This is a genomic window from Micromonospora sp. LZ37 (genome assembly GCF_059359015.1).
The window spans coordinates 1-56,385 of the sequence record NZ_JCADBL010000018.1 but is presented as its reverse complement, the minus strand read 5'-3'; the positions used below and the strand labels follow the sequence as shown (position 1 = coordinate 56,385).

Genomic DNA, 56,385 nt, shown 5'->3' with positions numbered 1-56,385 from the left:
AGTCGGCGAAGGTCACGCCGGGGATCAGGTTGCCGGTGAGGATCTCCCGGTAGTGCGCCAGGGTCGGCTCCGCCGGCACCGGGCGGGGTGTCGCCGAGAAGATCTCCTGGTTCGGCTTCAGCGACGTGGCGATCATCCAGTAGACCGGGAACGCCGCGAAGAGGGCCACCAGCAGGCCCGCGCCGTTGAGGGCGATCTTCTTCACGACTCGTCCTCCTGTTTGAGCACCATGCGGACGTAGAGACCGGTCACCACCAGCAGGATGAGCGTGAGGATGACCGCGATGGCCGAGCCCACGCCGTACTTGGGGGGCGGCGAGAAGGCCTCGGCGTACGAGTAGATGGAGAGCATGAACGTCGGCCGGTCCTGGGTGCCGCCGGCCAGCACGAACTGCTGGGTGAAGACCTTGAAGTCCCAGATCGTGGAGAGCACGATCAGGATCCCGAAGACCGGCCGGAGCAGCGGGAAGGTGATCCGCCAGAAGACCTTCCACGGGCCGGCCCCGTCGACCCGGGCCGCCTCGTGCAGTTCGCTCGGCACGCTCTTGAGCCCGGCGAGCACGCTCACCGCGATGAACGGGAACGAGTGCCAGACCACCACCAGGGTGAGGATGGCGAAGAAGAGCAGCGGCGAGTTGAACCAGCCGTACCCGGTCCAGTCGCTGCGCCCGAAGAGCGCGGTCGACAGCCCGTCCGGTAGCGCGTTGAACAGCCAGGTGACCAGGCCGCTGGTGTCGTCGAAGATCCACTTCCAGACGATCGTGCCGGTGAGCGCGGGGGTGGCCCAGGCGAGCATCACGCAGCTGGCGACGAAGGTGGCCATCTTCCGGCCCAACCGGTTGAGCAGCAGCCCGACCAGGGTGCCCAGGATCATCGTCAGCACCACGTTCGCCGCGGCGAAGAGCACCGTGTTGCGCAGCACCGTACGGAAGAACGGATCGCCGAGGATCTGGGTGTAGTTGGCCAGCCCCACCCACGGCCACTCGCGGTCGCCGCGCAACTGCCGGACGCTGTCCAGCTTGTAGAACGACATCGCCACCACCTGGCCGAGCGGCCAGAGCAGCAGCACCCCGATGACCAGCAGGCACGGCAGCAGGAGCAGGTACGGAAGGCGGTCCACGCGGGACCGCCGCCGCGCGGGGGTCTCCCGCGCGGCGGCCGTCCCGGTGGCCTTGGTCAGGGTGCTCACTTGGCGTTGAGAATGCTTTCCATCTCGGCCGCCGCGTCGGCGGTGGCCTGCTCGACCGTCTTCTGACCCTTGATGACCGAGCTGTTCATCGCCTGGGTCACCGTCTTGGTGCGGCTGACCTCCACCCACTTCGGAGTCAGCGGGGTGACCTTGGTGTTCTGCAGGGTGGTGGCGAACGCCGCCATGATCTTGTCGTTGGCGTACTCGCCGCCGCTGACCAGGTCGGAGTAGACCGGGAAGAAGTTCAGGCTGCTGGCGAAGGTCTTGGCGTTCTTCTTGTTCAGCAGGACGGTGAGGTAGTCCCACGCCAGGTCCTGCTTCTTGCTGTCCTTCCACAGGGCGATGTCCGAGCCTCCGGCGAAGGCCGGGGCCGGCTTGCCGTCCGGGCCGGGGATGGGGAAGGTGCCCCAGACCTTCTCGATGTCGGGGTTGTCCTTCTTGATGGCGCCGCCCTGCCAGCTGCCGGCGAAGGCCATCGCGGCCTTGCCGGTGGCGAACTGGGTGCGGGCGTCGATCTCGTTCCAGCCGGCGGCGGCCGGCGGGGCGACCTTGTGCACGGTGACCATGTCGGTCCAGAACTTGACCGCCTTCTGCGCCTCCGGGCTGGTGTAGCCGGACTTCCAGGTGCCGCCCTGGTTGGTGGCGATCTCGCCGCCGGCGCCCCAGAGGAACGAGTAGAAGGGCAGCTCGGAGTTGCCCGGCAGCGCGATGCCGTAGGTGCCCGGCTTCTTGGCCTGCACGGCCTTGGCGGCGGCGACCAGTTCCTCCCAGTTCGTCGGCGTCTTCACGCCGGCCTCGGCGAACCAGTCGGTGCGGTAGTAGATGCCGCGGACGCCGGCGTACCAGGGGACGCCGTACTGCTTGCCGTCGAGCTGGGCGTTCTTCACCAGGTCCGGCAGGATGTCCTTGCTCTCCGCCCAGCCGGACATCTTCTGCGTGACGTCGGCGAGCGCCTCCTGGGCCGCCCAGCCCTGGGTCTCGGTGTTGCCCAGCTCGGTGACGTCCGGGCCCTCACCGCCGGCGAGCGCCGCCTGGAACTTCTTCGGCGCCTCCAGCCAGGGGATGTACTGGACCACCACGTCGGTGTCGGGGTGCTTCTGCCGGAACTCGGTCTCGACGCCGTCGAGGAACTTCGTCTGGGCGTCGCTCCCCTCGCCCATCATCCAGACCGTCAGCTTGCTCTTGTCGGCGGCTTCGTCGTCGCCGGAGCCACCGCACCCGGTGAGCACCATCGCGGCCGAGGCCACGACGGCGGTGACCGGGGCCAGCCGCTTCCACCTGTTCACGCCATATCTCCCTCGCGCCCGTCTGGCACTAACCTTCTCTGCCGCACCCTAGTAGGAAAAATTCCTTTACGACAGGGGGGCGTCGGGGCGAGGCGACCGTATCGCAGCCGAGGGCGCGTGGCGCGGGGACGGCGGAGCCGGTGAGCAGCGCTCGGGGCGGACACGAGCGGGCGCCCGACCCCTGAGGGTCGGACGCCCGCGGGAAGCGAGTTGGCGCGAACTACCGGTGGGTGACGCTGCGGCGACGACCCACCCCGGCCACCAGGGCCACGGCGATGGCCGCGAGCACGACCTGGACCAGCAGCTCGCCCCAGTCGATACCGGCGGTCTCGGTGGCGATGCCCACCGCCCGGGCGAGGACGGTACCGAGCAGCGCGGCGCCGACGCCGATCAGCATGTGCAGCCAGATCGGCATGTTCTGGCGGCCCGGCACGACCAGGCGGCCCAGAGCGCCGACGATGAGACCAACGACGATGGCGGTGATGATGCCCCAGACGGTGAGCTCCACGACCGTCCTCCTTCAGGTAGGTATGTCACACGATGTGTGGTTGCTGTCGTGATCGATAGATTCCCGTACCCGGGAAGGTCCAAACCGACTTCGGGAACGATCGGGGATACTCCTCCCAACCGCCCGGAGCGGGGCGGACGCGAGCGGGCGCCCGCCCCCCGAGGGGAACGAGCGCCCGCTGAGCGTGCGGTGCGGCGATTACCGGTGGGTGACGCTGCGGCGACGACCCACACCGGCCACCAGGGCCACGGCGATGGCCGCGAGCACGACCTGGACCAGCAGCTCGCCCCAGTCGATACCGGCGGTCTCGGTGGCGATGCCCACCGCCCGGGCGAGGACGGTACCGAGCAGCGCGGCGCCGACGCCGATCAGCATGTGCAGCCAGATCGGCATGTTCTGGCGGCCCGGCACGACCAGGCGGCCCAGAGCGCCGACGATGAGACCAACAACGATGGCGGTGATGATGCCCCAAACGGTGAGCTCCACGGTCGCCCTCCTCCTCAAGATGAGTCACACGATGTGTGTGGTTCCTGTCGTGACCGGTAGATGCCCGAACCGCCGAAAATCCAAACCGACTCATCACCATCGCTGTCGTCCGACGTCGATGCTCCGATATCGCGTCGGTTGCTGCCCGTCGGGGCGTCCGCGCAGCTCAGGCGGGTACGCGAGCGCCGGGCGACGGCCCGCCGAACACCGGGGAAATTCATCCGTACGACCGTTGGGAGCGCGCACGGCGAACGGCCGGCGTCCCGTGGGTACGGGGCGCCGGCCGTTTCGTCGTGGCGGTGGAGGAACTACTTCTTGCCGGGCGCCTTGGCGTCGCCGTCGGAGGAGAGCGCGGCGATGAAGGCCTCCTGCGGGACCTCCACCCGGCCGACCATCTTCATCCGCTTCTTGCCTTCCTTCTGCTTCTCCAGCAGCTTGCGCTTACGGCTGATGTCACCGCCGTAGCACTTGGCGAGCACGTCCTTGCGGATGGCGCGGATGGTCTCCCGGGCGATGACCCGGCTGCCGATGGCGGCCTGGATCGGCACCTCGAACTGCTGGCGCGGGATCAGGTTGCGCAGCTTCGCGGCGATCGTGACCCCGTAGTTGTACGCCTTGTCCTTGTGCACGATCGCGCTGAACGCGTCCACCGGCTCGCCGTGCAGCAGGATGTCGACCTTCACCAGGTCGGACGCCTGCTCGCCGGAGGGCTCGTAGTCCAGCGAGGCGTAGCCCTTGGTCCGGCTCTTCAACTGGTCGAAGAAGTCGAAGATGATCTCCGCGAGGGGAAGCGTGTAGCGCAGCTCCACCCGGTCGGCGGAGAGGTAGTCCATGCCGATCAGGGTGCCCCGGCGGCCCTGGCAGAGCTCCATCACCGCGCCGACGTAGTCGTTCGGGGTCAGCACGGTGGCCCGCACGACCGGCTCGAACACCTCGGCGATCTTGCCGGTCGGGTACTCGCTCGGGTTGGTCACGACGATCTCCTGACCGTCCTCCGTGATGGCCCGGTAGACCACGTTCGGCGCGGTGGAGATCAGATCGAGGTTGTACTCCCGCTCCAGCCGCTCCCGGATGATCTCCAGGTGCAGCAGGCCGAGGAAGCCGCAGCGGAAGCCGAAGCCGAGCGCCCCCGAGGTCTCCGGCTCGTAGTCGAGCGCGGCGTCGTTGAGCTTGAGCTTGTCCAGCGCCTCACGCAGGTTGGGGTAGTCGGAGCCGTCGATCGGGTACAGCCCGGAGTAGACCATCGGCTTCGGGTCCTTGTAGCCGCCCAGGGCCTCCTTCGCCGGCCGCGAGTTGATGGTGACCGTGTCACCGACCCGGGACTGGCGGACGTCCTTCACACCGGTGATCAGGTAGCCCACCTCACCGACACCGAGCGCGTCGGCCTTCACCATCTCCGGCGAGATGACGCCGATCTCCAGCAGCTCGTGCACGGCGCCGGTGGACATCATCTTGATCCGGTCGCGCGCGCTGATCCGGCCGTCGATCACCCGGACGTAGGTGACCACGCCCCGGTACACGTCGTACACCGAGTCGAAGATCATGGCCCGGGCGGGCTCGTCCGCCTCGCCGACCGGCGGGACGAACTGCCGGACGATCTCGTCGAGCAGGTGCGGCACGCCCTCGCCGGTCTTGCCGGAGACCCGGATGCAGTCGGCCGGGTCCCCGCCGATCAGGTGGGCCAGTTCCTCGGCGTACTTCTCCGGCTGCGCCGCCGGCAGGTCGATCTTGTTGAGCACCGGGATGATGCGCAGGTCGTTCTCGAGCGCGAGGTAGAGGTTGGCCAGCGTCTGCGCCTCGATGCCCTGCGCGGCGTCGACCAGCAGGACCGCGCCCTCGCAGGCGGCCAGCGAGCGGGAGACCTCGTAGGTGAAGTCGACGTGGCCCGGGGTGTCGATCATGTTGAGCACGGCCTGCTCGCCGGTGCGGTCGCCCTCGCGAATGGTCCACGGCATCCGGACGGCCTGGCTCTTGATGGTGATGCCGCGCTCGCGCTCGATGTCCATCCGGTCGAGGTACTGCGCCCGCATCTGCCGGGGGTCGACCACGCCGGTGAGCTGCAACATCCGGTCGGCCAGGGTCGACTTGCCGTGGTCGATGTGGGCGATGATGCCGAAGTTCCTGATGCGCGCCGGGTCGGTGGCACCAGGAGCGTGAGCGCCGGGATCGAGCGTCGGTGGCACAGCGGTCCGTTCTGGTCGGCTGAGGTGAGCGAGCGGGCCGGCGCGACGCCGGCCCCCTCTATGCTCCCACGTCGCTCCGGACACGGTCCGATCACTCCTCGGGTGCCGCGACCCGCCCCGGACGCACTCCCCCCGGGCTCACTCCTCGGGTGGCTCCACGAAGAGCGCCGCCAACTTCGGCAGCCGCCGCCGGGCCTCACCCTCGTCGTCGAAGTCCCACAGGTCGTTGAGGTCCGGCACGGGCACCGGGTCGCGGTCACCGGGCAGCTCGGTCGCGGTGGCCTTCCGGTACGCGTCCCACGGCACCGCCAGCATCTCCGCCGCGGAGAACTCCTCGCCGCTGAGCGCGGCGGCACGCACCCGGGGCAGCTCGGCCAGGGAGTCCGGGGCGGCGACCGCGCGGGCGAAGACCTCCCGCCCCTGGGTCATCAGCCAGCCCCGGAAGCTGTGGAAACCGTCGTCGGAGACGCCGCCGTTGATCAGGTACGCCGCTCCCCACAGATCCGCCTTGTGCGAGGCGGCGAGCACCCGGGCCTGGTGGTGGGCGTACCCGACGATGTCCTCCGGATCGCGCTCGGCGAGCAGGGCGACGGCCCGGGCGGCGACCGCGCCCGGCTCGCCCCCGCCGCCGGCCCGCGCGCGGTCGATCAACTGCCAGAAGTCGTCGGTCCTCATGGCTTCGCAGTCTGGCAGACCTCGGGCCGGGCGCCGGCCGGCAGCGCCGGAGTGGTGGGCGGCCGTCGAGGCGCCGAGCCACCCGTACCCTCGGTCTCTCCTGAGGGTGCGGCGCACCACCGGTTCAGCGGTGGGCCGGCGCTCGCCCGGCGGGCCGGGGCCGAGCCGTTTTGGCTCGTCCCGGCCGACCTGGTAACCTGGCTCTTCGCGCAGCGATGAACCCTGCTCGTCGCGCGCGGAAGCAGACCAAACCGAGCTATCAAGACGAGGCTGTCGCGTGGCGAACATCAAGTCCCAGATCAAGCGCAACCGGCAGAACGAGAAGCGCCGGCTGCGTAACAAGTCGGTCAAGTCGTCGCTGAAGACCGCCATCCGGAAGTTCAACGAGGCTGCGGAGGCCGGTGACGCCGAGAAGGCCACCGTTCTCATGCGTGACGCCGCCCGTAAGCTGGACAAGGCCGCCAGCAAGGGCGTCATCCACGCCAACCAGGCGGCCAACCGGAAGTCGGCGATCGCCAAGCGCGTCGGCTCGCTCTCGGTCTGACCTGAGCGACCACAGACCTAACCTGAAGCCCCGGGCCGACGCCCGGGGCTTCAGCCTGTCCACCTTCGGCGCTGGACGGGTCCCCGCCCCGCGCCCGCCGCCGCACTGGCGCCCCTTGGCGCTGGTGCTGGTACCGGCGCTGGTGCTGGTACTGGCGCTGGCGCTGGCGCTGGTACTGGCGCTGGCGCTGGTACTGGCGCTGGCGCTGGTACTGGCGCTGGCGCTGGCGCTGGTACTGGCGCGCCCGGACACACCACGCCGCATCCGACCACCCGCGCCCCGCCGCGGTGCCACCCGCCAAGATCGCGCTGGATCCAGGAAGTAGTGGCCTCGGACCCGCGGGGAAGCCACTACTTCCTGGATTTAGCGTGATCTCGGATGGCGGGGCGCGGATCCAGCGTGATCATGGAAGGCGGCGCGGTCGCAGGCGGCGCGGCGTGCGGGGGCCGCAGGCGGTGCGGCGCCCGGCGCTCGGACGCACCCGTCACGCCTCGACCGCAGGCCGGGTCGGGGTGGATCGGGTCAGGGGCGGTCGGCGGGGCGGCCGTCCGGGCCGGCGGGCCGGCGCGGTTCCGACGGCCCTCGCGCCTGCTGCCGCTCCCATGCCGGGACGCGCGGCGGCTCGGTGGCAACCACCACACCGGGCACGGTCCGGGGCACCCGGGCCCGTCCGACCACCGGCTCCATCTGCCGCCGGAACCGGTCCCGCTCCTGCTCCGGCACCAGCGCCGCCGAGCGGACCACCCACTCGGCCACCACGTCGTTGAGCTTGACCATCGCGGCCACGGCGACGGGCAGCACGACCACGGTCCACCAGCTCACCAGCTCGGCCAGGGCGAGCAGCGCGGCGAGCGCCACGGCGCCCTCGAAGAAGAGGAAGCAGAGCACCCCACCCGGGTTGACGAAGCGCAGCCCCAGCGCCCGGGCGTAGAGCGGCCGATACCGCTCCTCCTCGCTCGGCACGGTGCTCCACGCCGTACGGGTGGGTCCGGTCACCGGGCGCCGCCCCGCCGGGCGGCCGCGACCGAGAAGACCGCCTTCTCCAACGCGTACGCCCGGTCGTCCGCGCCGCCCTTGACTGCCGCGTTGCACTCGGCGGCGGCCCGCATCGCCTCGACCAGACCTTCCGGGGTCCAGCCCCGGGCCCGCTGCTGGGCGTTCTTGATCTTCCAGGCCGGCATGCCGAGCGTGCTGGCCAGCTGGTACGGGTCGCCCCGGCCGGCCGCGGCGACCCGGGCGACCGTGCGCACCCCGTCGGCGAGGGCGTCGGCGATCGGCACCGGATCCACCCCGACGTGCAGGGCCCAGCGCAACGCCTCCAACGCCGCCGGGACGTCGCCGATCATGGTCGCGTCGGCGACCGTGAAGCCGGTCACCTCGACCCGTCCCCGGTAGTAGCGGGCCACCGTGTCGGCGCCGATCCGCCCGTCGGTGTCGGCGATGAGCTGGGAGCAGGCGGCGGCGAGTTCCCGCAGGTCGGTGCCGACCGCGGCGATCAACGCCTCGGCCGCGTCGTCGCCGCACTTCCCCCCGCCCCGGCGGATCTCGTCGCGAACGAAGGCGACCCGTTCCCGGTGCCCCTTGAGCTTCGCCGCCGGCACCACGGTGGCGCCGGCCGCCTTCAGGCCGTCGGCGAACGCCTTGCCCTTGGCGCCACCCACGTGCAGCACCACCAGCTGTACGTCCGGGTCGGGATTCTTCGCGTACGCCAGCAGCGCGGTCACCAGGTCCTTGCGGGCGTCCTGCGCGGCGCGGAGCACGAGCACCCGCCGCCCGCCGAAGAGGGACGGGCTGAGCATCTCGGCGATCTCGCCGACGGTGAGCTGCCCGGCCTGGTACTCCCGCACGTCCACGTTCGGGTCGACGCCGCGCACCGTCGCCACCGCCTCGGTCACCGCACGCGTGGCGAGCAACTCCTCGTCGCCGAGGACGAGCAGAATGGGGGCGAGGCTGGCGGCGGTCACGTCGCCCATCTTGGCACGGTCCACTGCGGGATCGTGCCTGGTCATCGGCGGCTGTGACGGCGCACCCCGCAGTCAGCGCAAATCCAGACATTTATCGAGATTGCGCCGCCTAATGGAGTAATTTGGATCGATCCGGGGTGTCCGCTCAGCGCCGTCCGGGCGCCTGGCCCCGGGCCACCACGGCCAGCCCGTGCCGCCCGGTCACCACGGCCACGTCCCCGTCGGTGTCGGTCCGCAGCACCCGGGCGCCGCCGCGGGACAGCCGGGCCAGGATGGACGGGCTCGGGTGCCCGTAGTCGTTGCCGGCGCCGACCGGCACCACCGCGACGGCCGGCCGCACCGCGTCGAGGAACGCGGGATCCTGGTAGGCGCTGCCGTGGTGGGCCACCTTCAGCACCTCGGCGCGGAGCGCGTCGGGCGGGAGCCGGTCGAGCAGGGCGCGCTGCTCCTCGGTCTCGGCGTCCCCGGCGAGCAGCATGCGCACCCCCGCCACCACGGCCCGGAGCACCACCGAGTTGTTGTTCGGGTCGGACCGGGTGCCCCGCATCGGGTACGGCGGCCCGACGACGGCCAACTCCACCCCACCGGCGCGGTACGACCAGCCGGCCGTCGCCGGTCGCGCCTCGGCCACCCCGGCCGCCACCCCGGTGACCAACTCCCGTCCGGTCGCCGGCTCGGTGAGCGCCGGGGTGAGCACGGCCGCCACCCGCCGACCCCGGAACACCCCGGCCACCCCGCCGACGTGGTCGACGTGGAAGTGGCTCACCACCAGCAGCGTGACCTCCCGTACGCCCAGCCGGCGCAGGCAGCCGTCCACGGCGGAGGGCTCCGGGCCGGCGTCGACCACCACCGCGCGACCGGCCGACACCGGCAGCACCAGGGCGTCCCCCTGGCCCACCGCGCAGCCCACCAGCACCCAGCCGGGCGGCGGCCAGCCGCTGGCGACCAGCCGGACCGGCAGCGTGCCGACGACCACCGCGACGGTGCCGACCGCCACCAGGCGGCGGACCACCGGACGGCGGGCGGCGACCAGCAGCGCCACGGTCAGCCCGGCCAGCAGCAGTGCGCCCGGCACCCCACCCGGCCAGGGCACGGTGCCCGCCGGCAGGCGCGCGCCGACCCGGGCCACCGTCACCAGCCACCACGCCGGCCAGCTCGCCAGCCAGGCGGCGAACTCGGCACCAGCCGGCCAGACCGGGGAGACGGCCGCCGCCGCCACACCGAGCACCGTGGCGGGCGCGATGGCCGGCACGGCCAGCAGGTTCGCCGGTACGGCGACCAGGCTGACCGTCCCGGAGAGGCCGGCGACCACGGGTGCGCAGGCGAGCTGCGCCGCCGCCGGGACGGCCAACGCCTCCGCCAGCCCCACCGGTACGCGCCGCCGCCGCAGCGCGTCCCGCCACCCCGGCGCCAGCAACAGCAGACCGCCGGTGGCCAGCACGGAGAGCGCGAAGCCGGGATCTCCGGCCAACTCCGGGTCGACCAGCACCAGGACGGTCACCGCCGCGCCCAGCGCGGGCAACGCCGCCCGGCCGCGCCCGGCGGCGAGCGCCGCCAGCCCGATCGCGCCCATCGCGGCGGCCCGCACCACGCTCGGCGACGGACGGACCAGGACCACGAAGCCGACCAGCGCCAGTACGCAGAGCAGGGCGGCGGCCCGCGGACCGGCCCGCGCCCAGCGGGCCAGCAGCAGCACCGCACCCACCACGATGGCGACGTTGGACCCGGAGACCGCGTTGAGGTGGGTCATCCCGGTGGCCCGGAAGTCCTCCTCGACCGTCGCCGGCAGCCGGCTGGTGTCGCCGACCACGAGGCCGGGCAGCAGACCACCCTGCTCGTCGGGCAGCGGCGCGCAGGCCCGTTGCAACCCCGCACGGAGCGTGCCGGCGGCCCGCTGGAGCCACGGCGGAGGCCCGTGCGGCACCGGCGGGCCCGCCACGGTCAGCACCGCGGCGGTGAGGTCGCCGCCGCGCGGCGCGGTCAGCCGGCCCTCGGCGGTGAGCCGCTGCCCCGGCAGCCGGCCCCGCCAGGCCGGGTCGGTGGCGAGCACCAGCACCCGGACCGGTCCGCCGACCCGCCGGCCGTCCGGGCCGGTGAGCCGGACCAGCTCGGCCGCGACCAGCAGGGTCGTGGGACGACCGGGCACGCCCCGCACCGGGCGGGGATCGTCGCGCACGACGATCTCGGCGGTGACCCGGGCCCGCTCGTCGACGAGGCCGCGCAGCGGGGCCGCGTCCCGGACGTGCAGCCGGGCGGCGGTGGCGCTGGCGCCGCAGACCACGCCGATCAGCACCGCCGCGACGATCCAGCCGTACCGGCGGGTCGGGGCGGCGGGTCGGCCGAGGATCCCGAGCAGGTGCGCGCCGAGCAACCCGGCGAGCCCCGCGGCGACGGCCGCGAGCAGCGCGGCGACCGGGGCGGTGAGGTGCAGGCAGGCCAGCGCGGCCAGCCAGGCCGCCACCGCCAGCCCGGCCAACCGCAGGTCGGGAACGTCCTCGGTGGGCTGGCTGCCGGGCCCGTCCGGCGCGACTGCCCGCCTCACACCGTCACCAGGTCCTTCAGCTGTTCGTACCGGGCGTCGCCGATGCCGTCGACCTGGCGCAGATCGCCGACCGACCGGAAGCCGCCCTGCTGGTCGCGGTGGGTCAGGATGCGTTGGGCGAGCACCGGACCCACGCCGGGAAGGGCGTCGAGCTGCGCCAGCGTCGCGGTGTTCAGGTTGAGCAGGCCACCCGGCCCGGGTGCCCCGCCGACGGCCGGCGGACCGCCGGGCGCAGCGGGTTGGCCGGGCGGCGCGGCGACACCGACCAGGATCAGATCGCCGTCGGCCACCTTCCGGGCGGGGTTGAGCAGCGCCACGTCGACCCCGGGCAGCGCCCCACCGGCCGCCTGCACCGCGTCGGCGACCCGCGCGCCGGCGGGCACCCGGACCAGCCCGGGGCGGCGGACCTTGCCGGCGACCGCGACCACCAGCTCGCCGCCCGGCGTCGTGGCCGCCTGCGCCGCGGTGGACGGCCCGGCCATCGAGACCGCCGAGGCGGGGGCCACCGGTTCCGCCTGGGGCCGGGACCGCCAGGCCCAGAACCCGGCACCGAGCACCACGACCACCGCGACGGCGGCCAGGGCACGCACTCCACGGCGGCCCGGGTCGAAGGCGCCGGGCCCCGGCAGCAGCGACCCCGCCGAGGTGGGCGCCGCCTCGCCGGCCCCCGGCCGTGACGTCGCGTCGACGGCCCGGCCGGAGTGCGGCGACGGAGCGGTGTGCGGCGACGGAGCGGCATGCGGCGACGGAGCGGCGAGTGGCGACGGAGCGGAAGGCAACGGCTCCGCCCCGCCCTCCGGCCACACCGCCTCGACCAGGCGGAAGAGCCGCCGGCGCACCATCGTCTCCTCGTCGTCTGACACGAGGCGAACCTAGGTGGGACCCGGCCCCGTCGCCGCCCGATCATCGTCGGCTGTGGACGAGCCGTCGCCCTGTGGACAACCGCCTGATCATGCGCGGTTGTGCTAGGCGCGGGTCAGCGGGCCGCGGGTCCAGGCCAAGCATCCCTCACCCTCGCTCGACCCTCAGGGTCGCCCCGTTCACGAAGGTGGCGGAGGGCAGACACGACACGGCGTCGGCCACAGCGCCAACGGCTCGACTTGATCTTGGCATTCGGCACCATGACGGTGACGGCCTTACTGCCCTAGACCCAGGTCACCTCCATCCGCCACGGTGTTGAGTCTTCTTCATGCAGAGAGGCGGCCAGTTGACCGTCTGTGGGATGTGTTGAAGCCCTGAATCGGCCATGATCATCGGATGGATATGGGGAACCCGAAGGAAGTCAGGTACGAGTTCGAGGCGATGATGGTCCGCGCCGGGCTGGCGACGCCGGGGCAGTTGCCCGTCCACAAGAAGGCTGGCAAGTTCGCGGCGCACGCCCGGATGCTCCGCCTGGGCATGATCACGCCGCAGGAGTTCGACCAGATCATGCGCGAGGACGACTGAGGCAGACCAGCCTAGGTTCCCGCCGTTCAGCAGCGCCGTTCCCACCCGGGGGGCGGCGCTTCTTCCTGTCCAGGTCCGCATGGAAGGCCGATCACCGGCGAGCCGGCAGGAGTGAGCGGGGACCACCGGACCCCGTCAGTCAGGTCACCGGTCCTGTGTCCCCGCCGCCAGGGCCTCCCCCCTGGCGGCCCGAGGGCCGCTGGCTGGGCGGGGCTGGGCGGTCGCCCAACGGAATCCCCGGTTCAGAGGCCGGCTAGTTGGGCCTGGTTGAGCGGGGCTAGGCCGGGTCAGCGCGCCTCGGGGTCCAGGCCGAGCACCGCCCGCCCGCCGTCGATCGGCAGGGTCACGCCGTTGACGAAGGTGGCGGAGAGCAGGTACGCCACCGCGTCGGCCACCTCGTCGACCCGGCCGGGCCGCCCGATCGGGTGCAGCCGGGCCAGCTGGGTGCCGATCCACGTCGCCTCGGCGGGCTCCCGCTCGGCCAGGAAGGCGAGGTGCCGTTCGGTGACGATCGAGCCGAGCGCGACGGCGTTGCACCGGATCCCCCGTGGCCCGTACTCGACGGCCAGCGCCCGGGTCAGCCCCTCGACGGCCGCCTTGGCGGTGGCGTACGGCAGGCAGCCCGGCACCGGTCGGCGGGCCTGGTGGGACGAGACGTTGACGACGGCGCCACCGGTGCCGGCGGCGAGGAACCGGCGCACCGCCGTCGCCGCGCCGACCACGGCGGGGCGCAGGTTGAGGCCGATCAGTTCCCACACCTCGACCGCCGTCGCGGACTCCACGGAGGCGTCCCGGAAGACCGCCGCGTTGTTGACCCAGCCGGCCAGCGGCGCGAAGCCCTCGGCCAGGTCCGCGGCCCGCCCGGCGACCCGCTCGTCGGCCGCGTCACCGACGACCGGGGCCAGCCGGTCGGCGGCGGGGTGCGCGGGCAACCAGGCCAGGGCGTCCGGATCCCGCTCGACCACCACCACCGGGCCGCCGTCGGCGAGCAGCCGCTCCACCACGGCGCGGCCGATCCCGCGGCCACCGCCGGTCACCACGTACGACATGCCGCCCCCGTTCCCGCCGGCCGCACGGCGACCGGCCCGAGGGTTCAGGATGCCGGATCTGAACGCCGGTGGACGACCACGCTGGCCAAACCGGGCCCGGCGTGGGCGGCGACCACCGCACCGGCCTCGGTGACGTGGATCTGGTGCAGCCGGTCGCCGAACCGGGCGGTCAGCGCCTCGACGAGCTGCTCCGCGCGTTGCGGCGCGGCGAGGTGGTGCACCGCCAGGTCGACGTCGTCCTCGCCGGCCGCCTCGACGGCCAGGTCGACCAGCCGGGCGATGCCCCGGCTGGCGGTGCGGACCTTGTCCCGGAGCACGATCGCCCCGTCCGGCATGTGCATGATCGGCTTCACCGAGAAGGCGGTGCCGAGCAGCGCCTCGGCGGCGTTGATGCGGCCGCCCCGGCGCAGGAACTCCAGCGTGTCGACGTAGAACCAGATGGTGGTGCGGGCCACGGCAGCCAGCGCCGCGTCGCGTACCCCGGCCAGGTCGGCGCCGGAGCCGGCGGCCGTGGCGGCGGCGAGCACCGGAAAGCCCAGGGCCATGCCGGTGGCGCGGCTGTCGACCACCGTGACCCGGTCGCCGACTTCGGCGGCGGCGAGCTGTGCCGCCTCGACCGTGCCGGAGAGCTCCGCCGACAGGTGCACCGACACCACCCCGTCCGCGCCGGCCGCCAGCAGCTCGCGGTACGTCCGCGCGAACTGCTCCGGGGCGGGGCGGGAGGTGCTGACGGTGACCCGCCGGCCGCTGAGCACCCGGGTCGCGTCGGCGGGGAAGGTCTCCACCCCCTCCAGCCCCTCCGCGCCGTTGAGCACGACGGTCAGCGGCACCACGGTCAGCCGGTGCGCCTGCACCAGCTCGGGCGGAAGGTAGGCGGTGGAGTCGGTGACGACCGCGACGGGCATGCCCGGCACGCTAGCCGATGTCCGGGCCGGACGCCCGGGCCGGAGGACTCAGACCGGCTCGGTCAGCGCCGGCTGGGTGATCAGGCCGACATTGTGCGCGCGCAGGTGCCAGCCCCGGGCGTCGTCGTGCCGCAGGTCGGACCAGTGGCAGTTGGCGAGCGACCCGACGCTGCGCAGCACGGCGTGGTCCCAGCCGAGCAGGTGGCCGACGCCCTGCCGGGCCCCGCCGCCGTGGGTGGTCACCACCACGGTGCCGCCGGGGGCGAGGTCGGCCGCGTCCTGGAACGCCGCCCCGACCCGCTTGCCCAGGTCGTCGAGGGTCTCGATCTCGGCGCCCGGGTCCGGGTCACCGGCCCGCCAGCGCGCGTACTCGTCGGGGTAGCGGGCGGCGGCCTCGGTGAGGGCGAGCCCCTGCCACCGGCCGAAGTACCGCTCGCGCAGCCGGGGGTCGGTGCGGACCGGAAGACCGGTGAGCTGCGCGAGCGCGGCGGCGGTGTCGGCGGCCCGGCTGAGGTCGGAGGCGACGATGACGTCGGGACGCAGCGCCGCGAGCAGCGGCGCCGCGCCCCGGGCCTGCTCTCGACCCAGGTCGTTGAGCGGGACGTCGGTCTGCCCCTGCACCCGGCCGCCGGCGTTCCAGTCGGTGTTGCCGTGCCGCCAGACGATCAGACGGGTCATTCGACGGCGGAGGCGTCGGCCTCGACGAGGTCCCGGTCGACGAACGGGATCTGCGGGCAGTCCTTCCAGAGCCGGTCGAGGGCGTAGAACTCGCGCTCCTCGGTGTGCTGGACGTGCACCACGATGTCGACGTAGTCGAGCAGCACCCAGCGGCCGCCCCGCTCGCCCTCGCGGCGGACCGGCTTGGCCTTCTCCGGCAGCTCGAGCAGCCGCTCCTCGATGGCGTCGACGATGGCCAGCACCTGACGCTCGTTGGGGGCCGAGGCGACCAGGAAGGCGTCGGTGATGGCGATCTGGTCGCCCACGTCGATGATGACGATGTCCTGTGCCTTCTTGTCGGCAGCGGCCTGGGCGGCGGCCATCGCCAGCTCGTGAGCGCGTTCGGAAACTGTCACCGTTCTCCTTCGATCAACCGTGCGACCCTCCAAGGGTCTCACACCCGGCGGGGAGACGACTTGTCAGTTCTGGTCGATTACCCGGACAGAAACTCGCATATCAGCCGGATTCACTGCTGGTAGAGGCGCCGTTTGGCGATGTACTGCACCACACCGTCCGGGATGAGGTACCAGACCGGCTCCCCGCGGGCCACCCGCGCCCGGCAGTCGGTGGACGAGATGGCCATCGCCGGCACCTGCACCAGGCTCACCGTGTCGGCGGGCAGGTGCTTGTCGGAGAGCTCGAACCCGGGCCGGGTGACCCCGATGAAGTGGGCCAGTTCGAAGATCTCGTCCAGGTCCTTCCAGGAGAGGATCCGCTCCAGCGCGTCGGCGCCGGTGATGAAGTACAGCTGCACCTTCGGGCCGTAGAGCGCGTGCAGGTCGCGCAGGGTGTCGACGGTGTAGGTGGGGCCACCGCGGTCGATGTCGACCCGGCTGACCTGGAAACGCGGGTTGGAGGCGGTGGCGATGACCGTCATCAGGTAGCGGTCCTCGGCGGGGCTGACCGGCTCGTCGGCCTTCTGCCAGGGCTGACCGGTCGGCACGAAGATGACCTCGTCCAGGCCGAACCGGTCGGCGACCTCGCTGGCCGCCACGAGGTGCCCGTGATGGATCGGGTCGAAGGTCCCGCCCATGATCCCGATCCGCCGGATGTCTTCCTCCACCCGACGATCGTAGGCCGGGGACGGCCGGCGCCCTGGTGCGGGCCGCCGGACCGTCCCATCCCGCGGGCCCCGGTCAGGCGGACGCGGCGGCCACCGCCGTCCGGGCGACCAACGCGCGGCGCAGGTCGTCGTCCAGGTCCTTCACCCAGCGGCGCAGCCCGGGCGTGAGGTCGTCGCGGGCCAGCAGCGCCGCGGCCAGCTCCCGGGTGGGTTGCGCCACGGCGTAGCGAGGGAAGGCCAGGATGGTGACCTGGTCGGCCGCCCAGGCGGTACGCAGCCGCGCCGCGGCCGGCATGTCGGCGAAGTACCGCTCGACGTACGGCGCGGTCAGCGCGGCCTGTTCGGGCTGCCAGAAGCCCTCGGCGGTCGCCTCGACCAGCCGGTTGGACAACTCGGTGCTGGTGGTCACGATCTCCCAGGCGGCCCGCTTCGCGGCGGCGTCCGGCAGCGCCGCCCGGCAGCACGCGGCCCGCTCCGCCCCGGTGGCGCTCCGGTCGGCGGCCGCCTCGGCGGCGATCTCCGGCTCACCGGCCGCGCCCAGCACCACCAGGCGCAGCAGGAGCGACCAGCGCAGGTCCGCGTCGACCGCCAACCCTTCCGGTACGCCGGCACCGGCCAGCCAGCCGGCGAGCAGTCCGGTGTCGGTGCTGGCGGCGATCAGGCCCCGCGCCGCGGCGAGCTGCAACGACCCGCCGGCCGGCGCCCCGGCGAGCAGCGCGGCGCAGGCCCCGGCGACCCGGAGCAGGGCGGCCTCCCGGGCCAGCGGGTCGAGGTAGCGGTCGATCAGGCGGCGGCTCAGCGTCAGCACCTGCTCCGCGATGATCACCTCGGTCTCGGCGGGCAGTGCCGCCGCGATCAACCCGACCAGTCCGGCCACCGGCCGCTCCCCGTCGGTCGCCGCGTCCAGCGCCTCGGCCCAGAGCAGCGCGCGGGCCAGCGGGTCGTCCAGCCCCGGCAGCACCATCGGCACCGCGTCCACGGACGCGGGGTCGAGGCGGATCTTGGCGAAGGTCAGGTCGCCGTCGTTGGGCAGCAGCAGGCCGGTGGCCTGCTCGCCGACCAGCTCGGTCAGCTCGGTGCGGCCCTTGTCGGCGTCCGGGTCGAGAGCCACGTCGAACCGCCGCGCCGAGCCGTCGGCCGCGTACCGGCCGACGCCGATGCGGTGCGGACGCAGCACCGGGTGCGCCGCCGGAGCGGTCTGCACCACGGCTGCGGTGGTCCAGCGGCCGTCGGCGTCCACCGCCGTCTCCATCCGCAGCGTGTTGACCTGGGCTCGGCGCAGCCAGCGCTCCGCCCAGTCGGTGAGGTCCCGGCCGCTCGCGGTGCTCAAAGCGGCGAGGAGGTCGGCCAGGGTGGCGTTGCCGAACCGGTGGGCCGCGAAGTGGGCGTTGAGGCCGGCCAGGAAGGTCTCGTCGCCGAGCCAGGCGACCAGTTGCCGCAGCACGCTGGCGCCCTTGGCGTACGAGATGCCGTCGAAGTTGAGCAGGCCCTCGGCGGCGTCGGTGACCTGTTCCGGGGCGACCGGGTGGGTCGAGGGGCGCTGGTCGGCGGTGTAGCCCCAGGCCTTGCGGCGGATGGCGAAGGTCGTCCAGGCCCGCTCGAAGCGGGTCGCCTCGGCGGTGACCCGGGTGCCCAGGTACTCCGCGAACGACTCGTTGAGCCACAGGTCGTCCCACCAGCGCATGGTGACCAGGTCACCGAACCACATGTGCGCCATCTCGTGGGCGATGGTGGTGGCCCGCTGCTCGCGCTGGGTGTCGGTGACCGCCGAGCGGAAGACGTAGTCGTCCCGGAAGGTGACCAGGCCCGGGTTCTCCATCGCGCCGGCGTTGAACTCGGGCACGAACGCCTGGTCGTACTTGCCGAACGGGTAGCGCTCGTCGAAGAGCTGGTGGAAGCGGTCGAGGCACTGCTTCGTGACGGTGAGGATCTCGTCGATGTCGGCGTCCAGGTGGGCGGCGAGGGAGCGCCGGCAGTAGACGCCGAGCGGGATGCCGTCGTGGGAGTCCCGCCGCACGTGCCAGGGGCCGGCGATCAGCGAGACGAGGTACGTGGCCAGCGGGGCGGTCGGGGCGAACTCCCAGCGCCCCGGCCGGGGACTGGCGGCGAGCTGCCCGTTGGCCGCGACCGTCCACTCCGGCGGGGCGGTGACCGACAGGGTGACCGGGGCCTTCAGGTCGGGCTGGTCGAAGGCGGCGTAGAGGCGCTGCACGTCGTCGAGGAAGGACATCGCGTAGAGGTAGGTCTCGCCGTCGGCCGGGTCGACGAAGCGGTGCATCCCCTCGCCGGTGTTCGAGTAGGCCATCTCGGCGGTGACGGTGAGCGCGTTCTCCTCGGCCAGCCCGGTCAGCGGCAGCCGGTTGTCGACCAGCGAGGCCGGGTCGAGGTCGCGGTCGTTGAGGCGGACCGCCAGCAGTCGGGCGGGTTTGACCTCGGCGAAGGTCTCGGCGCCGGCGGTGGCCCGGAACCGGATGGTGACGGTCGAGCGGAACCGCTCGCCGCCACCGGTCAGGTCGAGGTCCACCTGGTAGGACTCGACGGTGATCAGCTCGCGACGCGCGGTCGCCTCTACACGGGTCAGGCTCGGCATCCGCTTATCCTGCCCGACGGGGCCCGGGACGGGCCTGTCGTGAACGCATGGTGATGGAGGACGAACAATGGGTCAGCACCCCAAGGGCGATTTCGACCTGTCCCGGGCGGTCTGGCAGCGGGCCGAGGGCGACAGCTCCGACAGCGCCGTCGAGGTCGCCTTCGTCGACGATCTGATCGGCATGCGCAACTCCGCCGAGCCGGACGGCCCGGTGCTGGTCTTCACCCAGGCCGAGTGGGACGCCTTCGTCGCCGGCGCCCAGGACGGCGAGTTCGACCTGGACTGAGCGGGCGGCGGCGCTCACCGGTCGCCCTCGCCCCAGCCGAGCCCGCCCGGGCCGGGAGCGTGGTGGAAGCCGGGATGACCGGCGACGTCCGCGCAGCGCTCGCCGTCGGGGCCGACCGCCCCGCAGAAGAGCCGCTCGGCCCGGTGCCAGGCGTCGGCCGGGGAGACGGCGGCCGCGCCGAGCGCCAGCTCCGGCCGGAGCAGGCCCAACGCCTCCGCGTACGTCACGGCGAGGTCGCGGGCCTGCTCGGGCCCGTCCGCCTCGAAGCCGAGGTGGGCGGTGAAGCGGCGGGGCGGCCGGGGCGCCCGCCGGGGCGGTGAGATCAACGGCTCGTCGGGGCGGGCGGCCCGGCCCCGACCGATTCCCTGCATCACCCGGCGCTGCCGCCACTGCGGTGGCCTGTTGTCCCCCATCGGTCCTCCCCGTCGTCGCTCGCGGCCGGACAGCGCTGCCGGCCCCGGGACGAGACAACCAGGTTTCCGGCGTCCTGGGAGGGGCCAGCCGGCGGCCCGCTCGCTGGCCCACACCCCCCGAACTGCGGCGACTCGGGGCACGACGGCCCGCGCCGGAGGGATTCAGCGGCCCCGGCCCGGGTAGACGAACTCGGCCGCCCGTCGTCGTCCGTGTCAGGGAGAGCCCGATGGCCAGCACCCCCGCCGACCGCAGCCCGGAGAGTTCGCTGTCGTTCCTCCGCGAGGGGTACCGGTTCATCAGCGCCCGGTGCGAGCGCTACGACAGCGACATCTTCGCCACCCGACTGCTGCTGCAACCGACCATCTGCCTGCGCGGCCGGGCCGCCGCGGTGCTCTTCTACGACCCCGAGCGGTTCCAGCGCGAGGACGCGACGCCGAAGCGGGGTCAGCGCACCCTCACCGGCCGCGGCGGCGTGCAGGGGCTCGACGGCTCGGCGCACGCCCACCGCAAGGCGATGCTGATGTCGATCATGACGCCGACCGCCGTCCGGCAGCTCGGTCAGCTCTTCGCCGACGAGTGGCGGGCCCGGCTCCCGATCTGGGAGCGGCTCGGGCCGGTGGTGCTCTACGACGAGGTCGGACGGCTGCTGACCCGGGCGGTGTGCGCCTGGGCGGGTGTGCCGCTGGCCGACGGGGAGGTCGCCCGGCGCACCGACACCCTGCACGCGATGATCGACGCGCCGGCCGCGCTGGGGCCCCGGCACTGGCGGGGCCTGCTGGGCCGCCGCCGGGGCGAGCGCTGGACGCCGACGTGGTGCGCCGGGCCCGGGCCGGCGCGCTGCCGGCCCCCGAGGGCAGCGCGCTGCACGTGATCGCCGCGCACCGGGACGAGCGGGGTCGGCTGCTCCCCCGCCGGGTCGCCGCGGTGGAGCTGCTCAACGTGCTGCGCCCCACCGTCGCCGTCGACCGGTTCGTGGTCTTCGCCGCGCTGGCCCTGCACGACCACCCGGCCTGGCGGGAGCGGGTCCGCGCCGACGAGGAGGCGACCGGGTGCTTCGTGCAGGAGGTCCGCCGCTACTACCCGTTCTTCCCGATGGCGGCCGCCCGGGTCCGGCGCTCCTTCGACTGGCAGGGCCACCACTTCCCGCGCGGGCGGCGGGTGCTGCTCGACCTGTACGGCACCAACCACCACCCCGAGCTCTGGCCGGAGCCGGAACGGTTCCGCCCCGAGCGGTTCACCGGTTGGCGCGACGACCCGTACGGTTTCGTGCCGCAGGGCGCCGGCCCGCACCTGGGCGGACACCGCTGCGCCGGCGAGTGGCTCACCATCGAGCTGATGAAGCAGGCGGTGACCCTGCTGACCACCGAGATGCGGTACGAGGTGCCGCCGCAGAACCTGGCGGTGAGCCTGAGCCGGATGCCGACGCTGCCGCCCAGCGGCTTCCTGATCGAGAACGTCCGCCGGACCGGCTGACCCGCGTACCGCGTCGTCGGCGGGCGTCGCCGGCGGCCCCCGGGACGGGAGCGCTGTCCCCCCGCCCGGCGGCCACGGTGGCGGGGCCGGTCAGGCCGCCGCCGGATGCAGGACGCTGCGCAGGCAGGCGTCCTCCTTCTTCTCGAAGATCTCGTAGCCGCGGACGCCCTCCTCCAGCGACATCGGGTGGGTCGCCAGGTAGCCGGGGTCCATCTCGCCGCCGGCGAGCCGGTCCAGCAGCATCGGGATGTAGCGCTGGGCGTGCATCTGCCCCATCCGCAGCACCAGGGCCTTGTTCATCGCCGCGCCGAGGGGGAACTTGTCGACCAGCCCGCCGTAGACGCCGACGATGCTCACCGTGCCGCCCTTGCGGCACGCCATGATGGCCTGCCGGACGGAGGTGGGGCGGTCGGACTGCAACCGGGCGGTCTGCTTGGCCTTGTCGTACGCGTAGACCGGGCCGACGTCGTGCGCCTCCATGCCGACCGCCTCGATGCAGGCGTCCGGGCCCCGGCCGGCGGTCATCTCCCGCAGCGCCTCCAGCACGTCGGTCTCGGCGTAGTTGATCGTCTCCACGCCGAGCCGCTCGGCGGCCGTGCCGAGCCGCTCCGGCAGCCGGTCGATGACGATCACCCGGCCGGCGCCGAGCAGCTGGGCGGCGCGGGCGGCCATGTGGCCGACCCCGCCGGCTCCCCAGACCGCCACCACCTCGCCGCCCTTCAGGCCGCAGAATTCGGCGGCCATCCAGCCGGTGGGCATGGCGTCGGAGGCGAAGACCGCCGCGTCGTCGGCCACCCCGTCGGGGATCTTGAACGCCCCGACGTCGCCGAACGGCACCCGGATGTACTCGGCGTGGCTGCCGGAGTAGCCGCCGGCAGCGTGCGAGTAGCCGAGGATGCCGGCCGGCGAGTGGCCCCACAGCTTCTCGGGCAGGACCGGCTGCGGGTTCGAGTTGTCGCAGAGCGAGTACTGCTCGGTGCGGCAGTACCAGCAGCCGCCGCAGGCCACCACCGAGCCGACCACCACCCGGTCGCCGACGCGCAGCCGCTGCACGCCGCGCCCGGTCTCCACCACCTCGCCCATGAACTCGTGGCCGAGGATGTCCCCCTCCCGCATCGCCGGCAGGTAACCGTTGATCAGGTGCAGGTCGGAGCCGCAGACGCTGCTGGCCCGGACCTTGACGATGATGTCCCCGTCGGCGCGGATCCGGGGTTCGGGCACGTCCCGCACCGCCAGCTTGCCGACGCCTTCCCAGCAGAGCGCCCTCACGCCCGTCCCCCCGTCGTCAGCCGCTCGCGCAGCGGGTCGGTCGCCTTCTCCTGCGCCGCGGTCCGCCCGGACGGGTCGTGCCGGGTGTCGATCATCTGGCCGCTCTCGATCAGCGACTTGATCCGCCGCAGCGCGTCCCGCAGCGCCAGGTCGGGCCCGTCGCCGCGGCCCCGGGCCAGCCCGAGCGCCCGGCGCAGCCGCCCGCCGCCGCGGTAGCGCAGCTCGGCCCGGATCTCCGTGCCCCGGTCCTGCGGGGCGGGGGTCAGGTCGACGTGCCCCTCCTGCGGTACGGGGCCGTCGGTGACCCGCCAGCTGAGCCGGCCCGGCCCGTCGACGGTGACCTCGGCCCGCCACTCGGTGCCGCCGCCGACGGGGTCGCTGGCCACGCAGCGCCACCGGTTCTCGCCGAGCTGTTCGAGGGTGGCCCACTCGGCGAGGGCGCGGTCCAGCCGCTCCCGGTCGGTCCAGAATCCGATCACGGCGTCCATCGGGCGGTCCACGGTGATCCCGCGCCGCACCACGTACCAGCCGTTGCGCCGGTCCGGCTGGTGGCGTCGCCGCCGCCGGGCCACCAGCCGACCGACCCCCACCGCGGTCACGGTGGTCACGCCGAGCAGGGCCCACCTCGTTCCGTTGCTGGTCATCACGTCTCCTCCGCTGGGACGCCCGGGGATGGTCGTCCGCATCCCGTGCGCTACCCGGCGTGAACCCGTCGAAACGCCCCGTTTGATCGGTCGGTTTCCGGGCATGCCGCCACGAACACCCATCCCCCGGGAGGCAGCGTTGGCCTTCGACGCGAGCGAGTACGGTCGGCACATCCCCGCCGAGGTCTACGACGTGGCGTTCGCCCACCTCTGCCCCGAGGCGGCGGTCGAACGCCTGGCGGCGCTCGCCGAGGGCGGCCCGGTCTGCGAGTTCGGCATCGGCACCGGCCGGCTGGCCCTGCCGCTGCGCGAGCGAGGGCTCACCGTCGCCGGGATCGAGGGGTCGGCGGAGATGGCGGCCCGGCTGCGGGCCAAACCCGGCGGTGAGCGGATCGAGGTGTCGCTCGGCGACTTCACCACCACCCGGGTCCCCGGCGAGTTCGCCCTGGTGCTGCTCGTGTTCAACACGATCTTCGCGCTGCCGGACCAGGACGCCCAGGTCGCCTGCTTCGGCAACGCCGCCGCGCACCTGCGGCCCGGGGGCCGGTTCGTGGTGGAGGCGTGGGTGCCGGACCCCGGCGCGTTCCGGGGCGGCACGGCGCTGCGCCCGGTGCACGTGGCCCAGGACGCGGTGCTGCTGGAGGCGGCCCGGTTGTACCCGGCCGAGCAGCGGATGGAGACCACCAAGATCCGGCTCGGCAACGACGGGGTGCGGCTGCTGCCCGCCAACCACCGCTACGCGTGGCCCGCCGAACTGGACCTGATGGCCCGCCTGGCCGGGATGGAACGGGAGCACCGATGGGCCGACTGGTCGGGCGCCGCCTTCACCGACGACAGCCGGGACCACGTGTCGGTCTACCGGCGCCCGGAGTCGGCGTGAGCGCCCCGGCCCGGCCCCGGCCGGGCGGCGGCGAGGCGGCGGCGCCCGCCGCCCGGACGGGCGCCACCGGGCCCGCGACTCCGGCGGCGGCGGGGTCGGCCGCCGTGGCGGGCCAGGGCGTGCACCCCGCCCGGCTCCCCGTCGAGTACGTCCTACCGTTGCGCTGGTCCGATGACGCCGGCCTGGCCGAGCTGACCGGGTACCTGCGCTCGATCGCCACGCTGGTCGACGTGACCGTGGTGGACGGGTCCCCGCCGGAGGTCTTCGCCCGGCACGCCGCCGCGTGGCGCGGCGCGGTCCGGCACGTGGCCCCCGACCCGGCGGTACGCGGCGTCAACGGCAAGGTCCGCGGCGTGCTCACCGGCGTCGCGACGGCCCGGCACGAGCACGTGGTGATCGCCGACGACGACGTCCGCTACGACGCCGCGGGGCTGCGGGCGGTACACCGGCTGCTGGACGCCGCCGACCTGGTCCGGCCGCAGAACCACTTCGACCCGGTGCCCTGGCACGCCTGGTGGGACACCGGCCGCATCCTGCTCAACCGGGCGCTGGGCGCGGACTACCCGGGCACCCTGGCGGTGCGCCGGAGCACCTTCGACGCGATGGGCGGCTACGACCCGGACGTGCTCTTCGAGAACCTGGAGCTGATCCGCACGGTGCGGGCGTACGGCGGCACCGAGGCCGCCCCGCCCGGGCTGTACGTCCGCCGGCTGCCGCCGACCACCGCGCACTTCCGCGGCCAGCGGGTCCGCCAGGCGTACGACGATCTGGCCCAGCCGGTGCGGCTGCTCACCGCGCTGGCGGTGCTGCCCGGCGTGGCGGCGGCGCTGGTGGCCCGCCGGCCCGGGCTGCTGCTCGCGGCGGGCGCGGTGACGGTGGCGCTGGCCGAGAGTGGCCGGCGACGGGCCGGCGGTGCCGCCGTCTTCCCCCGCACCGCCGCCCTGGCCGCCCCGCTCTGGCTGCTGGAACGCGGCACGTGCAGCTGGCTGGCCCTCGGCCGACGCCTCCTGCTCGGCGGCGTCCGCTACGCCGGCGGTCGGGTCCGCCTCGCCGCCCACTCCGAACGCACCCTGCGCGCGAGAAGGGCCGCCCGGTTGACACCCGCGGGGTAGTCAGCGGAGGCCGGCACCGCCGGCGGGGCCGCAGACGGCAGCTCGCGGCCACTGTCCGGCGCTGCCGGAAGTGGCCGCGAGCTGCGGCGTACGACGGTCCTCGCTCAGTTCCGCACCTGTTCGCGGGACTGCTGCGCCTGGTCCTTGACGTCGGAGGCGGCCGACCTGGTGTCGTCCTTCACCGCCTGCACGGCGTCCTGGGCGGTGGACTTCACCGACTGGGTGGCCTGCTGCGCCGGCTCGCGCAGCTCCTCCTTGATCTCGTTGGCGACCTCGCCCAGCTTCTCCTTCACCGCCCCGCTGTGCTCGGTGGCCTTCTCCTTGACCTGGGTGGCCAGCTCCTGCTCGCGCCGGCTGGCCGGGATCAGCGAGGAGATCAGCATGCCGGCGCCGAACGCGATCAGGCCGGCGGCCAGCGGGTTGCCCTCGGACTTCTGCCGGATCACCTGCGGCGCCCGCTGGGCGGCGTCACCGACCGTGGACGCCGCCGAGTGGGCCTTGTCGCTGACGGCGGACGCGGCCGAGTGCGCCTTGTCGCTGACCGTGGAGGCCGCCGACGAGGCGTGCCCACCCACCGAGTGGGCGGCGTGGCTGCCGCCGTGGCCCAGGTCGGAAGCGCTTCCCATAACCTTGTCCCTCACATTCTGCAGCGCGCTGCGCACCCGCTGCTTGCGGTCGTCGACGATGCGGCTCGGGCTGACCTTGTACGCCAGCGCGTCCACGTCGGTGCTGAGGCTGTTGCGGGTGGCCTCGATCTCCCGGCGGATCTGGTCGGGATCGGTGCTCATCGGGTGACTCCCTCCGGGTGGGGCTTGAGCGCGTCGGGGATCCGCTGCACGCTGTCGTTGGTCTGCTTGAGGCCGCGAATCCGCTCGGCGTTCTTCTTGGCCATGCTGTAGAGGACCCCGGCGATGGCCGCCCAGATGACGGCGACGATCAGCGCGGCCCAGCCGGCGTCCATCACGTTGGACAGCCCGGCCCAGAGGGCGAGGGAGAGGAAGAGCGCGACCATGTAGCCGCCGAAACCGGCGCCGCCGAAGAGACCGGCGGCCTTGCCCGCCTTCTTGCCCTCCTGGCGGATCTCCGCCTTGGCCAGCTCCACCTCCTGGCGCATCAGGGTGGACAGGTCGGTGGTGACCGACCGCATCAGCTCACCGAGGGAGCTGCCCCTGACCTCGTCCGCGGTGTGCGGTGCACCCGCGGGGTGGTACCCGGAGTCCAGTCCGGACCCCTGCGTCGGCGTGCTCATGCCGCCGCCTCCCTTCGGATGGCTCGAACGCTCACGGACGGTTGGTGCCGCTGGACGGCACGCCCGGCAGCGGGTCGGTCTGGGTCACCGGCGGCAGCGGCTGACCGACGCCACCGGCCGGGTCGGCGTAGCCGGTGGTGGTCCCGCTGTCCGGGTAGGCCGCACCCTGGCCGGAGTAGCCCGGGGCCGGGTCGAGGTAGCCGCCCGGCGGGATGGTCTCCGAGCCGGCGCGCGGCGCGGGCGGGGTCGGGATGACCGCCGTACGGTCCGGGTCGTAGCCGTTGGTCGAGCCGTACAGGCCGTGGGTGTCGCTCTGCCCGTCGGAGGCCGACGTGAGGCCCTTGGTGAGCCGGCCGGCGACCACGCCGAGCAGGGCCGCGCCGACCAGGAAGGTGCCCGGGTTGCGGCGGGCGTAGTTCTTCACCTCGTTGAGCAGGTCGCCCGGCTCCCGCTCCTCCAGCCAGCCGGCGACACCGTGCACCCGGTCGGCCGCCTGGTGGGCGAGCTCGGTGACCGGTCCGGCGCTGCCGCCGTTCTGTGCCATCGAGCGCACCTCCTCGGCCAGCGAACGCAGGCCACCGGCCGCGCGGCGCTGCTGCTCGCTGGTCCGGCCGGCGAGCTGGTTGCGGGCCTCGCCGTAGAGGTTGCGGGCCTGGCGCTTGGCCTCGTCGGCCACCTCGCGGCCCTGCTCCTTGGCGGTCTGCGCGACCGCGCCGCCCGCGTTGGCCGCCTCGGAGCCGACCTGGCGGGCCTGGTCGCGCACGCCACCGCCGTTGCTCTGCCCCTGTCCGTACGTGGAGGACGTGGATGAGAGATCGTGAGTCATGGTTTCCCTTCCGCTCGAAAAACTCGTCGCGGTTCTGCGTCTGGGGGTCACGCCGGCGTTTCGTCGGCGTGTCCAATCACCTACCCCCGGTCGCCAACTCCATGCCTGATTCGCCATTTCTCTGCGGCGGGATCACCTCTCGGTCACACAATGGAGGGTCGCCCGGCTTCGGGGACGGCTCAGCCACGGAGGTGACATCGATGGCACGTGACGTGCGCGGACGCGGCTCGGCCGGCCCTCGGCCGCGGATCCAGCCGGCCGCCGCGGTGGTGGCCGCCGTCTTCCTGCTGCTCGGCGTGCTCGGCTTCGTCCCGGGCGTCACCACGGACTACGCGGGCCTGACCTTCGCCGGTCACCACTCGGAGGCGAAGCTGCTCGGGCTGTTCCAGGTGTCGATCCTGCACAACGCCCTGCACCTGCTCTTCGGCCTGGCCGGCCTGGTGATGGCCCGGCGGGTCGCCGGCGCGCGGCTCTTCCTCGCCGGTGGCGGCGTCGCCTACCTGGGGCTCTGGCTGTACGGCTTCGCGATCGAGCAGGAGAGCGTGGCCAACTTCGTGCCGCTCAACGACGCGGACGACTGGCTGCACCTGCTGCTCGGCTTCGGCATGCTCGCGCTCGGGCTGCTGCTCTCCAACGACGCGGGCACCGGGGGGCGGCTGGACACCCCGATCGACCGGCCCTGACCCGGCCGGGACGTCGGAGGGAGGTTCAGGCGGCGACCGGCAGCCGCTTGGCGAAGCAGACGCTGTACGGGTTGCCGACGTACTCGCCGTAGACCGGGATCGGCTCGTATCCGCAGGAGGTGTAGAGCCCGATCGCCGCCGGCAGGTACGTCCCGGTCTCCAGGCGGAGCACCGAGTGCCCCTGCTGGAAGGCCAGCTCCTCCAGCGCGCTGAGCAACTGCCGGGCGATCCCCCGCCCCCGGTGGGCCGGGCGGACGTACATCCGCTTCAGCTCCCCGGTGTCGGCGTCCAGCGCCTGGATCCCACCGCAGGCCACCGCCCGACCGCCGTCGGAGACCACCAGGTAGCGGATGTCGCCGTGGACGACGGTGACCTGCCCGTCCAGGCCGCCGTCGGCGTCGCGCAGCTCGCGTTGCTGGGCGGTGACCAGGGCGTCGATCTCCGGATCGGTGGCGGGGCGGGACTCGATCAGCACCGCCACACGCTATGCCGGGTCGATTTCGCGGAGGTTTCCGCTGGTCGACCCGGACACGGCCGGCGTCGAGCTAGTCGAGGTCGTCGTCGTCGGTCAGGTCGTCGTCGGTCAGGTCGTCGGAGACGTCGGCGTCCAGACCGTCGGCCTCCGCCTCGTCGGCGGGGCGCTGCCGGCGGGCCTTACGGGCGGCGAGCCGCTCCGCCGCCGACGCCCGGGCCGACTTCTCCTCCAGCCGGACGTCGGTGCCCCGGCTGCCCGGGACGAAGTCGGCCCCGGCGTAGAGGGTGGGCTGCCAGTCGAACTCCCGCTCGCCGATGCGCACCAGGTCACCCGGCTTGGCCCCGGCCTTGGCGAGCTTGTCCTCGACGCCGAGGCGGGCCAGCCGGTCGGCCAGGAAGCCGATGGCCTCGTCGTTCTCGAAGTTGGTCTGCTTGACCCAGCGCTCGGGCCGCACGCCGCGCACGGTGAAGGAGCCGTCCTCCTCCGCCTCGATGGTGAAGCCGGCGTCGTCGACCGCCTTCGGGCGGATGACGATCCGGGTCGGCTCGGCCGGCGGCGCGGCGCGGCGGGCCTGCTCGACCACCTCCGCCATCGCGAACATCAGCTCCTTGAGCCCCTCGCGGGTGGCCGTGGAGATCTCGAAGACCTGAAAGCCCCGCGCCTCCAGGTCCGGCCGGACGATCTCGGCGAGGTCCCGCCCGTCCGGTACGTCGATCTTGTTGAGCGCCACCAGTCGCGGCCGGTCGGCGAGGCCGCCGTACTGGGTGAGCTCGGACTCGATGGCGTCGATGTCGGCCAGCGGGTCCCGGCCGGGTTCCAGCGTCGCGGTGTCGACCACGTGCACCAGCACGGCGCAGCGCTCGACGTGGCGGAGGAACTCCAGCCCCAGCCCCCGGCCGGTGGCCGCGCCGGGGATCAGGCCCGGCACGTCGGCGACGGTGAAGGTGTGGTTGTCGACCCGGACCACGCCGAGGTTCGGCACCAGCGTGGTGAACGGGTAGTCGGCGATCTTCGGCTTGGCCGCGGAGATCACCGCGATCAGCGACGACTTGCCGGCGGACGGGAAGCCCACCAGGCCGACGTCGGCGACGCTCTTGAGCTCCAGCACCACGTCGAGCCGGTCGCCGGGCTCACCCAGCTCGGCGAAGCCGGGGGCCTTGCGCCGGGCGTTGGCCAGCGACGCGTTGCCGCGACCGCCACGCCCGCCCCGGGCCGCCTCGAAGGTGGTGCCCGCGCCGACCAGGTCGGCCAGCACCTCGCCGTCGAGGGTCTGCACCACGGTGCCGTTCGGCACCTTGATGATCAGGTCGTGGCCGTTGGCGCCGTCGCGGTTCGAGCCGGCCCCGCCCCTGCCGTTCTCGGCCTTGAGGTGCGGACGGAAGTGGAAGTCGAGCAGCGTGGTCACCTGCGGATCGACCACCAGCGACACGCTGCCGCCGTGCCCGCCGTTGCCCCCGTCCGGGCCGCCGAACGGCTTGAACTTCTCCCGGTGGATCGAGGCACAGCCGTGCCCGCCGTCGCCGGCCTGCATGTGCAGGACGACCCGGTCAACGAACGTCGTCACGACGCCAATCCTTCCAGCGGGGTACGCCCCCGCGTGCGAAAAGACGAAGCGGGCCGGGACACGAGGTCCTCGGCCCGCTTCGCCGGGAAATTACTGCTGCGGCACGATGCTGACGGTCTTGCGACCGCGCTTGGTGCCGAACTGGACCGCACCGGGGGCCAGCGCGAAGAGCGTGTCGTCTCCGCCGCGGCCGACCAGGTCACCGGGGTGGAACTTGGTGCCACGCTGACGGATGAGGATCTCACCCGCGCTGACGACCTGACCACCGAAGCGCTTCACGCCGAGTCGCTGGGCCGCGGAGTCACGACCGTTACGCGAGCTGGACGCACCCTTTTTGTGAGCCATTGGAGGACGACCTACTTCCCGCTGGAGATGCCGGTCACCTTGACCTGGGTCAACGGCTGGCGGTGACCCTGGCGCTTGTGGTAGCCGGTCTTGTTCTTGAACTTGTGGATCCGGATCTTCGGGCCCTTGGTGTGCGCGGCGATCTCGCCGGACACCGCGACCGAGGCAAGCTTCGCCGCGTCGGTCACCAGGTCGTCACCGTCGACGAGGAGCACCGCGGTGAGCTTCACCGCGTCGCCGGGGGCACCGGCGAGCTTCTCGACCTCGATCACGTCGCCCTCGGCGACCTTGTACTGCTTGCCGCCGGTCTTGACGATCGCGTACATCGGAGGCGGACTCCCTGTCGTTGAGGCTGCTGGCGGTCGTTCCCACGGCAACTCGCCGGGTAGCAGTGACACCGGCGGCGCGGGCACGCGGGAACTCGGCACACCAAAGTGCGCCGCAGGAAAGAGTACGCCATGACCGGCCCGGTACCCAAACCGGGCCCGCCGGTCAGCGCCCGCAGAGCTGGTCGAGGCGCTGCTGGAGGCGGTCCAGCTCGGTCTCGTCGATCGCCTCGACGTCGGTGCCGAGCCGGCCGATTTCCGCGGCGAGGTCGGTGAGCAGGGTCTTCAACTGCGGGTCGGAGGCCTCGGCCGAATGCCGCCGCAGCGCCGAACGCCAGTCGGTCAGCGCCGACTCCGCCCGCTTCCGGGCGGTTTCGGCCCCGGTGCTGTCGTTAGCCCCGACCGCCGCGATCATCTTGCCGAGCTCCTCGACGTACCTCCGCACGGCCGCCGAGGAGGCCTGCTCCGCCTCGGCGCAGACCCGCGGACCGTTGCCCCCCACCGGGGCGACGCTGACCGGGGCGGACGGGACCACCGACGCGGCGGTGGAGGCGGGGACGGGAGCGCCGGAGCCGGCGGAACCGGCCCCGTCCGGCCGGCCGTCGTCGCCGGTGCAGCCGGCGCCGGTCAGCAGGACGGTGGTCACCACGGTGGCGGCGAACAGGCGACGCATCTTCTTCTCCTAGCCGGGGGTGACCGATCGTAGCCGGGGCCGGTGACGCGACAGGACCCCTCCCACCGGCACAGTTGCCGGGGAAGGGGCCCCGCGAAACGTCGCGCTGCTCAGCCGGTCACGGGCGGGTCCGCCGTCGGGCGCCGCCCCGGCGGGACCGGCGCCGGCCGGAGCCGCCCTCGCCGCTCTCCTCGTCGGCGTCGGCCAGCGCGTCCGGGTCGTCCGCCCCGGCCAGCCGGGCCGACTCGCCCTCCTGGGCGTCGGCGACGGCCGGCGCGGCCGCCGTCTCCGCCTCGTACCGGGACAGGTCGTAACCCATCGTGTCGTGGTACTCGGCGTCGGTCCCGGCGTCGGCGGGCCCGGCGATCTCGGCGTTCCCGGTGGTCTCGGTGATCTCCGCCACCGTGCGCTCCGCGGCGGCGGCGGCCTTGCGGGAGCGGCGCCGCGACGCGGTGCCGGACTGCTCGGTCGCCGGGGCGGGCGCGGTCACCGCCGAGGCGACCGCCTTGACCTTCTCCCCCGCGCCGGGGCCGCCGGAGCGCGGCTTCTCCGGCACCGGCTCGGTGTGGATGATCAGACCGCGGCCCTTGCAGCACTCGCAGGGCTCGCTGAACGCCTCCAGCAGGCCCGCGCCGATCCGCTTGCGGGTCATCTGCACCAGACCGAGCGAGGTGATCTCGGTGACCTGGTGCTTGGTGCGGTCCCGCCCCAGGCACTCGGTCAGCCGGCGGAGCACCAGCTCACGGTTCGACTCCAGCACCATGTCGATGAAGTCGATCACGACGATGCCGCCGATGTCGCGCAGCCGGAGCTGGCGGACGATCTCCTCGGCCGCCTCCAGGTTGTTCCGGGTCACCGTCTCCTCCAGGTTGCCCCCGGAGCCGGTGTACTTGCCGGTGTTCACGTCGACCACGGTCATCGCCTCGGTCCGGTCGATCACCAGCGAACCACCGGAGGGGAGGAAGACCTTGCGGTCCAGCCCCTTGATGATCTGCTCGTCGATCCGGTACTCGGCGAACACGTCGGTGGTGCCGACGTGCCGGCGCAGCCGGGCGACCAGGTCCGGCGAGACGTGCGACAGGTACGACTCGACGATGTCGTACGACTGCTCGCCCTCGATGACCAGCTCGCGGAAGTCCTCGTTGAAGAGGTCCCGGACCACCCGGATGACCAGGTCGGGCTCCTCGTAGAGCAGCACCGGGGCGCCACCCTCGGCCGCCTTGGCCTGGATGTCCTCCCACTGCGCCTGGAGCCGCTTCACGTCGCGGGCGAGCTCGTCCTCGCTGGCGCCCTCGGCGGCCGTCCGGACGATCACGCCGGCGCCGTCCGGCACCAGCTTCTTGAGCACGTCACGCAGCCGCTTGCGCTCGGTGTCCGGCAGCTTGCGGCTGATACCGGAGGCGTTGCCGTTCGGCACGTAGACCAGGTGCCGACCGGAGAGCGCGATGTGGCTGGTCAGCCGGGCGCCCTTGTGCCCGATCGGGTCCTTGGTGACCTGCACCAGCACCGAGTCGCCGGAGCGCAGCGCCTGCTCGATCGAGCGGGCCCGCCCCTCCAGGCCGGTGGTGTCCCAGTTCACCTCGCCGGCGTACAGGACGGCGTTGCGGCCGCGCCCGATGTCGACGAAGGCCGCCTCCATGCTCGGCAGGACGTTCTGCACCTTGCCCAGGTAGACGTTGCCGGCCATGGTGCCGGAGGAGCTACGGGTGACGTAGTGCTCGACCAGCACGCCGTCCTCCAGGACCGCGATCTGGGTACGGTCGCCGCGCTGGCGTACCGCCATCACCCGGTCGACCGCCTCCCGGCGGGCCAGGAACTCCGACTCGCTGAGGATCGGCGGGCGGGTACGACGCTGCTCCCGGCCGTCCCGGCGGCGCTGGCGCTTGGCCTCCAGCCGGGTCGAGCCGGAGACGCCCTGCACCTCGTCGACGGCCTTGCGCGGCTCACGGATCTTGACGACCGTGGGCACGCCGTCGTCGGCGGCCCCCTCGGTGTCCCCGGCGCCCCGGCGGCGGCGACGGCGACGGCGGCGGGTCAACCCGTCGCCCTCGCCCTCCTCCTCGTCGGCCTCCTCGGCCTCGGCCTCAGCCTCCGCCTCGGCGGTCTCCTCGGCCTCGTCCTCGTCGCTGTCCTCCGCGCCGCCCTTGCCACGACCGCGGCCCCGACGGCCCCGACGACGCCGGCGCCGCGCGGCGGCGCTCTCCTCGTCCTCGTCCTCGGTCTCGGCCTCCTCCTCGGCCTCGCCGGTGGGCTCCTCCTCGACCTCGACCTCGACCTCGACCTCGACCGGCTCGACCTCGCGCCGGCCGCGACGGCGGCGGCGACCGGTCTCGGCCGGCTCCTCCACGGCGGGTTCCTCGACGGCCGGCTCGACCACCCGCGCGGTCGGCAGCTCGTCCGGCTGCGGGGCCATGAAGAGCACCGTGGGCGCGGCGATGACGGCCCGCCGACGGCGGGTACGCGGCTCCGGCGCGGCCGGCTCCGCCGGCTGTTCGCCGCCGGGCACCGACACGCCGGGCGGCACCTCCCCGGCCCGGCTCTCCGCGCCGGACACCGCGACGGCCGGCGCGGCGGGCGCGGCCTCCTCGGTCTCCTCGGCGGGGGCCTCCTCGGCGAGCGTCTCGTCGGCCGCGGTGGGCTCGGTGGGCGCCGCCGCCTCGACGGCGGGCTCCTCGACCGGCCCGGCCTCCGGTGGCGCCGCCGCGGCCTGCTCGGCGGGGACGTCCGCGGGCGGCTCGGCCGCCACCGGGGCGGCGGCCTTCTTCCGCCGGGTACGGGTCGCCTTCACCGGCGGCACGACCTCGGCGCCGGCCTCCTCCGCACCGGTGACGACCACCGGCTCCTCGGCGGCTTTCGCGGGCGTGGCCTTGCGCCGGCGGCGGGTGGTCTTCGGCGCGGTGTCCAGTTCACCGGCGACCGGAGCGATCACCTCGGCCTGCTGCGTCTCGTCGGTCGCCGACGCGGCGGTGGTCGGCGCCTCGGCCGGCGCCTCGGCCTGCTCCGGCTGGCTCAGCGGGGCGGCCCGACGCCGGGTGGTGCGCCGACGGGTCGGCGCCGCTTCCGTGGTGCTGTCGGTGGTGCTTGCAGCGGGTTCGCCGGCCGGCTGTGAACCGGTCAGTTCGCCGCCCTCGGGCTCGTTCTCGAGCATGGACGTTCTCCAGTTCTGGCTGCCCCGGGCGCGGTTGAGCGCTGCCACGCAGGGTTGCCGCAAAAGTGTTTCCGCCGGGCGCGTGAGGTACGCGACCGCCGAAGTCTGCCTGCCAGAACACTGACCGTGGGGTCAGCGCTCTCCGATGGCTGTCCCGTCGCGGTCCGCGTCGAGCGGATCCACGATCGCGCCCTGCGCGGTCAGCGTGCCCTGCGCCAGCCGGATCACCCTGGGTGAGACCGGCGGCTCCAGGTCGGCCACCACGCGGAGGCCGGAAAGGACGTCATCGGGCCGTACGGACGGGGTGACCTGCCGCACGACCAGTTCGAGTATCGCACACGACACGTCCGGCTCCCCGGAAGGCGTCTCCGGCGTCGGCAGCACATCGATGCTGATGACGGCAGCCCGGGCGTCGAAGGTCCGTCGCCCCTGCTTGGTCATCCGCTCGACCTGCACCTCGTTCGCGGCCACGAAGGCGGAAACCGCCCGGTCCAGGACGTCCCGGTCGACCTCGGGCAGCTCGATCCGCCAGTGCGACGCCTCGATCCGGTCGGCGAGGCTGCCCCCGGTGGCGACCACCACGTCCACCACGTCGAGACCCGGCGAGAGCGCGGCGTCCAGCGCGGCGCGCAGCTGGTCCGGGTCGACCGGCGCCTGGAGACCGACCTCCAGGTACTCCGCCTCGCTGGCGACACCGGTCGGGGCCGCGCTGGCGTAGGAGATCTTGGGGTGCGGGGTGAAGCCCTGCGAGAAGGCGACCGGTACGGCGGCGCGGCGCAGCGCGCGCTCGAAGGCCCGGGCGAAGTCCCGGTGTGAGGTGAACCGCAACGGGCCCCGCTTGGCGTACCGGATCCGGACCCGCTGGACGACCGGCGCCTGGCCGCCCTCCGGTTGAGGCTTTCTGGCGATCGTGTGCTCCTCGGATTCTGCCTGCGTGTCCGACCCATCCTGGCGCAGCGCTCCGGCCGCCCCGCAGCCGGGGCGGCCGGAAGTGACCGTGCGGGCGCTCCGGATCGGGACACCGCGGTCGGGTCACGGCGTCGGGGTCACCGCGATGGCCGGCCCGGCGACGCGGAGGTCAGGCGGAACCGGCCACGGGGTCAGGACGAGGAACCGCCCGGCGGGCGGTGACCCGGCGGCGGCTGCCCGGGGCCGGGCTGCGCCGGCGGGGCGTACCCGCCCGGCGTGCCGGGTGGAACGCCGTACCCACCGGGGGCGGGTGGGCCGTGACCGGCCGGCACCGGCGGGACGGCCTGGTCGGCGCGGTGCACGGAGGGCGGACCCTGGCCGGGCGCCATGCCCGGCGGGTACGGACCGGGCGGCGTGCCGCGCGCCCTGCGCCGGGCCCGCCGGCGCAGCACCAGCCACACCACGGTCACCAGGAGCAGGACGAGCAGCACCGCGATGCCGATGCCGATGATCATGACCTGCTGGTCGGTCGGGCCGCCCCGGTCGCCGTACTGCGTGACGTCGAACTCGCCCTCCTCGGCCGCCTCGACGGACGGCTCCGCCGCCGCGCCGGGCCCCAGCAGCGGGTTGGCACCGACGCTGGGCACCCCCTGGGTGAGCGCGGCCAGCGGGTTCACCACGCCGAAGCCGTACTGCGGGTCGCGGCCGGGCGCCCCGGCGTCCCGGGCGGTCCGGATGATCCGGTTGATCACGTTCGCGGCGTCGAGCTCCGGGTACTTCGCGCGGATCAGCGCGGCCACCCCGGAGACGATCGCCGCCGAGTCGGAGGTGCCGTTGCCGTACGAGTAGGGGGTGCTCCCGGAGAGCGGGATGTCGGCGTTGAGGATCCGCTCGCCGGGGGCGGCGACGACCGCCTCGGCGCCCTGGACCGAGCCGGACCAGAACGACCCCCGCCGGTTGGTCCCGGTCACCGCGATCACCCCGGGAACGTTCGCCGGGGAGATCACCTCTCGCTCGCCCAGCGCGGTGTTGCCCGCGGAGGCGACCACCACGGCGTCCCGCCCGAGGGCGTACCGGATCGCCTCGACCACATCCGGCGAGGCGGTGCCGACACCGCCGAACGCCAGGTTGATCACCTTCGCGCCGCGGTCCGCCGCCATCCGGATGGCCATGGCGCCCGCGGAGTCGGTGACCTTCGCGGCGTCTCCGGTGGCCTTCACCGGGAGGATCTTCGCCCCCGGAGCGATCCCAAGCACCCCGTCGGGTCCGGCCTTGCGGGCGGCGATGATGCCGGCCAGGTGGGTGCCGTGCCCATCCTCGTCGCGGCTGTCGCCGCTCACGCCGGCGGTGCCGAAGCCGGGCAGGACCTGACCGGCCAGGTCGGGATGCCGGGGGTCGACGCCGGTGTCCACCACGGCCACCACCACACCCCGGCCGGTCGACTGCCGGTGGACCTCCTCGATCCGCAGCGAGTCGAGGTACCACTGCTCGGCCCGCCGGGGCGCGGCGCCCGCCGGCGCGGCGACCCCGACCACCATGAGCACGGCGAGCAGGGCGGCCGGGACCGGCCGAAGTGTGCGGATGTCCACCTTCACGCGTCCGTCCTCAACGCAGGATGCCGGGGGAGGCACCGTCGTCCGTGCCCCACGGATCGTCGTCCTCAGTCAACCACGACGAGTGCTCGCCGCCCCCGCCACCGCGCCCGCCCGCGCCGGGTCCACCGCCCATCATGCCGGCACCACCCATCATTCCCGCGCCGCCGGCACCGCCGCGGAGGCCACCGGCCCCGGCACCGGCACCGGCCCCGGTCGCGTTGCGCAGGGCGCTGGCCGCACTGGTCATCGGCGGCACCTTGCCGTTGCCCCCGCCGACCATGCCGGGCACGCCGGCCATCCCGACGCCGGCGCCGGCCCCGAGGCCACCGCCGCCGAGCCCACCGGCCGAGCCGACCCCGGCCGAGCCGCCGCCGAAGCCGCCACCGGCGCCGCCGAGCCCACCACCGAGTCCGCCGCCGCCCGGGCCACCGCCGTAGCCGCCGCCCACGCCGCCCACGCCGACGCCACCACCGGCACCGGCCAGACCGGACTGGTAGTCCTCGTCACCGGTCGGGTAGTCGGCGTAACCGGCCCCGGTGGTCGGCGGGGAGTAGGAGCCCGCGCCGCCCGGCCCGCCGGTGGACGGCGGGTCGAACGACCCGAGCCCACCGGAGGACGGCCCACCGGACGACGGACCGCGCCCGCCCTCCAGCCCGCCTGCTCCCGGCATGCTGCCGATCGACGCCCCGCCGCCGCCCCCGCCGCCCGCGCCGGACCCGATCCCGGAGCCGGTCCCGTCCGGCAGCCCGCGCGGCTGCTCCCGGTCCCGCTCATGGTGCATGCCGGTACCGTCCGGCTGGGGGACGACCAGCTTGGGTCGCTCGTCCATGACCGCCTGGGGCAGCGGCGACATCGCGGTGTTGGCCGCGTTCTGGTTGTCCCGGTACCAGTTGTCCAGGTGGGACTTGGTGTCCCACCAGCCACCCCGCTCGTTGTCGGCGGCCCGGCCGTCGACCTTCATGGTCGCCTCGAGCTCGTCGGCCTTCGCCCGGAACGCCCCGTCCTCGTAGAGGGCGGGGTTGCCGGCGTAGTCGGCGCGCAGCGCCGCCAGGAAACCGGCCGCGTTCTCCCCGTCGCCGCTGTCGTCCAGCTCGGTGCCGCCGGGCAGGCTCCACTCGTTCAGGCCGAAGTCGTCCATCATCGGGATCGGGATGCTCGCGATCGACCTGCTGATGTCCCCGGAGATCCGGTGCAGCGCGCCGCTCACCGTGCTCGCGTGGGTGGCCAGCTCCTGGATCTCCCGGCCGAGCTTGTCGAGGTGCTCCCGGTACGCGTCGCCGCCGCCGCCCTGCCAGCCGCCGAGCAGGCCGCTGAGGCCGCCGACCTGCGGCCGCTCGGTGCCCGGCGCGATCGGGCCGACCATCGACCGCCCGGTCAACGCGTCGCGGAGGTGGTTCAGGGCGCTGGCCAGGCCGTTCCACCCGTTGCCCACGTCGCTGACCGTCTCCGGGTCGGCGGTCAGCGTCACCTCGCGGACGCAGCGCTCCCAGGTCCCTGCCATGCTCGTCCCCCTCAGGCGGTGTACGGGTAGGTCGGCGGCGAGCCGGCCGGCGGAGGCGGTGCGGCCGACTCCAGCAGCCGCTCGATCTGCGCGCCGTTGGCCGCGTTGCGCTCCTCGACGTCCCGGAACGCCTTGGCGATGTCCTCGGTGCCCTGCTTGAGCGCGCTGAGCTTCTGGGAGAGCTGCTGGATGTGCGACTCCATGTGCGCGGTCGACCGGACCAGCGCCTGCCACTGCAACCGGGCGTCCTCGAAGCCGCCGAACGGCGTGCCGTTCGCCCCGGGCGCCCCGGCCGCTGCGCCGTCGCCCTTCATCCGCTCCTGGATGCGCTGCATCTGGTAGCCGATGGTGTCGTCGACGTACTGCTTCAGGCGCTCGACGTAGGCGGCGGCGGCGTCCAGGTCCGCCACGCTGACGGTGAGATCACCCGTGTCCGGTGGCCTGATGTCGCCCATGCGCTTCCTCCCCGTCGCCGACCCGTCGGATCGGTCCATCTCGGAGGCAGCGTATCGAGTGACGCCAAGTCCGGGCAGCCCCACCCGGCGTGACACCGCGGACAACGCTCGTCGATGTCGACGCTGCGGCCGGGGCGGCGCGAGGACTCTCCACTGCCGACAACGCGGCCGCCCACCGGGCGGGGACCCGGTGGGCGGCTGTCGATCGTGGAGGGTGGCGTCCGTCGCCACCCGCGGCTACGCGGAGCGGTCGCCCGCCGGCACCTTCAGGCCGTTGCCGCCCAGCGGGGTGAGCGGGAGGAGCTTCTTGCCGGTGGGGCCGATCTGGATCTCGGTGTCCATCGACGGGCAGACGCCGCAGTCGAAGCACGGGGTCCACCGGCAGTCGTCCTGCTCGTACTCCGAGAGCGAGTCCTGCCAGTCCTGCCAGAGCCAGTCCTTGTCCAGGCCCGAGTCGAGGTGGTCCCAGGGCAGGACCTCCAGCTCGTCGCGCTCCCGGGTGGTGTACCAGTCCAGGTCGACGCCGAAGGTCGGCAGCACCTCGGCGGCGGCCTCGACCCAGCGCTGGTACGAGAAGTGCTCGCTCCAGCCGTCGAACCGGCCGCCGTTCTCCCAGACCTTGCGGATCACCGCGCCGACCCGGCGGTCGCCCCGGCTGAGCAGGCCCTCGATCAGCGACGGCTCGCCGTCGTGGTAGCGGAAGCCGATCGCCCGGCCCAGCGAGCGGTCCGAGTTGATCGCCTGCTTGAGCAGCCTGAGCCGGTGGTCGATCACCTCGGGGCGCGCCATCTCCGCCCACTGGAACGGGGTGTGCGGCTTGGGCACGAAACCGCCGATGGAGACGGTGCAGCGGATGTCCTTGGAGCCGGTCGCCGCCCGACCCGCCCGGATCACCTCGTGCGCCATGTCGGCGATCTCGAGGACGTCCTCGTCGGTCTCGGTGGGCAGGCCGCACATGAAGTAGAGCTTCACCTGCCGCCACCCGTTGGTGTACGCGGTGACGACGGTGCGGATCAGGTCTTCCTTCGACACCATCTTGTTGATGACCTTGCGGATCCGCTCCGACCCGCCCTCCGGGGCGAAGGTCAGACCGGTGCGCCGACCGTTGCGGGACAGCTCCTGGGCCAGGTCGATGTTGAACGCGTCGACCCGGGTCGAGGGCAGTGAGAGCGAGACGTTGGTGCCCTCGTACTGCTGGGCGAGGCCGGAGCACATGTCGCCGATCTCGGAGTGGTCGGCCGACGACAGCGACAGCAGGCCCACCTCGTGGAAACCGGAGAACTCCAGGCCGTCGCGGACCATCTGGCCGACGGTGGTGATCGAGCGCTCCCGCACCGGGCGGGTGATCATGCCAGCCTGGCAGAACCGGCAGCCCCGGGTGCAGCCCCGGAAGATCTCCACCGCGTACCGCTCGTGCACCGTCTCGGCGAGCGGGACCAGCGGCTTCTTCGGGTACGGCCAGGCGTCCAGGTCCATCGTCGTGCGCTTGTGCACCCGGAACGGCACGTCCGCCCGGTTCGGCACGACCCGCTGGATCCGGCCGTCGGGCAGGTAGTCCACGTCGTAGAAGCGCGGCACGTAGACGCTCTCGGTGCGGGCCAGCCGCAGCAGCAGCTCGTCCCGGCCGCCCGGGGAGCCCTCGGCCTTCCACTCCCGGACGATCGCGGTGATCTCCAGGACGGCCTCCTCGCCGTCACCGAGCACGGCGGCGTCGACGAAGTCGGCGATCGGCTCCGGGTTGAACGCGGCGTGACCGCCGGCCACGATCACCGGGTCGGCCTCGGTGCGGTCGGCGGCGAGCATCGGGATGCCGGCCAGGTCGATCGCGGTGAGCAGGTTGGTGTAGCCCAGCTCGGTGGAGAAGGAGACGCCGAACACGTCGAAGTCGCGCACCGAGCGGTGCGCGTCGACGGTGAACTGCGGCACGTCGTGCGTGCGCATCAGCTTCTCCAGGTCCGGCCAGACCGCGTAGGTCCGCTCGGCGAGCACGTCGGGCAGCTCGTTGAGCACCTCGTAGAGGATCTGGACGCCCTGGTTGGGCAGGCCGACCTCGTACGCGTCGGGGTACATCAACGCCCAGCGGACGATGGCCGCGTCCCAGTCCTTGACCACCGCGCCCAGCTCGCCACCGACGTACTGGATGGGCTTGGTCACCTGGGGCAGCAGCGGCTCCAGCCGGGGCCAGATCGAATTGGCCGCGGCGGGGCGCGGCGGCGTGGACGGGGCACTCATGATGCCCAAGGGTACGCGCTCGCCCGGCGACCACGACGCCGCACCGCGAGGCCGGTCGGGGCCGACGTCGGCAGGCCGGGTGGACTGCCGGCGACCGCCGTCCCGGGCCGGCCCCGTCCGGACGGTCGCTGCGCGTGAGCGCCGGGCCGGGCGGATTGGCCGGTGGTGGCACGCCGGTACTAACCTCGTCAGCGGCGCGAGAGGAGATTGCCGCGATGCCGGAGCCGCAGCCGGGCACGGACCGGCCGGCCGACGGGAGCAGCACCCCGGTGACGGGGCGGGACCAGGAGCCGACGGTGACCGACGAGCCGACCGACTCCCCCGCCGGGCCGACGCCGGGCCGTCCCGACCAGGACGGCGGCAGCTCCGCCCCCGCGGGCACCGCCACGACCCACGACGGCGACCGCGACGTCCCCGCGCCCGCCGACGACCGTGACGGCGACGCCCCCGCGCCCACCGACGACCCCGTGGGCGACGTCCCCGCGCCGACCGAGGGCCGCGCCGGGGGCGGGACGGACGGCGCATCGACCGCCGGGGAGGGCGCACCGACCCCGCCGGCCACCGCCGGCGACGGGCCACCCGAGGCCGCCGCCCCGTCGGCGCCGGCCACGTCCCCGCCGGTGACCCCCGCCCGCGGCGCCGCCGCCGTCCCCACCCCGAACCGACCGGACCCGACCCGGGTGGAGGCACGCCCCGACGCGACCCGGGTGGAGGCGCGCCCCGACCCGACCCGGGTCCAGGCGCGCCCCGACGCGACCCGGATGGAGATCCCGGAGCCGCCCGCCCCCCGGTGGAGCGGCTCGGCGGCCGTACCGCCACCGCCGCCGCGCAAGCGCGCCTGGGGCGAGTCCGCCGAACCCACCCCGGCCCCGCCTCCGCTTCCGGTGGGCTCGCCCGAGCACCAGGTGCCGGTGGACCCGTGGGAAGGGGTCGACACCAGCGGCTGGGACCTGCACCCGGCCGACCTCCCGGCGCTGCCGCCGACCACCCCCTACGAGACGCCGCCACCGACCCGGCCCTACGAGGCGCCACCACCGGCCCACCCGTACCCGCCGCCGCAGGCCAACCCGTACCCGGCGCCCCCGCCGGCCCAGCCGTACCCGGCGCCGCCGGTGGCCGCCCGCCCGGTGTCGCCGCCGCCGCTCTCCCCGCCGTCCCCTCCCCCGCCGGCCAGGCCGAAGCGGGCGCCGAAGCAGCGCCGCGGCCGGCCCGAGCCGGTCGCCCCACCGGCGGGATGGCAGGCCCCCAAGGGGTACGTCCCGGTGCCCGTCCGCCGTCGGCGGCGCTGGCCGTGGGTGCTGCTGCTGACCCTGGCCTGCTGCTGCGGCTGCCCGGCCTGGTTCGGTCAGCCGATGTGGGAGCAGTACCCGGCCAGCGCCACGCTGCCGGGCCAGGTGGACGACCTGACCCTGCGCGAGGACACCCGCAGCAAGGCCACGGTCAAACAGCTCGAAGCCGACGTACGCGAGGCGAACCTGCTCGCCGAGGACACCTTCGCCGGTGTCTACACCACCGCCGACGGCAAGCGGGTCACCGTCTTCGGCGACACCGGTTTCCGGTTCCGCCCCGAGGCGGACGCGGACGACGCGCTGGCCCGGCTGAAGGAGACCTACCGGCTCGGCGAGGCCCAGACGGTGGAGACCGGCGTCCGCGGCCGGTACGAGTGGTGCGCGGTGGGCAGCTCGGCCGGCAGCGACGTGGTGGTCTGCACCTCGGTCGACCACGGCAGCAGCGCCACCGCGGTCTTCACCCGGCTCTCGGTCGACGACAGCGCCCGGCTGCTGGCCACCCTGCGGACCCGGATCATCACGCCCGGCAAGGCCTGACCCGCGTGAGGGGCTCCCGGCTCAGGCGGTCTCGCCGGGGGTCTGCTCGCCCCGGCGCGGGGCGTACCGGGGCACGTACTCCTGGCCGGTGAGCCGCTGGATCTCGGCCATCAGCTCGTCGGTCATCTCCCGCAGCGAGGTGCGGTCGTCGGGTCGGCCGGTGAAGTCGAGCGGCTTGCCGAACCGCACGGTGATCTTCGCGCGGCCGGGGCGGGGCACCCGGGTGCCGATCGGCTGGGCCTTGTCGGTGCCGATCATGCCGACCGGGATGATCGGCACACCGGCCGCGACCGCCAGCCGGGCCGCGCCGGTACGCCCCCGGTAGAGCCGGCCGTCGGGCGAGCGGGTCCCCTCCGGATAGACCGCGACGAGGTCGCCGCCCTTGAGCGCCGGAATGGCGGCGTCGAACGCGGAGAGCGCCGCGCGGCCACCCGCCCGTTCCACCGGGATGGCGCCCAGGCCGGTGAGTACGAACTTGGAGAGCGCCCCCTTCGGACCGGTGCCGGTGAAGTACTCCGACTTGGCCCAGAAGGCCAGGTGCCGCGGGACGACGGTGCCGAGGAAGAGCTCGTCGGCGACCGAGAGGTGGTTGCCGGCGAAGATGGCACCGCCGGTCTCCGGGATGTGCTCCAGCCCCTCCACGGTCGGACGGAACGCCAACCGGAGCGCGGGCGCCACGGTGAGCTTGCCGATGGTGTAGAGCAGGGGCACTGGTCCTCCGGCGGTCGCGTGCTGAAACGGGCGGTGTCACGGTAGCGGACGCCGGCGCGCTGCCCTGACGCCGGTGGCGATGGCGCCCGCCGACTGGTGAGCGGGGGTGGCAGGGGGCCCCTTCGCGTCGGGGCGACGCTCAGGGGCCCCTGCTCACACCGTCATCTCATACCCGGCGGACGGCCACCGTCACCGGTTCGCCCTCGCCGACCTCGCCGGCGAAGCCCTCGAGGTCGGCGGCGAAGCCGACGGTGTCGGCCAGCACCTCCCGGGCCACGAAGTCGGTGTACGCCGACACCGCCGCGCGCACCTCCTCCGAGGCCGACACCAGCACCGCGATCCGGTCGGAGACGTCCAGGTCGGCGTCCCGGCGGGCCTGCTGCACCACCCGGACCACGTCCCGGGCGAGCCCCTCGGCGGCCAACTCCGGGGTGACCTCGGTGTCCAGCACCACCACACCCTCACCGCCGGGCAGCGGCGCGGAGTGCTCGGCGTCGGCGGCGACCAGGCGCAGCTCGTACTCGCCCTCGGCGAGGGTCACCCCGGCGGCGACCGGGGCGCTGTCGACCAGCTCCCACTCCCCCGCCTTGACCGCCTTGATGACCTGCTGGACCTGCTTGCCCACCCGCGGGCCGAGGGCCCGGGGCACCACGGTCAGCACCTGCTGGCAGTACGCGGACACCTCCCCGGTGAACTCGACGGCCTTCACGTTGACCTCGTCGGCGACCAGGTCGGCGAAGGGACGCAGCTGGTCCGCCGCCGGCGAGGCGACGGTCAGCTTCGCCAGCGGCAGCCGCACCCGCAGCCCCTTGGCCTTGCGCAGCGACAGCGCCGCCGAGCAGACCTCGCGGGTGGCGTCCATCGCCGCGACGAGGTCGTGGTCGGCCGGGAACTCCTCGGCGGACGGCCAGTCGGTCAGGTGCACCGAACGCTCGCCGGTGAGGCCGCGCCAGATCTCCTCGGCGGTCAGCGGCGCCAGCGGCGCCACCACCCGGCAGAGCGTCTCCAGCACCGTCCACAAGGTGTCGAACGCCTCCGCGTCGCCGGACCAGAACCGGTCCCGGGAGCGGCGCACGTACCAGTTGGTCAGCGCGTCCAGGTAGGACCGGACGGTGGCGCAGGCGCCGGAGATGTCGTACGCCTCCATCTGCCCCTGGACCGTCTCGACCAGCTCCCGGGTCTTGGCCAGCACGTACCGGTCGAGCAGGTGCGTCGAGTCGGTGCGCCGGCGCGCCTGGTACGAGTCCGCGTTGGCGTAGAGCGAGAAGAAGTACCAGACGTTCCACAGTGGCAGCAGCACCTGCCGGACGGCGTCCCGGATGCCCGCCTCGGTGACCGCCATGTCCCCGCCGCGCAGCACCGGCGAGGACATCAGCATCCAGCGCATCGCGTCGGAGCCGTAGGCGTCGAAGACGTGGTAGACGTCCGGGTAGTTGCGCAGGCTCTTGGACATCTTGCGCCCGTCCGAGCCGAGCAGGATGCCGTGGCTGAGGCAGTTGCGGAACGCCGGCCGGTCGAACAGCGCGGTGGCCAGCACGTGCATGGTGTAGAACCAGCCGCGGGTCTGTCCGATGTACTCGACGATGAAGTCGCCCGGGTAGTGGTGCTCGAACCAGTCACGGTTCTCGAACGGGTAGTGCACCTGGGCGAACGGCATCGAGCCGGACTCGAACCAGCAGTCCAGCACCTCCGGAACCCGGCGCATCATCGACGCGCCCGTAGGGTCGTCCGGGTTGGGGCGGACCAGGTCGTCGACCGCCGGCCGGTGCAGGTCGGTCAGGCGTACGCCGAAGTCCTGCTCGATCTGCTCCAGCGAGCCGTACACGTCGACCCGCGGGTAGTTCGGGTCGTCGGACTTCCACACCGGGATCGGCGAGCCCCAGAACCGGTTCCGGCTGATCGACCAGTCCCGGGCGTTGGCCAGCCACTTGCCGAACGAGCCGTCCTTGATGTGCCCCGGCGTCCAGTTGATCTGCTGGTTCAGCTCGACCATCCGGTCCTTGAACTTCGTCACCGCGACGAACCAGGACGACACCGCCTTGTAGACCAGCGGGGTGTCGCAGCGCCAGCAGTGCGGGTACGAGTGGGTGTAGGTGTCCTGCTTGAGCACCACCCCCCGCTCCTTGAGCTCCCGGATCACCGGCTTGTTGACGTCGAAGACCTGCTCGCCCTGGTACGGCGGGACCAGCGCGGTGAACCGGGTGTGGTCGTCCACGGTGACGACGGTGGGGATGCCGGCGGCGTTGCAGACGTTCTGGTCGTCCTCGCCGAAGGCGGGTGCCAGGTGGACGATCCCGGTGCCGTCCTCGGTGGTGACGAAGTCCGCCCCGAGCACCTGGTACGCGTTCTCCCCGGCCTGCTCGACGAGGAAGTCGTAGAGCGGCGTGTACCGGCGGCCGACCAGGTCGGCGCCGCGCACCGTGCCGACCTGCTCGTAACCGTCCAGCTCCTTGGCGTACGCGGCCAGCCGGGCCGCGCCGACGACGAAGCGGTCCCCGTCGCGCTCCAGCACCGCGTACTCGATGTCCGGGCCGACGGCGAGCGCCAGGTTCGACGGCAGGGTCCACGGCGTGGTGGTCCAGACGCCCAGCTTCACCGGCCCGCGGACCAGCTCCGGCGCGTTCTCGTCCGGGGTGAGACCGAACCAGACCGACAGCGTCGGGTCGTGCCGGTCCCGGTAGACGTCGTCCATCCGGGTCTCGGTGTTCGACAGCGGCGTCTCGCAGCGCCAGCAGTACGCCAGCACCCGGAATCCCTCGTAGATCAGACCCTTGTCGTGCAGGGTCCGGAAGGCCCACATGACGCTTTCCATGTAGTCCAGGTCGAGGGTCTTGTAGTCGTTGTCGAAGTCGACCCAGCGGGCCTGCCGGTTGATGTACCGCTCCCAGTCCTGGGTGAACTCCAGCACGGAGGTGCGGCAGGCCTCGTTGAACCGGGCCACGCCGAGGTCGAGGATCTCCGCCTTGCTGGTGATGCCGAGCTGCTTCTCGGCGACCACCTCGGCGGGCAGGCCGTGGCAGTCCCAGCCGAAGCGCCGCTCGACGTGCCGGCCGCGCATGGTCTGGTAGCGCGGCACCACGTCCTTGACGTACCCGGTGAAGAGGTGGCCGTAGTGGGGCAGGCCGTTGGCGAACGGCGGGCCGTCGTAGAAGACGTACTCGTTCTTCCCCTGCTCGCCGGCCGGCCTGGCCTCGACGGAGGCCTCGAAGGTCTTGTCGGCCGTCCAGTGCTCCAGCACCCGGCGCTCGACCGCGGGCAGGTCCGGGCTCGCCGGGACACCGGCGGCGGTCGGGTCGTGCAACGGATAGGCCATCGGGGGTCGCTCTCCTCGCGCAGCTCACTCATCTGTGGTCTGCGAGGACGAGCCCTCCGGGTACGCCTCGACGGCGTCGCCCGAGCGGCCCGCGGTACCACCCCGCTTGGCGGTCGAGGTGCGACCGCCCGCTCGTTGGCCGGCTGTGACGGGCCGTCCCGTCCGGTTCTACTGGGCCGGTCACCCGGCTGTTCTTCCGGAGGCTCACCGGTGATGGCCGGGTCGTCGCCTGTGCCACCAGCCTACTCGATCGGCGCCGATGATCGCCCCCGAGTATTCCCACCGCCCCGGGGCGCGGCGACATGACCACCGTCACATTCCGGGCCGTCACATCGCCGCCGCCGGGTTCCGTCGTACGGGTGAATCCGTACCTGCTGAGGGAGGCCGAGATGAGCCGGATCGACATGTCGAAGGTGGCGCCGGAGGCGTACCGGGCGGTGTTCGCGCTGGAGAAGTACGCCCAGGCGAACGTCGACCACACCGTCCTGGAGCTGGTGAAGCTGCGGGCGTCGATGCTGAACGGCTGCTCGTTCTGCGTGGACATGCACAGCCGGGACGCGCTCGCCGCGGGCGAGGACAGCCGCCGGCTCTTCGCCGTCGCCGCCTGGCGGGAGGCGCCGTTCTTCGACGAGAAGGAGCGGACCGCGCTGGCGCTGACCGACGCGGTCACCCAGCTCGGCCAGCACGGCGTGCCGGACGAGGTGTGGGACGCCGCCGCGAAGGTGTGGTCGGAGAAGGAGCTGGCCGACCTGATCATCGCGATTGCGACAATCAACGTGTGGAACCGGATCGCCGTGACCAGTCAGAGCCAGCCGCCGCTCGAGGTGTGACGACCAGCGGGGCAGCGCAGGCGGCCGGTGCGCTCACCGCGCACCGGCCGATGCTGCTCGGGCTGGCGTACCGGCTGCTGGGCAGCGTGCACGACGCGGAGGACGTGCTCCAGGAGGCGTACCTGCGCTGGCTCGACGTGGACCGGGAGTCGGTGGCCGAGCCGCGCCGCTACCTGTCCCGGGTGGTGACCCGGCTGGCGCTGGACCGGCTGCGGGCCCGGCAGGCCGCCCGGGAGACGTACGTCGGGCCGTGGCTGCCCGAGCCGGTGCCGACCGAGCCGTCGCCGTTCGGCCCGCTGGACAGCGTCGAGCTGCGGGACTCCGTCTCGATGGCGCTGCTGCACCTGCTGGAACGGCTCACCCCGCCGGAGCGCGCGGTCTACGTGCTGCACACCGCGTTCGCCATGCCGTACGCCGAGATCGGCGACATCCTGGACCGGTCGGCGGCCGACTGCCGGCAGTTGCACCACCGGGCGGCCGCACGCATCGCCGACGACCGCCGCCGGTTCACCGCCGACCCCGCCGAGCAGCGGCGGCTGCTGGACGCCTTCCTGGCCGCCGCTCGCGAAGGGGACCTGGGCCGACTGACCGGTCTGGTGGCGGGCGACGCGGTCGCCTGGACCGACGGCGGCGGCGTGGCCCGCGCGGCGCGCAACCCGGTGCACGGCGCGGACCGCATCGCCCGGTTCTTCGCCGGCATCTACGCCCGGCCGCGCACCCTGACGGCGACGGCCGCCGAGCTGAACGGCCAGCCGGCGCTGCTGATCCGCTGGTCCGACGGGGCCCGCTACGCGCTGACCGTGGCCACGGCCGACGGGCGGATCACCGGGTTCTACCTGGTCGGCAACCCGACGAAGCTGTCCCGGCTGCCCGCCTGAGACAGCGGACGGCCCCGACCCCGGTCCGGGGTCGGGGCCGGCGACGTTCAGCCCAGCTGGGGGAACCAGAGGCCGATCTCGCGCTTGGCGCTGTCGGTGGAGTCCGAGGCGTGCACCAGGTTCTCCCGGTTCGACAGGGAGAGGTCGCCGCGGATGGTGCCGGCGGCGGCCTTGCGGCCGTCGGTGGCGCCGATCATGCCCCGCACCACCTCGATCACCTGGTCGCCGGAGAGCACCAGGGCGACCAGCGGACCACCGGTCATGAACGCCTTCAGCGGCGGGTAGAACGGCTTGTCGACGTGCTCGGCGTAGTGCTGGTCGGCGAAGTCCCCGTCCAACGTCCGGGTCACCATCGCGTCGATCCGCAGGCCCTTGCGCTCGAAGCGGGACACGATCTCGCCCACCAGGCCACGGCGGACCGCGTCGGGCTTGATCAGTACGAGCGTGCGCTCATCCGGGCTGCTGCTGGACACGCTGGGTTCCTCCTGTGCGCGGAAGGCGGTTCGGCTGGGTACGGTCAGCCTAGCGACCCGGTCCCGGCGTCGGCGCGGCGGCTGCTCTTTCCCTCGGTTGCCGGTCCGGCCTAGCCTGGCCCTGACCCCTGGGAGGTCCACTGTGGCGAATGGCGGGAACCGCACCATCGCGCCGGTACGCAAGCTGATCGCCGCGGTACTGGGCACCGTGGCCACCTTCGTGGTCCTGTTCGGGCTGGGCATGACCAGCTGGGCCATCGTGGCCCTCGGGGTGGCCCTGCTGGTGCTGGCGATCGCCATGGCGACGGTCCGCGGTGGCGGGCGCACCTGGGTGGTCGGCGTCGGGCACGTGCACAGCGCCTCCGAGCCCCCCACCCAGTACGCCTTCGGCCGGTGCGAGCTGCAACTGGTGATCGACGCGCCGGGCCTGCCGCCGCGCTCCAAGAAGATCATCGAGCCGCGGGTGCCGGTGGCGAAGTGGCCGTCGCTCGGGCAGACCCTGCCGATCCGGGTGGCTTTGGACGACCAGCGGCACGTCCGGGTGCTCTGGGACGACGTGCCCACCCACGCCGAGACCGCCGCCGCGGCCGCCGACCTCCCCCCGGAGTACGCGGGCGCCGAGCCGGTGGTCGACGAGGTGCTGATCCCGCAGGAGGCCCCGCCGTGGGCCGGCCGGACCGCCGACGACGACTTCCACGACGACCTGCGTGACAACCTCCGCGACGACCTCCGTGACCCGCCGCCGGCCGACCCGCTGCGCGACGAGCCGGTGGTGCTGCCGGAGGAGCGTGAACCGGTGGTGATGCACCAGCGCGCCGGCGGCCCGGTGGTGCTGGAGGGGACCTTCGTCGAGCAGCCGGCCGGCCCGCTGCCCCGCCGGGCGGCCACCACCCCGTCCCCGCGTACGCCCGCCGAGGAGCGCCTCGACGCGCCGATCCTCGACCCGGTCGACGTGCCGTTGGACGACCCGGCCACCGAGCGGCGGCCCGACCCGGACGAGCTGGACGAGGCGATCTTCGGCTACGATCCGGCCGCCGGCCCCGCCGCCCCGGACGGCGACCCCGACGACCCGGCCGCCCCGATCAGCGGGGTCGGGCTCACCCTGCTGGTCACCGACCTGTCCCGGTCGCTGGACTTCTACCGCGACCGGCTCGGCTTCACCGAGGTCGACCGGGGCTCCGGCAACGCCGTGCTCGCCTCCGGCAACACCCGGCTGGTGCTGCGCGAGGTCACCGGCGCCGCGCCGATGAGCCGCCGGCTGGTGCACGTCAACCTCGACGTGAGCGACATCGACGCCGCGTACCGGCGGCTCAAGGAGTCCGGGGTGCGCTTCACCTACGCCCCCCGGGTGGTCAACCGGGGCAGCCGGCTGGAGGTGTGGGCGGCGGCCTTCCGCGACCCGGACGGCCACGGCATCGCCCTCACCCAGTGGCGCGAACGCGCCGACGCCTGAGACGACGGGAGGGCCGCCGGTCACCCGGGGGCCCTCCCGTCGACGCGTCGCCGCTCAGCCGAGGATCACCCGGCGCACGTGCAGCGCGTACGCCCACACCAGGGCGAAGATGACACCCAGCCCGAACAGCGACCAGTGCAGCAGCCCGGAGAGCAGCAGCAGCCCCTGCACCACGGTGCCGGCGTGCCACGCCCAGGGCCGGCGCATCATGCCGGCGAGCACCACGCAGGCCACCGCCAGCGCGACGATCACCGCGATCGCCGCGCCGCTCAGGTCGCCGCCGACCACCCGGATCGGCTGGATGGCCAGCAGCAGCACCAGCGCCTCCAGCCCGAGCGTGCCCGCCCCCAGCCCCCGTACGGCAGCCGTCGGGTTGCGCAGCCCGGAGCGTCGCCCGCCCGCGGGCCCCTCCGCACCGTCGGGGGCCGGCTGACCGGCTTCCGTGGTCGGGCGGTCCTCGTCCGGGGCGCTCATCGCTTCAGCAGCCGGCGGGCGTCGGCCACGGTCACCACCGAACCGGTGATCAGCACGCCGACCCCGGACAGCTCACCCGGCACGTCGGACTCGGCCTCGGCGACGGCCGCCTCGATCGCGTCCGGCATCTCCTCGGCGACCTCCACCCGCTCCGGTCCGAAGACCTCCCGGGCCAGCTCGGCCAGCTCGTCGGCGGGCATCGCCCGGGGCGAGCTGTTGCCGGTGACCACCACCGAGTCCAGCACCGGTTCGAGCAGCTCCAGCAGGCTGGCCGCGTCCTTGTCGGCGAGCACGGCGAGCACGCCGACCAGCTTGCTGAACGCGAACTCCTCCTGCAGCGCGGTGACCGTCGCGGTCATGCCGTGCGGGTTGTGCGCCCCGTCGAGCAGGATCGTCGGCGCGGTGCGGACCTTCTCCAGCCGCCCCGGCGAGCTGGCCGTGGCGAAGCCCTCCCGGACCGTCTCCACGTCCAACTGCCGCTTGTTCCCCGCCCCCAGGAACGCCTCGACCGCGGCGAGCGCCACCGCCGCGTTCTGCGCCTGGTGGGCGCCGTGCAGGGGAAGGAACACCTCGTCGTAGACCCCGCCGAGGCCCTGGATGCTGAGCACCTGCCCGCCGACGGCGACGGCCCGGCGCAGCACCCCGAACTCGGTGCCCTCCCGGGCAATGGTGGCGCCCACCTCGACGCAGCGCTCCAGGATCGGCCGGGCCGCCTCGTCGTCCTGTGCGGCGCAGATCACCGTGGCGCCGGGATGGATGATCCCCGCCTTGTGCAGGGCGATGTCCTCCAACGTGTCGCCGAGCCACTCGGTGTGGTCCAGGCCGATCGGGGTCAGCACCGCCACCCCGGCCTGGAGCACGTTGGTGGCGTCCTCGGCGCCGCCGAGCCCGACCTCGACCACGGCCACGTCGACCGGCGCGTCGGCGAAGGTCGCGAACGCCAGCGCCGTGGTCATGTCGAAGTAGGTCAGCGGCTCCGACGAGCTCCGGTCGACCAGCTCGGCCAGCGGCGCCACCTCGCGGTACGTGGCGACGAAGCGCTCCTCGCTGACCGCCTGCCCGTCCAGGCTGATCCGTTCCCGCACCGTCTCCAGGTGCGGGCTGGTGTACCGCCCGGTGTGCAGCCCGAACGCCCGCAGCAACGAGTCGATCATGCGGGCGGTCGAGGTCTTGCCGTTGGTCCCGGTCAGGTGGATCGACGGGTACGCCCGCTGCGGACTGCCGAGCAGGTCGAGCAGGTTGGAGATCCGGTCCAGCTCGAAGACCATGCGGGTGAAGCCCCGCCCGGTCAGCTCGGCGTCGACGGCGGCGAATTCGGTGTGGTCACTCACGAGGGCAGCGCCTCCAGGGCAGCGTCGATCCGGACCAGGTCGGCCTCGGCCACCGCGAGCCGGTCACGGATCTTGGCGACCACCGGCTCGGGGGCCTTGCCGACGAAGGCCGGGTTGTCGAGCTTCGCCCGGGCCTGCGCGACCTCCTTCTCGGCCGCCGCGCGGTCCTTGGTGAGTCGGGCCCGCTCGGCGGCCACGTCGATCGAACCCCGGGTGTCCAGGGCGACGCTGACCTCGCCCGGCATGGCGAGGGTGGCGCTGGCCTGGAAGTCGCCGCCCGGGGCGTCGAGCCGGACCAGCGACCGGATCAGCGGCTCGTGCGCGGCGATCCCGGCGACGGCGAGGCCGTCGAGGCGCGCCCCGACCCGCTGGGTCGGCCGCAGCCCCTGGTCCGAGCGGAACCGCCGGATCTCGGTCACCACCCGCTGGACCGTGCCGACCTCGCCCTCCGCGGCGTCGTCGATCCGGGTACGGTCGGCGACCGGCCAGGCGGCGGTCATGACGGTCTCGCCGCCGGTGAGGGCGATCCACAGCTCCTCGGTGACGAACGGGATCACCGGGTGCAGCAGCCGCAGCAGCTGGTCCAGCACGTGCCCGAGCACCCGGCGGGTGGCGTCGGCCGCCGCCCCGCCCTCGGCGAGCACCGGCTTGCTCAGCTCCACGTACCAGTCGCAGACGTCGTCCCAGGCGAAGTGGTACAGCAGGTCGCAGACCTTCGCGAACTCGTACGCCTCGAACTGCTCGTCCACCTCGGCGGTGACGTGCGCCAGCCGGGACAGGATCCACCGGTCGACGGTCGACAGCTCCTCGGGGACCGGCAGCGCCCCGTCGGTGTGCGCGCCGTTCATCAGGGCGAACCGGGTGGCGTTCCAGAGCTTGTTGCAGAAGTTGCGGGAGCCCTGGCACCACTCCTCGCTCACCGGCACGTCCTGCCCGGGGTTGGCGCCGCGGGCCAGGGTGAAGCGGGTGGCGTCGGCGCCGAACCGGTCGATCCAGTCCAGCGGGTCGACGACGTTGCCGAACGACTTGGACATCTTCTTGCCGTGCTCGTCGCGGACCATGCCGTGCAGCGCCACCACGTCGAAGGGCTGGACGCCGTCCATCGCGTACAGGCCGAACATCATCATCCGGGCGACCCAGAAGAAGAGGATGTCGTAGCCGGTCACCAGCACGCTGGTCGGGTAGAACTTGGCCAGGTCCGGGGTGCGCTCCGGCCAGCCGAGGGTGGAGAACGGCCACAGGCCGCTGGAGAACCAGGTGTCGAGGACGTCCTCGTCCTGGTGCCAGCCCTCGCCGCTCGGCGGCGCCTCGTCCGGGCCGACGCAGACGATCTCGCCGTCCGGGCCGTACCAGACCGGGATGCGGTGGCCCCACCAGAGCTGCCGGGAGATGCACCAGTCGTGCATGTTGTCGACCCAGGCGAAGTAGCGCTTGGCCAGCTCGGCCGGCTCGATCTTCACCCGGCCGTCGCGGACCGCGTCGCCGGCCGCCTTGGCCAGCGGCGCGGTGTTGACGAACCACTGCAGCGACAGCCGCGGCTCGACGGTGGTCTTGCACCGGGAGCAGTGCCCCACCGCGTGCACGTAGGGCCGCTTCTCGGCCACGATCAGGCCCTGCTCGCGCAGCGCGGCGACGATCGCCGGGCGGGCCTCGTACCGGTCCAGGCCCTGGAAGGGCCCGTGCGCGGTGATGATGCCCCGCTCGTCCATGATCGTCAGCGCGGGCAGGTCGTGCCGCTGGCCGATCTCGAAGTCGTTCGGGTCGTGCGCCGGGGTCACCTTCACCATGCCGGTGCCGAAGGCCGGGTCGACGTGCTCGTCGGCGACGATCGGGATCCGCCGGTCGGTCAGCGGGACGGCGACCTCGGTGCCGATCAGGTGCCGGTAACGCGGGTCGTCCGGGTGGACGGCCACCGCGGTGTCGCCGAGCATCGTCTCGGCCCGGGTGGTGGCGACCACCACCTCGTCGCTGTAGCGGATCGAGATCAGCTCACCGTCGTCGTCGGTGTGCTCCACCTCGATGTCGGACAGGGCGGTCAGGCAGCGCGGGCACCAGTTGATGATCCGGTTGGCCCGGTAGATGAGGCCGTCGTCGAAGAGCTTCTTGAACATGGTCTGCACGGCCCGGGAGAGGCCCTCGTCCATGGTGAAGCGCTCACGGTCCCAGTCGACGGCGTCGCCGAGGCGGCGCATCTGGCCCAGGATCGCCCCGCCGGACTCCGCCTTCCACTGCCAGACCCGCTCGACGAACTTCTCCCGGCCCAGGTCGTGGCGGGACAGCCCCTGGGTGGCGAGCTGCCGCTCGACCAGGTTCTGGGTGGCGATGCCGGCGTGGTCCATGCCGGGCAGCCAGAGCGCCTCGAAGCCCTGCATCCGCTTGCGCCGGTTGAGGGCGTCCATCAGCGTGTGCTCGAAGGCGTGGCCCATGTGCAGCGAGCCGGTGACGTTCGGCGGCGGGATGACGATGGTGAAGGGCGGCTTGTCGCTCTCCGCCGACGCCCGGAAGTGGCCGGCGGCTACCCACTGCTCGTACCGTCGCTGCTCTACCTCGCCGGGCTGGTACTGGCCGGCAAGGGTCGGGGCGTCGGGGCGTCGGGCATCCAGTCTCTCGGTCACCCTGAAAGTCTACGGAGCGCTTCGACGGACCTGACGTGCGCCACCTGTCATTCGCGTACGGTGGCGGACATGTCCGACGCACATCTCACCGAGCGTCAGCTCGTCGGAGGCCCCGAACCGGTCGAGCTGACCGAGGAACCGATCCGACTGCGCGGCGCCGACCCGGAGCAGGACCCGGAGCGCCGCCCCCGGTCCTCCCGCCGGCGGAAGGTCGCCCTGGCCGTGGCGCTCGTCGTCGGTCTCGCCGGCGCCGCCGCCCTCGGTACGGCCGGCTGGCGGGTGGCGCAGCAGAAGGACACCCGGCTCGCCGCCCCGGAGCGGGTGGCCGGGCTGGTACGGGACGACTCCGAGCGGGCCCGGAGCACCGCCGACTACCTGCGCAGCGGGTTCGCCGCGGACATCGACCTGGACCGCAGCTTCGGCACCGTCTACCGCGATCCGGCGGACGAGAAGCGGGTCGTGCTGCTCTTCGGCGGCACCACCCTGCTCTGGCAGCCGGAGCGGGACCTGGACACCCTCTTCGACCTGATGGCCGACGAGACGGGCAAGGTCACCGGAGTACGCGACGTCCCGGCCGGCGGGCACGGCGGCGTGATGAAGTGCGGCACCACCAGCGGTGACGGCGGCGACTTCGCGGTGTGCGGCTGGGCCGACCACGGCAGCGTGGCGATGGCCATGTTCCCGAACCGGTCGGTGGACGACGCCGGGCAGCTCTTCCGGGACATCCGCGACGTCGTCCAGACCCGCGACTGACGTCTCCGGCCGAGGCGACGGCTCAACGACCCTCTCGCCGCGGCTCCCGCTGCGGCTCCCGCTGCGGCTGCGGCTGCGGCTGCCGTGTTGATCGAGCAGTTGTGGTGGGCGATCCGTTGACGTTGGCGGCTTTCGCCACCACCACAACTGCATGATCGACGCAATCGGAGCAGGGGCCCAGGCCGCAGGGCACGTGGCGCGGGGCGCGCGGGCCCGGGGGACGTCGAGGCCGGGGGCGTCGGGTTGAGCGGGCCGGCCGATGCCGGCGCCCCCTTCCATGCCTCTCCGCAGCTCCCAGCACAGCTTCCCCGGCTCCGCGGCTCCGCGGCTCTGCGGGGGTTGGCTGTGCTGCGGGGCTGGGCTGTGCTGCGGACCTGTTCAGGGAACGATGTGGTGGTGGAACGCATTCAGGCCCACCCCTTGCGGGGTGGGCCTGAATGGAATGGTTGTCCGGCGGCGTCCTACTCTCCCACACCCTCCCGAGTGCAGTACCATCGGCGCTGGAGGGCTTAGCTTCCGGGTT

General features: G+C 73.5%; 54 protein-coding genes and 1 rRNA gene (1 of these 55 only partly in view). 14 read left to right on the top strand and 41 right to left on the bottom strand.

Annotation, left to right across the window (positions count from 1 at the left end):
• The 7 genes from AC5L3Z_RS28280 to AC5L3Z_RS28250 all read right to left on the bottom strand — a co-directional run.
• Positions 1-205, bottom strand: partial view of a carbohydrate ABC transporter permease gene (locus AC5L3Z_RS28280; protein WP_334527987.1) — the 5' portion only. Its footprint begins 626 nt before the window's first position; the window shows 205 of its 831 coding nt (coding positions 1-205); it begins with the start codon at positions 203-205; its stop codon lies off the left edge, out of view.
• Positions 202-1,188 carry a carbohydrate ABC transporter permease gene (locus tag AC5L3Z_RS28275; protein WP_494846299.1) on the bottom strand — a complete coding sequence of 329 codons (987 nt, stop codon included), beginning with the start codon at positions 1,186-1,188 and terminating at the stop codon, positions 202-204. The genes AC5L3Z_RS28280 and AC5L3Z_RS28275 overlap by 4 nt, the downstream gene beginning before the upstream one ends.
• Complete coding sequence (locus AC5L3Z_RS28270) at positions 1,185-2,474, bottom strand: sugar ABC transporter substrate-binding protein (protein WP_494846298.1); 1,290 nt, start codon at positions 2,472-2,474, stop codon at positions 1,185-1,187. The genes AC5L3Z_RS28275 and AC5L3Z_RS28270 overlap by 4 nt, the downstream gene beginning before the upstream one ends.
• A 220-nt stretch (positions 2,475-2,694) precedes the next feature.
• Positions 2,695-2,982, bottom strand: a complete 288-nt coding sequence (locus AC5L3Z_RS28265; RefSeq protein ID WP_494846297.1) for a GlsB/YeaQ/YmgE family stress response membrane protein — start codon at positions 2,980-2,982, stop codon at positions 2,695-2,697.
• 198 nt (positions 2,983-3,180) lie between these two features.
• Positions 3,181-3,468: a GlsB/YeaQ/YmgE family stress response membrane protein gene (locus AC5L3Z_RS28260; RefSeq protein ID WP_494846297.1), complete on the bottom strand. Its 288-nt coding sequence runs from the start codon at positions 3,466-3,468 to the stop codon at positions 3,181-3,183.
• 308 nt (positions 3,469-3,776) lie between these two features.
• Positions 3,777-5,651 (bottom strand): translation elongation factor 4, encoded by a 1,875-nt coding sequence (gene lepA / locus AC5L3Z_RS28255; RefSeq protein WP_494846295.1) that lies wholly within the window; start codon positions 5,649-5,651, stop codon positions 3,777-3,779.
• Positions 5,652-5,789: 138 nt separating this feature from the next.
• Complete coding sequence (locus AC5L3Z_RS28250; protein ID WP_334615311.1) at positions 5,790-6,326, bottom strand: DUF4240 domain-containing protein; 537 nt, start codon at positions 6,324-6,326, stop codon at positions 5,790-5,792.
• Between the two features lie 277 nt (positions 6,327-6,603).
• Between AC5L3Z_RS28250 and rpsT the strand changes: the two genes are divergently transcribed.
• Both rpsT and AC5L3Z_RS28240 read left to right on the top strand, forming a co-directional pair.
• Positions 6,604-6,870, top strand: a complete 267-nt coding sequence (gene rpsT / locus AC5L3Z_RS28245) for a 30S ribosomal protein S20 (protein ID WP_334533953.1) — start codon at positions 6,604-6,606, stop codon at positions 6,868-6,870.
• Between the two features lie 115 nt (positions 6,871-6,985).
• Positions 6,986-7,195, top strand: coding sequence for a hypothetical protein (locus AC5L3Z_RS28240; RefSeq protein WP_494846293.1), 210 nt, complete (start codon positions 6,986-6,988; stop codon positions 7,193-7,195).
• A gap of 197 nt (positions 7,196-7,392) precedes the next feature.
• Here AC5L3Z_RS28240 and AC5L3Z_RS28235 read toward each other — a convergent pair whose 3' ends face one another.
• The 4 genes from AC5L3Z_RS28235 to AC5L3Z_RS28220 all read right to left on the bottom strand — a co-directional run bounded on the left by AC5L3Z_RS28235 (position 7,393) and on the right by AC5L3Z_RS28220 (position 12,239).
• Complete coding sequence (locus AC5L3Z_RS28235) at positions 7,393-7,866, bottom strand: hypothetical protein (RefSeq protein WP_494846291.1); 474 nt, start codon at positions 7,864-7,866, stop codon at positions 7,393-7,395.
• Positions 7,863-8,843, bottom strand: coding sequence for a DNA polymerase III subunit delta (gene holA / locus AC5L3Z_RS28230; RefSeq protein ID WP_494846319.1), 981 nt, complete (start codon positions 8,841-8,843; stop codon positions 7,863-7,865). Before holA ends, AC5L3Z_RS28235 begins: the two co-directional genes overlap by 4 nt.
• Before the next feature lie 136 nt (positions 8,844-8,979).
• Complete coding sequence (locus tag AC5L3Z_RS28225) at positions 8,980-11,376, bottom strand: ComEC/Rec2 family competence protein (protein ID WP_494846290.1); 2,397 nt, start codon at positions 11,374-11,376, stop codon at positions 8,980-8,982.
• Entirely contained in the window at positions 11,373-12,239 is an 867-nt protein-coding gene (locus AC5L3Z_RS28220) for a ComEA family DNA-binding protein (protein ID WP_494846289.1), read from the bottom strand. The genes AC5L3Z_RS28225 and AC5L3Z_RS28220 overlap by 4 nt, the downstream gene beginning before the upstream one ends.
• Before the next feature lie 394 nt (positions 12,240-12,633).
• Here AC5L3Z_RS28220 and AC5L3Z_RS28215 point away from each other — a divergent pair, with 394 nt between their 5' ends.
• Complete coding sequence (locus AC5L3Z_RS28215; protein WP_494846288.1) at positions 12,634-12,822, top strand: hypothetical protein; 189 nt, start codon at positions 12,634-12,636, stop codon at positions 12,820-12,822.
• 287 nt (positions 12,823-13,109) lie between these two features.
• On the opposite strand, the gene AC5L3Z_RS28210 is transcribed toward AC5L3Z_RS28215, so the two are convergent.
• From AC5L3Z_RS28210 to pepN, 6 genes are all read right to left on the bottom strand, one after another.
• Positions 13,110-13,871, bottom strand: coding sequence for an SDR family NAD(P)-dependent oxidoreductase (locus AC5L3Z_RS28210; RefSeq protein WP_494846286.1), 762 nt, complete (start codon positions 13,869-13,871; stop codon positions 13,110-13,112).
• A gap of 44 nt (positions 13,872-13,915) precedes the next feature.
• Positions 13,916-14,776, bottom strand: a complete 861-nt coding sequence (locus tag AC5L3Z_RS28205; protein WP_494846285.1) for a DegV family protein — start codon at positions 14,774-14,776, stop codon at positions 13,916-13,918.
• Positions 14,777-14,824: 48 nt separating this feature from the next.
• On the bottom strand, positions 14,825-15,454 hold the full coding sequence (locus tag AC5L3Z_RS28200) for a histidine phosphatase family protein (protein WP_494846284.1): 630 nt from the start codon (positions 15,452-15,454) through the stop codon (positions 14,825-14,827).
• Complete coding sequence (rsfS, locus tag AC5L3Z_RS28195) at positions 15,451-15,849, bottom strand: ribosome silencing factor (RefSeq protein WP_334533980.1); 399 nt, start codon at positions 15,847-15,849, stop codon at positions 15,451-15,453. The genes AC5L3Z_RS28200 and rsfS overlap by 4 nt, the downstream gene beginning before the upstream one ends.
• A gap of 110 nt (positions 15,850-15,959) precedes the next feature.
• Positions 15,960-16,556, bottom strand: a complete 597-nt coding sequence (gene nadD, locus AC5L3Z_RS28190) for a nicotinate-nucleotide adenylyltransferase (RefSeq protein ID WP_494846282.1) — start codon at positions 16,554-16,556, stop codon at positions 15,960-15,962.
• Between the two features lie 73 nt (positions 16,557-16,629).
• Positions 16,630-19,146, bottom strand: coding sequence for an aminopeptidase N (gene pepN / locus AC5L3Z_RS28185; protein ID WP_494846280.1), 2,517 nt, complete (start codon positions 19,144-19,146; stop codon positions 16,630-16,632).
• A 67-nt stretch (positions 19,147-19,213) separates the two neighbouring features.
• On the opposite strand from pepN, the gene AC5L3Z_RS28180 reads away from it, so the two are divergent.
• Complete coding sequence (locus tag AC5L3Z_RS28180) at positions 19,214-19,432, top strand: DUF397 domain-containing protein (RefSeq protein ID WP_334533988.1); 219 nt, start codon at positions 19,214-19,216, stop codon at positions 19,430-19,432.
• Between the two features lie 14 nt (positions 19,433-19,446).
• Here AC5L3Z_RS28180 and AC5L3Z_RS28175 read toward each other — a convergent pair whose 3' ends face one another.
• Positions 19,447-19,845 (bottom strand): hypothetical protein, encoded by a 399-nt coding sequence (locus tag AC5L3Z_RS28175; protein WP_494846278.1) that lies wholly within the window; start codon positions 19,843-19,845, stop codon positions 19,447-19,449.
• Between the two features lie 227 nt (positions 19,846-20,072).
• Here AC5L3Z_RS28175 and AC5L3Z_RS28170 point away from each other — a divergent pair, with 227 nt between their 5' ends.
• On the top strand, positions 20,073-20,717 hold the full coding sequence (locus AC5L3Z_RS28170; protein ID WP_494846277.1) for a cytochrome P450 family protein: 645 nt from the start codon (positions 20,073-20,075) through the stop codon (positions 20,715-20,717).
• Positions 20,657-21,319: a cytochrome P450 gene (locus AC5L3Z_RS28165; RefSeq protein ID WP_494846276.1), complete on the top strand. Its 663-nt coding sequence runs from the start codon at positions 20,657-20,659 to the stop codon at positions 21,317-21,319. The genes AC5L3Z_RS28170 and AC5L3Z_RS28165 overlap by 61 nt, the downstream gene beginning before the upstream one ends.
• A 90-nt stretch (positions 21,320-21,409) precedes the next feature.
• Here the strand turns inward: AC5L3Z_RS28165 and AC5L3Z_RS28160 are convergent, their stop codons facing one another.
• Positions 21,410-22,588, bottom strand: a complete 1,179-nt coding sequence (locus AC5L3Z_RS28160) for a zinc-dependent alcohol dehydrogenase (protein ID WP_494846275.1) — start codon at positions 22,586-22,588, stop codon at positions 21,410-21,412.
• On the bottom strand, positions 22,585-23,232 hold the full coding sequence (locus AC5L3Z_RS28155; RefSeq protein WP_494846273.1) for an SRPBCC family protein: 648 nt from the start codon (positions 23,230-23,232) through the stop codon (positions 22,585-22,587). Before AC5L3Z_RS28155 ends, AC5L3Z_RS28160 begins: the two co-directional genes overlap by 4 nt.
• Before the next feature lie 139 nt (positions 23,233-23,371).
• Between AC5L3Z_RS28155 and AC5L3Z_RS28150 the strand changes: the two genes are divergently transcribed.
• On the top strand, positions 23,372-24,112 hold the full coding sequence (locus AC5L3Z_RS28150) for a class I SAM-dependent DNA methyltransferase (protein ID WP_494846272.1): 741 nt from the start codon (positions 23,372-23,374) through the stop codon (positions 24,110-24,112).
• A complete protein-coding gene (locus tag AC5L3Z_RS28145) occupies positions 24,109-25,224 on the top strand; it encodes a glycosyltransferase family 2 protein (protein ID WP_494846271.1) in 1,116 nt (371 codons plus the stop codon). The genes AC5L3Z_RS28150 and AC5L3Z_RS28145 overlap by 4 nt, the downstream gene beginning before the upstream one ends.
• 104 nt (positions 25,225-25,328) lie before the next feature.
• Here the strand turns inward: AC5L3Z_RS28145 and AC5L3Z_RS28140 are convergent, their stop codons facing one another.
• Genes AC5L3Z_RS28140 through AC5L3Z_RS28130 form a run of 3 tightly spaced genes read right to left on the bottom strand, consistent with a single transcriptional unit; the run spans position 25,329 to position 27,299 of the window.
• Positions 25,329-26,012: a DUF3618 domain-containing protein gene (locus AC5L3Z_RS28140; RefSeq protein ID WP_494846269.1), complete on the bottom strand. Its 684-nt coding sequence runs from the start codon at positions 26,010-26,012 to the stop codon at positions 25,329-25,331.
• A complete protein-coding gene (locus AC5L3Z_RS28135; protein WP_334533260.1) occupies positions 26,009-26,473 on the bottom strand; it encodes a phage holin family protein in 465 nt (154 codons plus the stop codon). Before AC5L3Z_RS28135 ends, AC5L3Z_RS28140 begins: the two co-directional genes overlap by 4 nt.
• A gap of 31 nt (positions 26,474-26,504) precedes the next feature.
• The gene (locus AC5L3Z_RS28130) at positions 26,505-27,299 is read right to left on the bottom strand and encodes a hypothetical protein (protein WP_494846267.1); all 795 of its coding nucleotides are present in this window, start codon (positions 27,297-27,299) and stop codon (positions 26,505-26,507) included.
• A gap of 200 nt (positions 27,300-27,499) precedes the next feature.
• Here AC5L3Z_RS28130 and AC5L3Z_RS28125 point away from each other — a divergent pair, with 200 nt between their 5' ends.
• Positions 27,500-27,982, top strand: coding sequence for a DUF4383 domain-containing protein (locus tag AC5L3Z_RS28125; RefSeq protein ID WP_334615298.1), 483 nt, complete (start codon positions 27,500-27,502; stop codon positions 27,980-27,982).
• 25 nt (positions 27,983-28,007) lie between these two features.
• Here the strand turns inward: AC5L3Z_RS28125 and AC5L3Z_RS28120 are convergent, their stop codons facing one another.
• The 11 genes from AC5L3Z_RS28120 to AC5L3Z_RS28070 all read right to left on the bottom strand — a co-directional run bounded on the left by AC5L3Z_RS28120 (position 28,008) and on the right by AC5L3Z_RS28070 (position 41,205).
• Positions 28,008-28,457 (bottom strand): GNAT family N-acetyltransferase, encoded by a 450-nt coding sequence (locus AC5L3Z_RS28120; protein WP_494846265.1) that lies wholly within the window; start codon positions 28,455-28,457, stop codon positions 28,008-28,010.
• Between the two features lie 70 nt (positions 28,458-28,527).
• Positions 28,528-30,021 carry a GTPase ObgE gene (gene obgE, locus AC5L3Z_RS28115; RefSeq protein ID WP_494846263.1) on the bottom strand — a complete coding sequence of 498 codons (1,494 nt, stop codon included), beginning with the start codon at positions 30,019-30,021 and terminating at the stop codon, positions 28,528-28,530.
• 90 nt (positions 30,022-30,111) lie between these two features.
• Positions 30,112-30,366, bottom strand: coding sequence for a 50S ribosomal protein L27 (rpmA, locus tag AC5L3Z_RS28110; RefSeq protein WP_334533271.1), 255 nt, complete (start codon positions 30,364-30,366; stop codon positions 30,112-30,114).
• A gap of 11 nt (positions 30,367-30,377) precedes the next feature.
• On the bottom strand, positions 30,378-30,692 hold the full coding sequence (gene rplU / locus AC5L3Z_RS28105; protein WP_088960746.1) for a 50S ribosomal protein L21: 315 nt from the start codon (positions 30,690-30,692) through the stop codon (positions 30,378-30,380).
• Between the two features lie 166 nt (positions 30,693-30,858).
• On the bottom strand, positions 30,859-31,365 hold the full coding sequence (locus tag AC5L3Z_RS28100; protein WP_494846260.1) for a hypothetical protein: 507 nt from the start codon (positions 31,363-31,365) through the stop codon (positions 30,859-30,861).
• Positions 31,366-31,483: 118 nt separating this feature from the next.
• The gene (locus AC5L3Z_RS28095) at positions 31,484-34,513 is read right to left on the bottom strand and encodes an Rne/Rng family ribonuclease (RefSeq protein WP_494846258.1); all 3,030 of its coding nucleotides are present in this window, start codon (positions 34,511-34,513) and stop codon (positions 31,484-31,486) included.
• A gap of 132 nt (positions 34,514-34,645) precedes the next feature.
• On the bottom strand, positions 34,646-35,365 hold the full coding sequence (locus AC5L3Z_RS28090) for a TIGR03936 family radical SAM-associated protein (RefSeq protein ID WP_494846318.1): 720 nt from the start codon (positions 35,363-35,365) through the stop codon (positions 34,646-34,648).
• Positions 35,366-35,613: 248 nt separating this feature from the next.
• Entirely contained in the window at positions 35,614-37,017 is a 1,404-nt protein-coding gene (mycP, locus tag AC5L3Z_RS28085) for a type VII secretion-associated serine protease mycosin (RefSeq protein ID WP_494846256.1), read from the bottom strand.
• A gap of 10 nt (positions 37,018-37,027) precedes the next feature.
• Positions 37,028-38,518, bottom strand: a complete 1,491-nt coding sequence (locus AC5L3Z_RS28080) for a hypothetical protein (RefSeq protein WP_494846254.1) — start codon at positions 38,516-38,518, stop codon at positions 37,028-37,030.
• Positions 38,519-38,529: 11 nt separating this feature from the next.
• Positions 38,530-38,973 (bottom strand): DUF2563 family protein, encoded by a 444-nt coding sequence (locus tag AC5L3Z_RS28075; protein ID WP_494846253.1) that lies wholly within the window; start codon positions 38,971-38,973, stop codon positions 38,530-38,532.
• Positions 38,974-39,210: 237 nt separating this feature from the next.
• On the bottom strand, positions 39,211-41,205 hold the full coding sequence (locus AC5L3Z_RS28070) for a TIGR03960 family B12-binding radical SAM protein (protein WP_494846252.1): 1,995 nt from the start codon (positions 41,203-41,205) through the stop codon (positions 39,211-39,213).
• 215 nt (positions 41,206-41,420) lie between these two features.
• Between AC5L3Z_RS28070 and AC5L3Z_RS28065 the strand changes: the two genes are divergently transcribed.
• Positions 41,421-43,031 (top strand): hypothetical protein, encoded by a 1,611-nt coding sequence (locus AC5L3Z_RS28065; protein ID WP_494846250.1) that lies wholly within the window; start codon positions 41,421-41,423, stop codon positions 43,029-43,031.
• Between the two features lie 21 nt (positions 43,032-43,052).
• Here AC5L3Z_RS28065 and AC5L3Z_RS28060 read toward each other — a convergent pair whose 3' ends face one another.
• On the bottom strand, positions 43,053-43,742 hold the full coding sequence (locus tag AC5L3Z_RS28060) for a lysophospholipid acyltransferase family protein (protein ID WP_334533293.1): 690 nt from the start codon (positions 43,740-43,742) through the stop codon (positions 43,053-43,055).
• A 166-nt stretch (positions 43,743-43,908) separates the two neighbouring features.
• Positions 43,909-47,055 (bottom strand): isoleucine--tRNA ligase, encoded by a 3,147-nt coding sequence (gene ileS, locus AC5L3Z_RS28055; RefSeq protein WP_494846248.1) that lies wholly within the window; start codon positions 47,053-47,055, stop codon positions 43,909-43,911.
• A 389-nt stretch (positions 47,056-47,444) separates the two neighbouring features.
• Between ileS and AC5L3Z_RS28050 the strand changes: the two genes are divergently transcribed.
• On the top strand, positions 47,445-47,885 hold the full coding sequence (locus AC5L3Z_RS28050) for a carboxymuconolactone decarboxylase family protein (protein ID WP_494846247.1): 441 nt from the start codon (positions 47,445-47,447) through the stop codon (positions 47,883-47,885).
• Complete coding sequence (gene sigJ, locus AC5L3Z_RS28045) at positions 47,882-48,763, top strand: RNA polymerase sigma factor SigJ (protein ID WP_494846245.1); 882 nt, start codon at positions 47,882-47,884, stop codon at positions 48,761-48,763. The genes AC5L3Z_RS28050 and sigJ overlap by 4 nt, the downstream gene beginning before the upstream one ends.
• Before the next feature lie 47 nt (positions 48,764-48,810).
• Here the strand turns inward: sigJ and ndk are convergent, their stop codons facing one another.
• On the bottom strand, positions 48,811-49,236 hold the full coding sequence (ndk, locus tag AC5L3Z_RS28040) for a nucleoside-diphosphate kinase (RefSeq protein WP_494846244.1): 426 nt from the start codon (positions 49,234-49,236) through the stop codon (positions 48,811-48,813).
• A 142-nt stretch (positions 49,237-49,378) separates the two neighbouring features.
• Here ndk and AC5L3Z_RS28035 point away from each other — a divergent pair, with 142 nt between their 5' ends.
• Positions 49,379-50,689, top strand: a complete 1,311-nt coding sequence (locus AC5L3Z_RS28035) for a VOC family protein (protein WP_494846242.1) — start codon at positions 49,379-49,381, stop codon at positions 50,687-50,689.
• Between the two features lie 54 nt (positions 50,690-50,743).
• On the opposite strand, the gene AC5L3Z_RS28030 is transcribed toward AC5L3Z_RS28035, so the two are convergent.
• Genes AC5L3Z_RS28030 through AC5L3Z_RS28020 form a run of 3 tightly spaced genes read right to left on the bottom strand, consistent with a single transcriptional unit; the run spans position 50,744 to position 55,109 of the window.
• On the bottom strand, positions 50,744-51,163 hold the full coding sequence (locus AC5L3Z_RS28030; protein WP_494846241.1) for a DUF4233 domain-containing protein: 420 nt from the start codon (positions 51,161-51,163) through the stop codon (positions 50,744-50,746).
• Positions 51,160-52,494 carry a bifunctional folylpolyglutamate synthase/dihydrofolate synthase gene (locus tag AC5L3Z_RS28025; protein WP_494846240.1) on the bottom strand — a complete coding sequence of 445 codons (1,335 nt, stop codon included), beginning with the start codon at positions 52,492-52,494 and terminating at the stop codon, positions 51,160-51,162. The genes AC5L3Z_RS28030 and AC5L3Z_RS28025 overlap by 4 nt, the downstream gene beginning before the upstream one ends.
• Entirely contained in the window at positions 52,491-55,109 is a 2,619-nt protein-coding gene (locus AC5L3Z_RS28020; RefSeq protein ID WP_494846238.1) for a valine--tRNA ligase, read from the bottom strand. The genes AC5L3Z_RS28025 and AC5L3Z_RS28020 overlap by 4 nt, the downstream gene beginning before the upstream one ends.
• Before the next feature lie 69 nt (positions 55,110-55,178).
• Between AC5L3Z_RS28020 and AC5L3Z_RS28015 the strand changes: the two genes are divergently transcribed.
• Positions 55,179-55,862: a hypothetical protein gene (locus tag AC5L3Z_RS28015; protein ID WP_494846237.1), complete on the top strand. Its 684-nt coding sequence runs from the start codon at positions 55,179-55,181 to the stop codon at positions 55,860-55,862.
• 448 nt (positions 55,863-56,310) lie between these two features.
• On the opposite strand, the gene rrf is transcribed toward AC5L3Z_RS28015, so the two are convergent.
• Positions 56,311-56,385, bottom strand: a 5S ribosomal RNA gene (rrf, locus tag AC5L3Z_RS28010); the annotation flags it as partial.

Coding starts and splice junctions, on each gene's coding strand:
- AC5L3Z_RS28080 (WP_494846254.1), bottom strand. CDS start 38,518: ATGGCAGGGACCTGGGAGCGCTGCGTCCGCGAGGTGACGCTGACCGCC.
- AC5L3Z_RS28075 (WP_494846253.1), bottom strand. CDS start 38,973: ATGGGCGACATCAGGCCACCGGACACGGGTGATCTCACCGTCAGCGTG.
- AC5L3Z_RS28050 (WP_494846247.1), top strand. CDS start 47,445: ATGAGCCGGATCGACATGTCGAAGGTGGCGCCGGAGGCGTACCGGGCG.
- AC5L3Z_RS28215 (WP_494846288.1), top strand. CDS start 12,634: ATGGATATGGGGAACCCGAAGGAAGTCAGGTACGAGTTCGAGGCGATG.
- AC5L3Z_RS28125 (WP_334615298.1), top strand. CDS start 27,500: ATGGCACGTGACGTGCGCGGACGCGGCTCGGCCGGCCCTCGGCCGCGG.
- AC5L3Z_RS28065 (WP_494846250.1), top strand. CDS start 41,421: ATGCCGGAGCCGCAGCCGGGCACGGACCGGCCGGCCGACGGGAGCAGC.
- AC5L3Z_RS28180 (WP_334533988.1), top strand. CDS start 19,214: ATGGGTCAGCACCCCAAGGGCGATTTCGACCTGTCCCGGGCGGTCTGG.
- rplU (WP_088960746.1), bottom strand. CDS start 30,692: ATGTACGCGATCGTCAAGACCGGCGGCAAGCAGTACAAGGTCGCCGAG.
- AC5L3Z_RS28030 (WP_494846241.1), bottom strand. CDS start 51,163: ATGAGCGCCCCGGACGAGGACCGCCCGACCACGGAAGCCGGTCAGCCG.
- pepN (WP_494846280.1), bottom strand. CDS start 19,146: ATGCCGAGCCTGACCCGTGTAGAGGCGACCGCGCGTCGCGAGCTGATC.
- AC5L3Z_RS28070 (WP_494846252.1), bottom strand. CDS start 41,205: ATGAGTGCCCCGTCCACGCCGCCGCGCCCCGCCGCGGCCAATTCGATC.
- AC5L3Z_RS28205 (WP_494846285.1), bottom strand. CDS start 14,776: ATGCCCGTCGCGGTCGTCACCGACTCCACCGCCTACCTTCCGCCCGAG.
- AC5L3Z_RS28015 (WP_494846237.1), top strand. CDS start 55,179: ATGTCCGACGCACATCTCACCGAGCGTCAGCTCGTCGGAGGCCCCGAA.
- AC5L3Z_RS28210 (WP_494846286.1), bottom strand. CDS start 13,871: ATGTCGTACGTGGTGACCGGCGGTGGCCGCGGGATCGGCCGCGCCGTG.
- holA (WP_494846319.1), bottom strand. CDS start 8,843: ATGGGCGACGTGACCGCCGCCAGCCTCGCCCCCATTCTGCTCGTCCTC.
- AC5L3Z_RS28250 (WP_334615311.1), bottom strand. CDS start 6,326: ATGAGGACCGACGACTTCTGGCAGTTGATCGACCGCGCGCGGGCCGGC.
- rpmA (WP_334533271.1), bottom strand. CDS start 30,366: ATGGCTCACAAAAAGGGTGCGTCCAGCTCGCGTAACGGTCGTGACTCC.
- ileS (WP_494846248.1), bottom strand. CDS start 47,055: ATGGCCTATCCGTTGCACGACCCGACCGCCGCCGGTGTCCCGGCGAGC.
- AC5L3Z_RS28130 (WP_494846267.1), bottom strand. CDS start 27,299: ATGACTCACGATCTCTCATCCACGTCCTCCACGTACGGACAGGGGCAG.
- AC5L3Z_RS28175 (WP_494846278.1), bottom strand. CDS start 19,845: ATGGGGGACAACAGGCCACCGCAGTGGCGGCAGCGCCGGGTGATGCAG.
- AC5L3Z_RS28170 (WP_494846277.1), top strand. CDS start 20,073: ATGGCCAGCACCCCCGCCGACCGCAGCCCGGAGAGTTCGCTGTCGTTC.
- AC5L3Z_RS28155 (WP_494846273.1), bottom strand. CDS start 23,232: ATGACCAGCAACGGAACGAGGTGGGCCCTGCTCGGCGTGACCACCGTG.
- AC5L3Z_RS28135 (WP_334533260.1), bottom strand. CDS start 26,473: ATGAGCACGCCGACGCAGGGGTCCGGACTGGACTCCGGGTACCACCCC.
- AC5L3Z_RS28100 (WP_494846260.1), bottom strand. CDS start 31,365: ATGCGTCGCCTGTTCGCCGCCACCGTGGTGACCACCGTCCTGCTGACC.
- AC5L3Z_RS28095 (WP_494846258.1), bottom strand. CDS start 34,513: ATGCTCGAGAACGAGCCCGAGGGCGGCGAACTGACCGGTTCACAGCCG.
- AC5L3Z_RS28200 (WP_494846284.1), bottom strand. CDS start 15,454: ATGACCCGTCTGATCGTCTGGCGGCACGGCAACACCGACTGGAACGCC.
- AC5L3Z_RS28140 (WP_494846269.1), bottom strand. CDS start 26,012: ATGAGCACCGATCCCGACCAGATCCGCCGGGAGATCGAGGCCACCCGC.